57 protein-coding genes (2 of these 57 cut by a window edge) are annotated in these 55,886 nt (G+C 63.1%); 33 read left to right on the top strand and 24 right to left on the bottom strand.

The features are described 5' to 3' along the window. Positions 1-21, bottom strand: partial view of a L,D-transpeptidase gene (locus BLS48_RS02825; RefSeq protein ID WP_091575413.1) — the start only. Its footprint begins 408 nt before the window's first position; the window shows 21 of its 429 coding nt (coding positions 1-21); the start codon lies at positions 19-21; its stop codon lies beyond the left edge, outside the window. A gap of 290 nt (positions 22-311) precedes the next feature. On the opposite strand from BLS48_RS02825, the gene BLS48_RS02830 reads away from it, so the two are divergent. From BLS48_RS02830 to BLS48_RS02850, 5 genes are all read left to right on the top strand, one after another. Further along, positions 312-1,592, top strand: a complete 1,281-nt coding sequence (locus BLS48_RS02830) for an acetylornithine deacetylase/succinyl-diaminopimelate desuccinylase family protein (RefSeq protein WP_091575414.1) — start codon at positions 312-314, stop codon at positions 1,590-1,592. A 161-nt stretch (positions 1,593-1,753) separates the two neighbouring features. Then, on the top strand, positions 1,754-3,232 hold the full coding sequence (locus BLS48_RS02835; RefSeq protein WP_091575416.1) for an ABC transporter substrate-binding protein: 1,479 nt from the start codon (positions 1,754-1,756) through the stop codon (positions 3,230-3,232). A 79-nt stretch (positions 3,233-3,311) separates the two neighbouring features. Beyond that, a complete protein-coding gene (locus BLS48_RS02840; RefSeq protein WP_091575418.1) occupies positions 3,312-4,259 on the top strand; it encodes an ABC transporter permease in 948 nt (315 codons plus the stop codon). Beyond that, entirely contained in the window at positions 4,256-5,125 is an 870-nt protein-coding gene (locus BLS48_RS02845; RefSeq protein ID WP_091575419.1) for an ABC transporter permease, read from the top strand. The genes BLS48_RS02840 and BLS48_RS02845 overlap by 4 nt, the downstream gene beginning before the upstream one ends. Next, positions 5,122-6,744, top strand: coding sequence for an ABC transporter ATP-binding protein (locus BLS48_RS02850; RefSeq protein ID WP_091575421.1), 1,623 nt, complete (start codon positions 5,122-5,124; stop codon positions 6,742-6,744). The genes BLS48_RS02845 and BLS48_RS02850 overlap by 4 nt, the downstream gene beginning before the upstream one ends. 32 nt (positions 6,745-6,776) lie before the next feature. On the opposite strand, the gene BLS48_RS02855 is transcribed toward BLS48_RS02850, so the two are convergent. Continuing rightward, positions 6,777-7,208 carry a TerB family tellurite resistance protein gene (locus BLS48_RS02855; protein ID WP_091575649.1) on the bottom strand — a complete coding sequence of 144 codons (432 nt, stop codon included), beginning with the start codon at positions 7,206-7,208 and terminating at the stop codon, positions 6,777-6,779. Positions 7,209-7,420: 212 nt separating this feature from the next. Here BLS48_RS02855 and BLS48_RS02860 point away from each other — a divergent pair, with 212 nt between their 5' ends. The 4 genes from BLS48_RS02860 to BLS48_RS02875 all read left to right on the top strand — a co-directional run bounded on the left by BLS48_RS02860 (position 7,421) and on the right by BLS48_RS02875 (position 9,853). Beyond that, positions 7,421-8,206, top strand: coding sequence for a TSUP family transporter (locus BLS48_RS02860; protein ID WP_091575423.1), 786 nt, complete (start codon positions 7,421-7,423; stop codon positions 8,204-8,206). 52 nt (positions 8,207-8,258) lie between these two features. Then, on the top strand, positions 8,259-8,429 hold the full coding sequence (locus BLS48_RS02865) for a hypothetical protein (RefSeq protein ID WP_091575425.1): 171 nt from the start codon (positions 8,259-8,261) through the stop codon (positions 8,427-8,429). A gap of 102 nt (positions 8,430-8,531) precedes the next feature. Continuing rightward, complete coding sequence (locus BLS48_RS02870; protein ID WP_091575426.1) at positions 8,532-9,362, top strand: helix-turn-helix domain-containing protein; 831 nt, start codon at positions 8,532-8,534, stop codon at positions 9,360-9,362. A 71-nt stretch (positions 9,363-9,433) separates the two neighbouring features. Then, positions 9,434-9,853, top strand: a complete 420-nt coding sequence (locus tag BLS48_RS02875; protein WP_091575650.1) for a VOC family protein — start codon at positions 9,434-9,436, stop codon at positions 9,851-9,853. A gap of 9 nt (positions 9,854-9,862) precedes the next feature. On the opposite strand, the gene BLS48_RS02880 is transcribed toward BLS48_RS02875, so the two are convergent. Then, positions 9,863-11,338 carry a cobyric acid synthase gene (locus BLS48_RS02880; RefSeq protein WP_091575428.1) on the bottom strand — a complete coding sequence of 492 codons (1,476 nt, stop codon included), beginning with the start codon at positions 11,336-11,338 and terminating at the stop codon, positions 9,863-9,865. Continuing rightward, the gene (locus BLS48_RS02885; protein ID WP_091575430.1) at positions 11,338-11,955 is read right to left on the bottom strand and encodes a dimethylsulfonioproprionate lyase family protein; all 618 of its coding nucleotides are present in this window, start codon (positions 11,953-11,955) and stop codon (positions 11,338-11,340) included. Before BLS48_RS02885 ends, BLS48_RS02880 begins: the two co-directional genes overlap by 1 nt. 144 nt (positions 11,956-12,099) lie before the next feature. On the opposite strand from BLS48_RS02885, the gene BLS48_RS02890 reads away from it, so the two are divergent. Genes BLS48_RS02890 through mmsB form a run of 3 tightly spaced genes read left to right on the top strand, consistent with a single transcriptional unit; the run spans position 12,100 to position 14,588 of the window. Next, the gene (locus tag BLS48_RS02890) at positions 12,100-13,269 is read left to right on the top strand and encodes an isobutyryl-CoA dehydrogenase (protein ID WP_091575432.1); all 1,170 of its coding nucleotides are present in this window, start codon (positions 12,100-12,102) and stop codon (positions 13,267-13,269) included. Between the two features lie 14 nt (positions 13,270-13,283). After that, positions 13,284-13,652 carry a four helix bundle protein gene (locus BLS48_RS02895; protein WP_091575434.1) on the top strand — a complete coding sequence of 123 codons (369 nt, stop codon included), beginning with the start codon at positions 13,284-13,286 and terminating at the stop codon, positions 13,650-13,652. Between the two features lie 51 nt (positions 13,653-13,703). Continuing rightward, a complete protein-coding gene (mmsB, locus tag BLS48_RS02900) occupies positions 13,704-14,588 on the top strand; it encodes a 3-hydroxyisobutyrate dehydrogenase (RefSeq protein WP_091575437.1) in 885 nt (294 codons plus the stop codon). A gap of 281 nt (positions 14,589-14,869) precedes the next feature. Here the strand turns inward: mmsB and BLS48_RS02905 are convergent, their stop codons facing one another. From BLS48_RS02905 to BLS48_RS02940, 8 genes are all read right to left on the bottom strand, one after another. Further along, positions 14,870-15,514 carry a cytochrome c oxidase assembly factor Coa1 family protein gene (locus tag BLS48_RS02905; protein ID WP_091575651.1) on the bottom strand — a complete coding sequence of 215 codons (645 nt, stop codon included), beginning with the start codon at positions 15,512-15,514 and terminating at the stop codon, positions 14,870-14,872. Between the two features lie 163 nt (positions 15,515-15,677). Then, positions 15,678-16,043: a hypothetical protein gene (locus BLS48_RS02910; RefSeq protein ID WP_091575652.1), complete on the bottom strand. Its 366-nt coding sequence runs from the start codon at positions 16,041-16,043 to the stop codon at positions 15,678-15,680. Between the two features lie 135 nt (positions 16,044-16,178). Further along, on the bottom strand, positions 16,179-17,558 hold the full coding sequence (locus tag BLS48_RS02915) for an aspartate aminotransferase family protein (RefSeq protein WP_091575439.1): 1,380 nt from the start codon (positions 17,556-17,558) through the stop codon (positions 16,179-16,181). A 51-nt stretch (positions 17,559-17,609) separates the two neighbouring features. Beyond that, positions 17,610-17,735: a capsid protein gene (locus BLS48_RS02920; RefSeq protein WP_091575440.1), complete on the bottom strand. Its 126-nt coding sequence runs from the start codon at positions 17,733-17,735 to the stop codon at positions 17,610-17,612. 68 nt (positions 17,736-17,803) lie between these two features. Beyond that, positions 17,804-19,867 (bottom strand): prolyl oligopeptidase family serine peptidase, encoded by a 2,064-nt coding sequence (locus BLS48_RS02925; RefSeq protein WP_091575653.1) that lies wholly within the window; start codon positions 19,865-19,867, stop codon positions 17,804-17,806. A gap of 85 nt (positions 19,868-19,952) precedes the next feature. After that, positions 19,953-21,113 carry an MFS transporter gene (locus BLS48_RS02930; protein ID WP_091575654.1) on the bottom strand — a complete coding sequence of 387 codons (1,161 nt, stop codon included), beginning with the start codon at positions 21,111-21,113 and terminating at the stop codon, positions 19,953-19,955. A gap of 92 nt (positions 21,114-21,205) precedes the next feature. Then, complete coding sequence (locus BLS48_RS02935) at positions 21,206-22,381, bottom strand: MFS transporter (protein ID WP_091575655.1); 1,176 nt, start codon at positions 22,379-22,381, stop codon at positions 21,206-21,208. A 173-nt stretch (positions 22,382-22,554) separates the two neighbouring features. After that, positions 22,555-24,462, bottom strand: coding sequence for a phospholipase D-like domain-containing protein (locus tag BLS48_RS02940; RefSeq protein ID WP_091575442.1), 1,908 nt, complete (start codon positions 24,460-24,462; stop codon positions 22,555-22,557). A 260-nt stretch (positions 24,463-24,722) separates the two neighbouring features. Here BLS48_RS02940 and BLS48_RS02945 point away from each other — a divergent pair, with 260 nt between their 5' ends. The 3 genes from BLS48_RS02945 (at position 24,723) to BLS48_RS02955 (ending at position 30,332) form a co-directional block, all read left to right on the top strand. Further along, entirely contained in the window at positions 24,723-26,300 is a 1,578-nt protein-coding gene (locus tag BLS48_RS02945; protein WP_091575443.1) for a trimethylamine methyltransferase family protein, read from the top strand. Between the two features lie 96 nt (positions 26,301-26,396). Next, positions 26,397-28,967 (top strand): GcvT family protein, encoded by a 2,571-nt coding sequence (locus tag BLS48_RS02950; protein WP_091575445.1) that lies wholly within the window; start codon positions 26,397-26,399, stop codon positions 28,965-28,967. A gap of 9 nt (positions 28,968-28,976) precedes the next feature. Next, the gene (locus BLS48_RS02955) at positions 28,977-30,332 is read left to right on the top strand and encodes a M24 family metallopeptidase (RefSeq protein WP_091575447.1); all 1,356 of its coding nucleotides are present in this window, start codon (positions 28,977-28,979) and stop codon (positions 30,330-30,332) included. Here the strand turns inward: BLS48_RS02955 and BLS48_RS02960 are convergent. Together BLS48_RS02960 and BLS48_RS02965 are read right to left on the bottom strand one after the other, a co-directional pair. Continuing rightward, positions 30,297-31,124 carry a phosphate/phosphite/phosphonate ABC transporter substrate-binding protein gene (locus BLS48_RS02960; RefSeq protein WP_091575448.1) on the bottom strand — a complete coding sequence of 276 codons (828 nt, stop codon included), beginning with the start codon at positions 31,122-31,124 and terminating at the stop codon, positions 30,297-30,299. The genes BLS48_RS02955 and BLS48_RS02960 overlap by 36 nt on opposite strands. 84 nt (positions 31,125-31,208) lie before the next feature. Next, positions 31,209-32,219 (bottom strand): fatty acid desaturase, encoded by a 1,011-nt coding sequence (locus BLS48_RS02965; protein WP_167364916.1) that lies wholly within the window; start codon positions 32,217-32,219, stop codon positions 31,209-31,211. 229 nt (positions 32,220-32,448) lie between these two features. Between BLS48_RS02965 and BLS48_RS02970 the strand changes: the two genes are divergently transcribed. Both BLS48_RS02970 and bmt read left to right on the top strand, forming a co-directional pair. Further along, positions 32,449-33,306 carry a helix-turn-helix domain-containing protein gene (locus BLS48_RS02970; protein WP_091575450.1) on the top strand — a complete coding sequence of 286 codons (858 nt, stop codon included), beginning with the start codon at positions 32,449-32,451 and terminating at the stop codon, positions 33,304-33,306. Positions 33,307-33,416: 110 nt separating this feature from the next. Continuing rightward, on the top strand, positions 33,417-34,439 hold the full coding sequence (bmt, locus tag BLS48_RS02975) for a betaine--homocysteine S-methyltransferase (protein WP_167364932.1): 1,023 nt from the start codon (positions 33,417-33,419) through the stop codon (positions 34,437-34,439). A gap of 18 nt (positions 34,440-34,457) precedes the next feature. Here the strand turns inward: bmt and BLS48_RS35545 are convergent, their stop codons facing one another. The 4 genes from BLS48_RS35545 to BLS48_RS02995 form a co-directional block, all read right to left on the bottom strand. Continuing rightward, positions 34,458-34,736, bottom strand: coding sequence for a hypothetical protein (locus BLS48_RS35545; protein ID WP_167364917.1), 279 nt, complete (start codon positions 34,734-34,736; stop codon positions 34,458-34,460). Positions 34,737-35,009: 273 nt separating this feature from the next. Beyond that, positions 35,010-35,774 carry a glutamine amidotransferase-related protein gene (locus tag BLS48_RS02985; protein WP_244529495.1) on the bottom strand — a complete coding sequence of 255 codons (765 nt, stop codon included), beginning with the start codon at positions 35,772-35,774 and terminating at the stop codon, positions 35,010-35,012. A gap of 95 nt (positions 35,775-35,869) precedes the next feature. Next, a complete protein-coding gene (locus BLS48_RS02990; RefSeq protein WP_091575455.1) occupies positions 35,870-37,984 on the bottom strand; it encodes a vWA domain-containing protein in 2,115 nt (704 codons plus the stop codon). Between the two features lie 2 nt (positions 37,985-37,986). After that, positions 37,987-38,547 (bottom strand): RNA polymerase sigma factor, encoded by a 561-nt coding sequence (locus BLS48_RS02995; protein ID WP_091575658.1) that lies wholly within the window; start codon positions 38,545-38,547, stop codon positions 37,987-37,989. Between the two features lie 167 nt (positions 38,548-38,714). On the opposite strand from BLS48_RS02995, the gene BLS48_RS03000 reads away from it, so the two are divergent. The 6 genes from BLS48_RS03000 to BLS48_RS03025 all read left to right on the top strand — a co-directional run bounded on the left by BLS48_RS03000 (position 38,715) and on the right by BLS48_RS03025 (position 41,176). Next, positions 38,715-39,038, top strand: a complete 324-nt coding sequence (locus BLS48_RS03000) for an ArsR/SmtB family transcription factor (RefSeq protein ID WP_091575456.1) — start codon at positions 38,715-38,717, stop codon at positions 39,036-39,038. Then, a complete protein-coding gene (locus BLS48_RS03005) occupies positions 39,035-39,445 on the top strand; it encodes an SRPBCC family protein (protein ID WP_091575458.1) in 411 nt (136 codons plus the stop codon). Before BLS48_RS03000 ends, BLS48_RS03005 begins: the two co-directional genes overlap by 4 nt. Before the next feature lie 57 nt (positions 39,446-39,502). Further along, positions 39,503-39,724: a hypothetical protein gene (locus tag BLS48_RS03010; RefSeq protein ID WP_091575460.1), complete on the top strand. Its 222-nt coding sequence runs from the start codon at positions 39,503-39,505 to the stop codon at positions 39,722-39,724. 11 nt (positions 39,725-39,735) lie between these two features. Next, the gene (locus BLS48_RS03015; RefSeq protein ID WP_091575462.1) at positions 39,736-40,182 is read left to right on the top strand and encodes a DUF1801 domain-containing protein; all 447 of its coding nucleotides are present in this window, start codon (positions 39,736-39,738) and stop codon (positions 40,180-40,182) included. Between the two features lie 146 nt (positions 40,183-40,328). Then, a complete protein-coding gene (locus tag BLS48_RS03020; protein ID WP_091575464.1) occupies positions 40,329-40,721 on the top strand; it encodes a VOC family protein in 393 nt (130 codons plus the stop codon). Positions 40,722-40,768: 47 nt separating this feature from the next. After that, complete coding sequence (locus BLS48_RS03025) at positions 40,769-41,176, top strand: DUF1801 domain-containing protein (protein WP_091575466.1); 408 nt, start codon at positions 40,769-40,771, stop codon at positions 41,174-41,176. A gap of 61 nt (positions 41,177-41,237) precedes the next feature. On the opposite strand, the gene BLS48_RS03030 is transcribed toward BLS48_RS03025, so the two are convergent. From BLS48_RS03030 to BLS48_RS03045, 4 genes are all read right to left on the bottom strand, one after another. After that, entirely contained in the window at positions 41,238-42,416 is a 1,179-nt protein-coding gene (locus BLS48_RS03030; protein ID WP_091575468.1) for a BaiN/RdsA family NAD(P)/FAD-dependent oxidoreductase, read from the bottom strand. A gap of 111 nt (positions 42,417-42,527) precedes the next feature. After that, complete coding sequence (locus BLS48_RS03035; protein ID WP_091575469.1) at positions 42,528-43,265, bottom strand: dienelactone hydrolase family protein; 738 nt, start codon at positions 43,263-43,265, stop codon at positions 42,528-42,530. A gap of 106 nt (positions 43,266-43,371) precedes the next feature. After that, entirely contained in the window at positions 43,372-44,052 is a 681-nt protein-coding gene (locus BLS48_RS03040; RefSeq protein WP_167364918.1) for a hypothetical protein, read from the bottom strand. Between the two features lie 98 nt (positions 44,053-44,150). Further along, entirely contained in the window at positions 44,151-45,725 is a 1,575-nt protein-coding gene (locus BLS48_RS03045; protein WP_091575473.1) for a trimethylamine methyltransferase family protein, read from the bottom strand. Positions 45,726-46,015: 290 nt separating this feature from the next. Between BLS48_RS03045 and BLS48_RS03050 the strand changes: the two genes are divergently transcribed. Next, positions 46,016-46,714 (top strand): corrinoid protein, encoded by a 699-nt coding sequence (locus BLS48_RS03050; RefSeq protein WP_091575474.1) that lies wholly within the window; start codon positions 46,016-46,018, stop codon positions 46,712-46,714. 86 nt (positions 46,715-46,800) lie between these two features. On the opposite strand, the gene BLS48_RS03055 is transcribed toward BLS48_RS03050, so the two are convergent. Continuing rightward, a complete protein-coding gene (locus tag BLS48_RS03055; protein WP_091575659.1) occupies positions 46,801-46,938 on the bottom strand; it encodes an entericidin A/B family lipoprotein in 138 nt (45 codons plus the stop codon). A 64-nt stretch (positions 46,939-47,002) separates the two neighbouring features. On the opposite strand from BLS48_RS03055, the gene BLS48_RS03060 reads away from it, so the two are divergent. Beyond that, positions 47,003-47,632 (top strand): DUF1638 domain-containing protein, encoded by a 630-nt coding sequence (locus BLS48_RS03060; protein ID WP_091575476.1) that lies wholly within the window; start codon positions 47,003-47,005, stop codon positions 47,630-47,632. Positions 47,633-47,642: 10 nt separating this feature from the next. On the opposite strand, the gene BLS48_RS03065 is transcribed toward BLS48_RS03060, so the two are convergent. After that, a complete protein-coding gene (locus tag BLS48_RS03065; protein ID WP_091575477.1) occupies positions 47,643-48,566 on the bottom strand; it encodes an NAD-dependent epimerase/dehydratase family protein in 924 nt (307 codons plus the stop codon). Between the two features lie 121 nt (positions 48,567-48,687). On the opposite strand from BLS48_RS03065, the gene BLS48_RS03070 reads away from it, so the two are divergent. From BLS48_RS03070 to BLS48_RS03105, 8 genes are all read left to right on the top strand, one after another. Next, complete coding sequence (locus BLS48_RS03070) at positions 48,688-49,263, top strand: DUF4893 domain-containing protein (protein ID WP_091575479.1); 576 nt, start codon at positions 48,688-48,690, stop codon at positions 49,261-49,263. A gap of 106 nt (positions 49,264-49,369) precedes the next feature. Further along, positions 49,370-50,143, top strand: coding sequence for a formyl transferase (locus tag BLS48_RS03075; RefSeq protein ID WP_091575480.1), 774 nt, complete (start codon positions 49,370-49,372; stop codon positions 50,141-50,143). Positions 50,144-50,448: 305 nt separating this feature from the next. Further along, entirely contained in the window at positions 50,449-50,751 is a 303-nt protein-coding gene (locus BLS48_RS03080; protein ID WP_091575482.1) for a virulence factor, read from the top strand. Then, positions 50,744-51,352 carry a methylenetetrahydrofolate reductase C-terminal domain-containing protein gene (locus tag BLS48_RS03085; protein WP_091575484.1) on the top strand — a complete coding sequence of 203 codons (609 nt, stop codon included), beginning with the start codon at positions 50,744-50,746 and terminating at the stop codon, positions 51,350-51,352. Before BLS48_RS03080 ends, BLS48_RS03085 begins: the two co-directional genes overlap by 8 nt. Next, positions 51,349-52,440, top strand: a complete 1,092-nt coding sequence (locus BLS48_RS03090; RefSeq protein WP_091575485.1) for a methylenetetrahydrofolate reductase — start codon at positions 51,349-51,351, stop codon at positions 52,438-52,440. The genes BLS48_RS03085 and BLS48_RS03090 overlap by 4 nt, the downstream gene beginning before the upstream one ends. An 80-nt stretch (positions 52,441-52,520) precedes the next feature. After that, positions 52,521-53,495 carry a methyltetrahydrofolate cobalamin methyltransferase gene (locus BLS48_RS03095; protein ID WP_023812319.1) on the top strand — a complete coding sequence of 325 codons (975 nt, stop codon included), beginning with the start codon at positions 52,521-52,523 and terminating at the stop codon, positions 53,493-53,495. Further along, positions 53,446-55,575 carry an ASKHA domain-containing protein gene (locus tag BLS48_RS03100; RefSeq protein WP_091575660.1) on the top strand — a complete coding sequence of 710 codons (2,130 nt, stop codon included), beginning with the start codon at positions 53,446-53,448 and terminating at the stop codon, positions 55,573-55,575. Before BLS48_RS03095 ends, BLS48_RS03100 begins: the two co-directional genes overlap by 50 nt. A 190-nt stretch (positions 55,576-55,765) precedes the next feature. Next, positions 55,766-55,886, top strand: the 5' portion of a protein-coding gene (locus BLS48_RS03105) for a hypothetical protein (protein WP_091575661.1). Its footprint extends 65 nt past the window's final position; the window shows 121 of its 186 coding nt (coding positions 1-121); the start codon lies at positions 55,766-55,768; its stop codon lies off the right edge, out of view.

A 55,886-nucleotide genomic window follows, 5' to 3' on the forward strand; every position in this document is an offset into this window, starting at 1 on the left:
CATGAGAACTGTCTTTTTCATGCGATCAAACCCCTTTGATTGCCCCTTGCCTGCCTGCCATCACGTTGTTTTTCATCTTTTTAATGGCAGGTGAATGAGATACCACACAGTCCTTGACCAATTCGCCAATCCAAAGCAGCGAATTTGAATGATTTCCCGCGATAGTTGCCACAACGACACGTCGCACTTTGATGTGGATTGACGTTGCCGGCCGCTGAAGCTGTCAGAGCGCCAGCGGCTCCAAACCCGCCACGCTGGCGGTAGCGCAAACGGGCTTGCAATGCCACGCCGTTCGCTGCTCAACTCTGCCGATGAACGAACGACTCCTCCAGGCAATCGATGACCGGCGCGACGATGTTGTCGCGCTGACCGCCGACCTGATCCGTTTTCCGACCATCAACCCGCCTGGCGAAGCCTACCGGCCCTGCGCCGAGTACATCGGCACGCGGCTGAGGAAACGCGGCTTCGAAACCGAGTTTATCCGCGCCGAGGGCACCCCCGGTGACACCGATCGCTACCCGCGCGTCAACGTCGTTGCCCGTTTCGACGGAAGGTCGCCTGGCGCCTGCGTCCACTTCAACTCGCATATCGACGTAGTCGAAGCTGGCGACGGCTGGACCGTCGATCCGTTCGCTGGTGTCGTCAGGGATGGCAAGGTCTATGGCCGCGGCGCCTGCGACATGAAAGGCGGTCTGGCCGCTTCGATCATCGCCGCCGAAGCCTTCATGGAAGTCTTTCCCGACTTTCCCGGTGCCATCGAGATATCCGGCACCGTGGACGAGGAGTCCGGCGGCTTCGGCGGCGTCGCCCACCTGGCCAGGCTTGGCTATTTCTCGAAGCCCAGGGTCGACCACGTCATCATCCCCGAGCCCTTGAACAAGGACCGTATCTGCCTTGGCCATCGCGGCGTCTGGTGGGCGGAGATCGAGACCAAGGGCGAGATCGCGCACGGCTCGATGCCGTTTCTCGGCGACAATGCGGTACGCCACATGGGCGCCGTGCTGCGGGCTTTCGAGGACGAGCTGTTTCCGGCCCTCGATCGCAAGATGACGCGCATGCCGGTGGTGCCCGAAGGCGCCAGGCGCTCGACCATGAACATCAACTCCATCCATGGCGGCCAGACCGAGGATTTCCGACCCGGCCTGCCCTCGCCCAACGTGCCCGATTCCTGCCGACTGACCATCGATCGCCGCTTCCTGCTCGAGGAGGATCTCGACACGGTCAAAGGCGAAGTGACAGGCATTCTCGATCGGCTGAAGCGCGAGCGCAAAAAGTTCGACTATGAGATCCGTGACCTGATGGAAGTGCTGCCGCTGATGACCGAGCGCGACGCGCCAGTGGTCAAGGCGGTGGCGCAAGGCATCATGGCGATCTTCGACCGCGAGCCCGACTATGTCATTTCGCCAGGCACGTACGACCAGAAGCACATAGCCCGCATCGGTCACATCTATGATTGCATCGCCTATGGTCCGGGCATTCTCGACCTCGCCCACCGACCGGACGAATGGGTCGGGATATCGGACATGGTGGAATCGGCCAAGGTGATGGCGATCGGCCTCAACGTGCTGCTGCGGGGCACGGTCGCGGGATGATCCCTGCATGGCGAAAGACTTCGACCTGGCAATCGGGCTGTCAGGACAAAAACATTTCCAGCCACGCCGTCGGGCAGTACGAAACGCAATTTACTCCACCGCAAAATCACGCTTCTATCGCCCGGGTTTGAGCACGTGTTTAACACATGGGGAGTTGCACGATGAAATTGTGGAAAACCATTCTGGCCGCGACGGTCCTGGCACTGGCCACTGGCACCTCTGCATTTGCCGCGCGAACCGACCTGGTCATCGGCATTCCGCTTGAACCGCCGCACCTCGATCCGACCGCCGGCGCCGCCGCGGCGATCGATGAAGTGCTTTATGCCAATGTGTTCGAGGGCCTGACCCGCATCGGGCCAAAGGGCGAGGTGCTGCCGGATCTGGCCGAAAGCTGGACCATCTCCGACGACGGCAAGACCTACACCTTCAAGCTGCACACCGGGGTGAAATTCCACGACGGCACCGACTTCGACGCCAACGACGTGAAATTCTCGCTCGACCGGGCCCGCGCAGACAATTCGGTCAATGCGCAAAAGGGCCTGTTCGCCGCCATCGACAAGGTCGATGTGATCGATCCGGCGACGGTCAAGGTCACGCTGAAGAACCCGCAAGGCTCCTTCCTCTACAATATGGGCTGGGGCGACGCGGTGATCGTGGCGCCGGAGACAGCCGACACCAACAAGGAGAAACCGATCGGCACCGGTCCGTTCAAATTCCAGAGCTGGGCCAAGGGATCGTCGATCACGCTGGTGAAATCGGACAATTACTGGGGCACGCCGGCGTCCCTCGACAAGGCCGAGTTCCGCATCGTGCCGGATGCCGCCGCCTACGTGCCAGCGCTGCTGTCCGGCGACATCCAGGCCTTCCCGTTCTTCGATCCCGACAGTCTCGCACAGGTCAAGGACGACCCACGCTTCAAGGTGGTGATTGGCTCGACCGAGGGTGAAACCATCCTCTCGATCAACAACAAGAAGCCGCCTTTCGATAAATTGCAGGTAAGACAGGCGATCTCCTACGCGCTCGACCGCAAGGCGATCATCGATGGCGCCTCCGCCGGCCTTGGCCTGCCGATCGGCTCGCATATGTCACCGGCCAACAAGGACTATTTCGACCTCACCGGCCGCTATCCGCATGATGTCGCCAAGGCCAAGGAACTGCTGAAGGAAGCGGGACTGGAGAACGGCTTCAAGGCGACGCTGAAGCTGCCGCCGCCCGGCTATGCCAGGCTTGGCGGCGAGATCATCGCCTCGGAGCTTCGCGACATCGGTATCGACCTGGAAATCATCCCAGTTGAATGGGCGCAATGGCTGGATCAGGTGTTCACCAAGAAGGATTACGACCTGACCATCGTCTCGCACACCGAACCCAACGACATCGATATCTACTCGCGCAAGGACTATTATTTCAACTACGACAATCCCACCTTCGACAAGGTGATTGCCGATCTGAACCTCACCTCCGACGAGGCGAAGCGCAACGAATTGCTTGGACAGGCACAGAAGATCCTGGCCGACGACGCCGTGGTTGGCTTCCTCTATGAACTGCCCAAGGTCGGCATCTGGGATGCCAAGCTGCAAGGGCTGTGGGAAAACGCGCCGATCCAGGCCAATGATTTGACCAAGGTGAAGTGGTCGGATTGATTTTGCCATTCCGAAAAATACGCGACTCCGGGAGTGAAACCGCTTCCCGAGCCTGTCTTTTCCCGGCACGTTGGAACGGATGACCACCTATCTGCTCAAGCGCCTGGCCATCGCCCTCGCCACGCTGGTGCTGGCTTCCATGGTGGTGTTCGCCGTGCTGGAGGTTCTCCCCGGCGATCCGGCGCGGCTGATGCTGGGCATGAACGCCAGCGCCGACCAAGTCGAACTGCTGCGCAACCAGATGGGTCTCAACGCGCCACTTGTCTTGCGCTATCTGCGCTGGGTCGGTGGCCTGTTCAGCCTCGATTTCGGCCGCTCCTACACCTATTCGGTGCCGGTCATCGATCTCGTGCGCGAACGGCTTGCCGTCTCGCTGCCGCTGGCGCTGATCGCGCTCGCGCTCTCCACCATCATCGCGATTCCCGTCGGCCTGTTTTCCGCCAGCCGGCGCGGCCGGGCCGGTGACACCGTGGCGATGGGCGCCGCGCAGCTTGGCGTCGCCGTGCCCAATTTCTGGTTCGCGCTGATGCTGATCTATGTCTTCGCCGTCTGGCTGCGGCTGGTGCCTGCCGGTGGCTTTCCCGGCTGGGGCGCCGGCGTCTGGCCAGCGCTGAAATCGCTGCTGCTGCCGGCGGTGGCGCTTGCCTTGCCGCAGGCGGCGATCCTGGCGCGCGTCACCCGCTCGGCGTTGATCGAGGTGCTGAACGAGGATTATATCCGCACAGCCCGTGCCAAGGGCCTGCCCTATCGCGCCGTCTTGTGGCGGCATGCGCTGCGCAACGCCATGATCCCGGTGCTGACCATACTTGGCCTGCAGTTCGCCTTCCTGCTCGCCGGCACCATCATCATCGAGAATGTCTTTTACCTGCCCGGCCTCGGTCGGCTGGTGTTCCAGGCGATCACCCAGCGCGACCTGATCGTCGTCGAGAGCGTCGTCATGCTCTTGGTCGCCGCCGTCATTGCCGTCAACCTCATCGTCGACCTCTCCTACGCGGTTGTCGATCCGCGCCTGAGAAGTCGCCAATGACGCTGCACATCGACATCCCCGAGGAGACGCTCAGCGACATCCTGGCCAAGGCGTTCAGGAACAGCGCCTTCGTTGCCGGTTTCGTCATCACCTTGTTGATCCTGGCGATGGCAATCGCCTCCTACGCCTGGACGCCTTACGACGTCACCAGGCTGGTCATATCGGACAAGACGCAGGCACCCTCGCTGGCCCATTGGTTCGGCACCGACCATTTCGGTCGCGACATCCTGTCGATGGTCATGGTCGGCGCTCGCAACTCGATTGCCGTGGCGCTGGTCGCGGTCGGCATCGGCATGGGTGTCGGCGTGCCGGTCGGCGCCTTTGCCGCAGCGCGCGGTGGGCTTGTCGACGAGGCGCTGATGCGCGTCAACGATCTCGTCTTCGCCTTCCCCGCGCTGCTGTCGGCCATCATGATCACCGCCATCTTCGGGCCGGGCGCCGTCAACGCAATCATCGCCATCGGCATCTTCAACATTCCGGTGTTCGCGCGGGTCGCCCGCGCGGGTGCGCTGGCGATCTGGCCGCGCGAGTTCATTCTTGCCGCGCGCGCCGCCGGCAAGAGCAGCACGCAGATCACCGTCGAACATGTGTTGCCCAACATTGCCACGCTGCTCCTGGTGCAAGGCACCATCCAGTTCGCGCTGGGCATCCTGGCCGAGGCCGGGCTTTCCTATCTGGGCCTGGGCGCGCAGCCGCCAATGCCGAGTTGGGGCCGCATGCTGTTCGACGCACAGACCCGCATGGTGGTGGCGCCGTGGATGGCGATCTTTCCCGGCATGGCCATCGTCGTCACCGTGCTCGGGCTGAACCTCCTGGGCGACGGCATCGCCGACATCCTCGACCCGAAATCGCGGCGGCAGCGATGAGCCTGCTGGAAATCGACAACCTGTCGCTGACCATCGGCGACACGCCGATCCTCAAGGACATGGAGCTTTCCGTCGCGCCCAGCGAGGTCATGGGGCTGGTCGGCGAATCCGGCTCAGGCAAATCGATGACCGCGCTGACGGTAATGCGGCTTCTGCCGCATGCCGCGCGCGCCACCGGGCGCATCTCGTTCGACGGCATCGACATCCTCGCGGCAACGGAGGACCAGATGTGCGCGCTACGCGGCGACGACATCGGCATGGTGTTCCAGGAGCCGATGACGGCACTCAACCCGGTCAAGACCATCGGCGAACAGGTGGCCGAAGGCATACGCTGGCACACCAAAGCCAGTCGCGCGGAAGCTGAAGACCGGGCACGCAAAATGCTCGACCGCGTCGGCCTGCCCTCGGCAAAATTCCCGCTGTCGCGCTATCCGCATGAACTCTCCGGCGGCCAGCGCCAGCGCGTCGTCATCGCCATCGCCTGCGCATTGAAGCCAAAACTGCTGATCGCCGACGAGCCGACGACGGCGCTCGACGTCGTGCTGCAGGCACAGATCCTCGACCTGTTGCGCGATCTCGTCGCGGAGAGCCGCATGGGACTGCTGTTAATCTCGCACGACCTCGCCGTGGTGACCGAGATGGCGGATCGCATCACCATCCTGCGACGCGGCGAGGTGATGGAGGCCGGCGATACGGCGCGCACACTGTCCGAACAGTCCCACCCCTACACGCGTCAATTGGCGCAGGCCTCGATGCATGTTCCGGCGCGCGCCAGGCCGCATGGCGCCGGGTCGGGCCAAGCCTTGCTCCAGGTCGAGAGCGTGACCCGCGACTATCCCGGCCGCCGCACCTCGCTGTTGTGGCGTGCGCCTGATATCCGCGCCGTCGACGATGTCTCCCTGTCGATAGCGCCGGGTCGATCGATAGCGCTGGTCGGCCGCTCCGGCTGCGGCAAGTCAACGCTCGCCCGCATGATCCTGGCGCTGGACCGGCCGACATCGGGCACGATCCGGTTTCGCGGCGAGACCATCACCGGCAAGAGCGAAGCCGAACTGAAGCCTGCCAGGCGCGACATGCAGGTTGTTTTTCAAGACCCATACGGCTCCTTCGATCCGCGCCAAAGGGTCGAAAAACTGGTCGCCGAACCCCTGCATTTGCTGGAGAAGAAACCGACGCGCGCCGAGCGCCGCGAGATGGTGGCGCACGCGCTGCACGAAGTCGGCCTCGACCAGCGCGACATGGACAAATACCCGCACGAGTTTTCGGGCGGCCAACGCCAGCGACTTTCGATCGCGCGCGCCATCATCACCCGCCCCAAGCTGGTCGTCGCCGACGAGCCGGTCTCGGCGCTCGACGTCTCGATCCGTGCGCAGATTCTCGACCTGTTCGCCGAGCTCAACCAGAAGCTCGGCATCGCCTATCTCTTCATCACCCACGACCTGACCGTCGCCCGCGCCATCACGGACGAGGTGCTGGTCATGCATGACGGCATGATCGTCGAGCGCGGCAAGACGAACGAGGTGTTCGATCATCCTCGGTCCGAGGCGGCGCAGGCCCTGGTTACTGCTGCCCCGGACTTGCACCGGGCGATTGCACGCCGGATGCAGGAACAGGGGTGAGCAGCCGCGCTGCCGTCGAACTCAGATGGCGTCTATTCTTCCGGCTTCACCACATCGACCGGGCTGATGTCGAGCAGGTCGAGCGTGCGGCGCAACAGGCGCACTTCGCTCTCGGCCAGTTGCGAATCCGCCTTGGCGATCTCGGCCATATGGCGAGCCAGTTGCTTGCGCCGCTCGATGTCGAGATCGCGAAACAGCGCGACAGCCTGCGAGCCGTTGGTCTCGTAGCCGAACTCGTTGAGATATTCGATGACGCTGTCGATGCTGGATTCCGGAATGCCAAAGGCTTCCTTGCAGATACGCCGGAAGGCAACCATCTCGCTCTCGCTGACCGATCCGTCGGCAAGGATCATGCGGAACAGCATCAGAAGCTCCGCCGACAGGACAGGATCGTCCGCCACCTTGCGCACGCCCGGGTCGCCGTCGAAGATCGAGCGTATCTGGTCCAGCAATGCGAACGCCATCATGGTCCCTTTCCGAATTCGTCCAATGCATGTAGCCCAAAAGTGCGCAGCGGTTTTGAGATAACGACATGCACGACACAAAAACCAGGCGCGTCGTGTGATTCCGTCCAAGCGCGACGCGCCTGGATAGAGGTAGCGCGGAATCGGCCTTGCGCAAGCGGGGTTGTCGTGGTCGAACGCCCGATATCTCAGCCGGACGTTTCCACGCATCGATGATCGACCTCGGTATCCAGACAGTCGCCATGCTGGCATTCGCCGGCTTTGCCGCGGGTTTTGTCGATTCCATCGCCGGCGGCGGCGGGCTGATCACGATCCCGGCGCTGCTGCTTGCCGGTTTCTCGCCGGTCGAGGCGCTTGGGACCAACAAGCTGCAGGGCATGTTCGGCTCCGGGTCGGCGACCATCCACTATGCCGCGAAGGGTCATGTCGACCTGCGTCGGCAATTGCCCTCGGCATTGCTGGCACTTGCCGGAAGCGCCGTCGGTGCGCTGCTGGCCACGATCGTGCCGGGCGATCTCCTGCGCGCCCTCCTGCCCCTGGTGCTGATCGCCATCGCGTTCTATTTCGCGCTCAAGCCCAACATGAACGACGTCGACCGGGCCGAGCGCCTGTCGCCGTTCCTGTTCGGTCTGACCCTGGTGCCGGCAATCGGCTTCTATGACGGCCTGTTCGGGCCGGGCGCCGGTTCCTTCTATATGCTGGCCTTCGTGGCACTTGCCGGCTACGGCGTGCTCAAGGCGACGGCCCATACCAAATTGCTCAACTTCGCTTCCAACATCGGCGGCTTCATCGTCTTCGCCGCGGTCGGGGTCATCTACTGGAAGATCGGCCTGATGATGGGCGTTGCCCAGTTCCTCGGCGCCCGCCTCGGAGCCAGCCTGGCCATGCGCATCGGCGCAAAACTGATCAAGCCGCTGCTGGTGCTTGTCTGCGTGGCACTGGCGGTGAAGCTGCTGGCCGACCCGGCGAACCCCTTGCGTGTCATGATTGGTGTGTGATCACACGTCCTGATAGAATGCGGCTGTTCGAATCATGTTGGAGGAGCCACACATGAATCTCAGCGCACCTACCCAGATCGTTTTCATCATATCCCTTGTTGTCGCCATCATCGGCGTTCTCGCCGCGCTTGGCGTTCTTGCGTTCATTCCACTCGCATCGGTGTGGATCGTGCTTATCGCCTACATCGTGCTCGCCGCAGGTTGTTTGATGCGCGGCGCCTGATACGTTTCCCTTGAAGTGGGGACTCGGAGCGCCCGGCCTAAAAGCCGGGCGCTTTTGATTCTGATCCAGGGTCTGCTAGATTTTCCTGCGGAAGGATGGCCGATGCCAGTCGAGATGCAGCGCCAGCAGGACCAGGATCGCTCGGTCGCCGGACGGTTCGAGTTGCGCCGGCGCCTTCCCAATCCCGGGCTTGAAGGCATCGTCACCGACATCTGCGGCTACCGCGAAATGGCACCCGGCCATTTTCGCACCATCGAATATGCGTCGCTGACCGTGCCGCTGGTCATCAGTTTCGCCGAGCCCTTCGCCATCGGGCTCGGCAAGGTGCCGGGCGACAATGACCGTTTCGCCAGCTTCGCGGCCGGCCTCTTCGCCGGACCGGTGATAATCGAATCCTTCGGCGGTGCCTGCTGCGTCCAGGTCAATTTCACGCCGCTTGGCGCACGCCGCTTCTTCCGCCGACCGATGAGCGAACTGACCGACAGCATGGTCGTTCTCGACGACGTGCTCGGCGCCGAAGGCATGGCACTGCGCGAAAGGCTTGGTAACGCGCCGGACTGGACGGCGCGTTTTGACATCGCCGAGACCTTCGTCGCCGCCCGCCTCAAGCATGCCACTGAGACGCCGCTCGAAATCGCCTGGGCCTATCGCCGCATCATCGGGTCCGGAGGCCGGACCCGCATTTCATCGCTTGCCGAACGGCTGGGCTGGAGTCGCAAACATCTGGCCAGCAGCTTTTCCAACGCCATCGGCATCGGCCCCAAGACGCTATCGCGCATCGTCCGCTTCAACCGGGCACTCGGCCTGGCGAGGCAGCAGACCGTCGACTGGGCGGATGTCGCCGCCGATTGCGGCTACGCCGACCAGGCGCATCTGGTGCGCGAATTCCGTGACCTTGCCGGCGAGACGCCGGCGGCGCTCGCGGCCAGGTAACATTTCTTCAAGACGCTGGAACGGCCTTCGCCCAGAGTGGGCATCGACCAACCCGGATGAAGGAGTTTCCCTTGCCCACCACCACAGAAGCGCCCCGCCTGTACCCAGCCCTGCGCTACAAGAATGCCGCAAAAATGATCGACTGGCTGGGCGAAGCCTTCGGCTTCAGCGTCCGCGCCCGCTATGGCGAAGGCGATGTCGTGCACCATGCCGAACTGGTCTTCGGTTCTTCGATGATCATGCTGGGCACGGCGCGCGACGACGACTACGGCAAGATGGTTGGCGAACCCGGCTCGGGCGGCGGCAAGTCGATCTATATCGCTGTCGACGATGCCGACGCCGCCTACGCCAAGGCGAGAAAAGCCGGCGCGACGATCATCCAGGAACTGACGGACCGCGACTACGGCAGCCGTGAGTTCATCTGCCGCGACCCGGAAGGCAATGTCTGGTCGTTCGGCACCTACTGGCCGAAGGCGGGCGAAAAGGCCTGAATTGGACCTTCAGCGAGCCAGCCCAAAAATCGCGTCGCAATCGAGATGGGTTTCCAATTCGGCAGCGACCTCGTCAAGCGCCCGCTCGACCTCGGCGCGATAGTCGATGCCACCACCCTTGATGCCGAGACTTTCCAGGAATTTCCCGCGAAAGGCGTCGGCGCCAAACAGGCCGTGCATATAGGTGCCCAACACCTTGCCATCGGCCGACACCGCCCCGTCATCGGCGCCATTGATGATGGCGGACGGCCGCAGCGTATCTGGCCCGGTGGTGCGGCCGAGATGGATTTCGTAGCCCTCGAGCGGCAGGTCGAATTGCACAGACCTGGCACTGACATTGCGCACCGTCTTCTCCGGCTCCATAACCGTTTCAATATCGAGCAGGCCAAGCCCTTCGGCCTCGGTGACGCTGCCTTCGATGCCGTCGGGGTCGCGCACGGTGCGGCCGAGCATCTGGAAGCCGCCGCAAATGCCGACGACATGGCCGCCGCGCTTGCGGTGCGCGGCAAGATCCCGGTGCCAGCCATTCTCGCGAAATTTCAGGAGATCGCCGATGGTCGACTTGGAGCCGGGAATGACCACCAGCCCGGCATCGGCCGGCAGTGGCTTTCCTGGCGGCACGAACACCACTTCGACCTGCGGTTCGGCCTTGAGCGGGTCGAGATCGTCGAAATTGGCGATACGGCCAAGCATCGGCACCGCCACCTTCAGCGCGCGCGCCTCGCCGGACGCCAGCCGCTCCAGCACCACCGAATCCTCTGACGGCAGCCGCGCCGCCGCCTTCAGCCATGGCACGATGCCAAAACAGCGCCAGCCGGTGAATTTCTCGATCGCCTTCAGGCCGTCATCGAACAGCGAAACATCGCCCCGGAACTTGTTGATGAGGTAGCCGACGATCATGCGCCGGTCCTCTTCCGGCAGGATCAGATGGGTGCCGGCGACCGAGGCGATGACGCCGCCGCGATCGATGTCGCCGACCAGCACCACCGGCACGTCGGCACGGGTGGCAAAGCCCATATTGGCAATGTCGCGACTGCGCAGGTTGATTTCGGCGGGCGAGCCGGCACCCTCGACAATGACGAGGTCGGCGCCCTCGCCCACCTTCGCCCAGGAATCGAGCACCGCATCCATCAGGCGGCCCTTCAGCGCCTGGTAGTCGCGCGCCCGCGCCTCGCCAAACACCTTGCCCTGGACGATGACCTGCGCGCCGACATCGGTCTGCGGCTTGAGCAGCACCGGGTTCATATGGACCGACGGCGCAACACCGCAAGCGATCGCCTGCAGCCATTGCGCGCGGCCGATCTCGCCGCCAGCGGCATTGTTGTCGCCTGGTATGTTGGCGACGGCGGCATTGTTCGACATGTTCTGCGGCTTGAACGGCCGCACCTTCAGCCCACGATTCCTGGCAGCACGGCAAAGGCCGGCCACCAGCACGGTCTTGCCGACATCCGAACCGGTGCCTTGCAGCATGATCGCCCTGGCCATCAGCCCCTGCCCCGCGCGACAACGGTTCCGGTGATGTTCGATTTCTGCGCCAGTGGCCCATCGCGCCAGATATAAAGCGCCAGGAGAGGCTCCTCGGCCGTTCGCATGGCGTGGCTCACATTCGAGGCGTGATGGATCACCTCGCCGGCCGCGCGCATGCGAAAGCCACCTTCGCCCATCCGCCACTCGGTGCCCCCGGTCAGCGGAATGTAGATTTCCTCGGCGACGTGATGGTGATCCGGATAGACGATTTCAGGCCCGAGAATCAGCAGGCCGGCCGCGACCTCGTCGTTGACGAAATGGCCGCGTGTGCCGAACACTTCCAGCCAGCCGTAATTGTCGATGAACTCTCTGCCGAAATCCGCCTCGTTGTAGGTCTGCCCCCAGCGCAGATCGTTGCGCTGGTCCGCGACCAGCCGCACCAGCGGCCTGGCTTCGGCTGACGCGAGTTCGGCGGCGCGATCGAGATGACGCAGGCATCCGAGCGGATGCGGCTCGAGGGCGCGGGGTGGCATTGCCCAGCCTATGCGCTCCACGGCGTCGCGCACCAGGGCGTCATCCACGGAGGCGAGATAGCCGCGGAACCGTCCAAGCAGATCATCGAATTTTGTCGTCACATCTCGCTCCGGACATGCATTGATGCACAGCCGCTCCGCGGAAGGTCGGGTTGCGCGGCGGCATCATTGGTCTAGATTGGTGCGCGCGCAAAGCCAAAAACGACAGGCCAGCGGGCTAGTTGGCCAGCATATAGGGAGCACGCCATGGACGCCGCGGTCGATGCGAGCACCAGCCAGTTCGAACTCAACGAGGAACAGCGCGCCATCCAGGAGATGGCGCAGGCGTTCGCCGCCGATCGCGTCGCGCCGAATGCACTCGACTGGGACCGCAGGAAACACTTCCCCGCCGACGTGATTCGCGAGACCGGGCCGCTTGGCCTCGGCGGCATCTATGTCCGCGACGATGTCGGCGGTTCGGCGCTCGGCCGGCTCGACGCGGTGCTGATTTTCGAGGCGCTGTCGCATGCCGATCCCGCCTTTTCGTCGTTCATCTCGATCCACAACATGGTGGCCTCGATGATCGACCGCTTCGGCGATGACGAGCAGCGCCAGCGCTTTCTGCCGAAGCTCACCTCGATGGAATGGCTGGCGAGCTATTGCCTGACCGAACCGGGTTCGGGATCGGACGCCGCGGCACTGAAGACCCGTGCGGTGAAGAGCGGCGGCGACTATGTCCTCAACGGCGCCAAGCAGTTCATCTCGGGCGCCGGCGACAGCGATGTCTACGCAGTCATGGTGCGCACCGGCGCCGAGGGGCCGAAAGGCATTTCCACCATCGTCGTGCCAAAGGATGCGCCCGGCCTTTCCTTCGGCGCCAACGAGCACAAGATGGGCTGGCACATGCAGTCGACCCGCCAGGTCATCTTCGAGGACTGCAAGGTGCCGGTGGAAAACCTTTTGTCGGGCGAAGGCGCCGGCTTCGGCATCGCCATGGCCGGCCTCGATGGCGGCCGGCTTAACATCGCCGCCTGTTCGCTGGGCGGTGCGCAATCTGCGCTCGACAAGGCGCTGTCCTACACCGCCGACCGCAAGGCCTTCGGCTCGAAGATCAACCAGTTCCAGGCGCTGCAGTTCAGGCTGGCCGATATGGAGACCGAGCTGCAGGCAGCACGCATCTTCCTCTATGCCGCCGCCTCCAAGCTCGACCGCAAGGCGCCGGATGCCGGCAAATGGTCGGCGATGGCCAAGCGCTTCGTCACCGACACCGGCTTCACCGTCGCCAACGATGCGCTGCAGCTGCTCGGCGGTTACGGCTACCTGCACGACTACGGCATCGAGAAGCTGGTGCGGGACCTGCGTGTGCACCAGATCCTCGAAGGCACCAACGAGATCATGCGCGTCATCATCGCGCGTGCATTGATTGGAAGGCAGTAGGCAGTAGGCGAACGATGACCGGCAAGATCGATTCGTACAAGGACCTTATCGTATGGCAGCAGGCGATGGATCTGGCTGTCGCCACCTATTCCTTGACCAAGGCATGGCCAAAGGAAGAATTGTATGGGTTGACCAGCCAAATCCGCCGCTCAGCGACCTCTATCCCGGCAAACATCGCTGAAGGTTATGGGCGAGACAACAGGGGCTCTTATCAGCAATTTCTGCGGATTGCCCAAGGCTCGCTGAAGGAGTTCGAGACGCACCTTCAAATCGCCGAACGCATTGGCCTTGCCACGCCCGATCAAGCTGGTCAGTTGCTGACATCGACCGTAGGCATCGGCAAGATGCTTCGCCAACTCATTCTCAGACTTACGCCAGAATAGACAGCCCTACTGCCTACTGCCTACTGCCTTACCCAATCATGGAGCGTCGCTATGACCATCATCGCCTTCATCGGCCTCGGCAACATGGGCAATCCGATGGCCGCCAACCTGGTCAAGGCCGGGCATCAAGTGCATGGCTTCGACCTGATGCCGGAGAACCTGACGGTCGCCCGAGACCATGGCGTCGTCATCATGGCCAACGCGCCGGCCGCGGTGAAGGACGCCGATGTGGTGATCACCATGCTGCCGGGCGGCAAGCATGTGCTGTCGGTCTATGAGGACATCACCCCCAAGGCCAGGAAAGGCGCGCTGTTCATCGATTCCTCGACCATCGACGTCGAATCGGCGCGCAAGGCGCATGCCGTCGCCGCAAAACACGGCCTGCCGTCGATCGACGCGCCCGTCTCGGGCGGCACGGGCGGTGCGGCGGCCGGCACGCTGACGTTCATGGCCGGCGGCTCGGACGATGCCTTCGCGGCCGCCGAGCCGATCCTGAAGCCGATGGCCGGCCGCATCGTCCATTGCGGCGGCGATGGTGCCGGACAGGCGGCAAAAATCTGCAACAACATGATCCTCGGCATCTCGATGATCGGCGTCGCCGAAGCCTTCGTACTTGCGGAAAAACTGGGCCTGTCGCATCAGGCGCTGTTCGACGTCGCCTCGACCTCGTCTGGCCAGTGCTGGTCGCTGACCACCTACTGCCCGGTGCCCGGCCCTGTGCCCACCTCCCCCGCCAACCGCGACTACAGGCCCGGTTTTGCCGCTGCGCTGATGTTGAAGGACCTGAAGCTGGCGCAGGAAGCAGCACTTGCTTCTGGCGCGGTGACGCCGCTAGGCGCTGAAGCGGCCCAGCTCTATGCGCTGTTCAACGCCCAGGGGCACGCCGGCACCGATTTTTCCGGCATCATTAATTTTCTGCGCGGAAGCAATCCATAAGCCGCTAATATAATTGGATTTTTTTCGTGGCTCTCGAGAGAAACGCGTCAAATTTAGGTTTGCTTAAGCTCTCGATAACTCTGCGGTAACGATGTCTCTATAAAACGGATTGCGAGGCGGACATATCGCATCCGCCCGGCGCTCCGGATCAGGTCTCGCGTACCGGAGCCCGTAAGTTTCGCCAAGTGTTTGAGTAGCGAAGCGCCATGCGTATCTGGCAAAGCCGCGTTCCCGATGGAGCGCGGTTTTTGCGTTTTGCCGACCTGGCTACACGATCCCGCTTATATTCCGATCGCCGCGTTCGGAATTGGCACATGATCCTCATTGAGCAGCACGATCGGTGCATCGACCCCTTCCACCTTGACGACCAGCAGACGCAGGCTCCATGTGCCGGCTGTTCGGGTAGCGGTCGAGAACACGGTGCCCTTGCCCTTGGCGCCGTGGACCGGAATGCTGAACTGAGCCTCGCCCGCCCCGTTGGCGTCGACATTGAGATGGCCGCCGACCCAGAAATTGTCGGTCACGACGTCGCCGAGAGCGGCCTTGACGCGATCGTCGGCGCGAAGCTTGTCCATGGTCATGTGATAGGCATCGCTGCCTTTCAGCAGGTAGGGAATGCTGCCCACCATCGTCGCACAGCCGCCGATCCCAACCACCCAGACGACAAGGCCGGCGATCGCCCAGTTGCGCTGGGTCTTGCGAAACTGCTCGGCATCGCGCCACGCCCGGTTCCGCCAGGCCCAGCGGCTGCCGCGCGCGCCAAGCACGATGATCATGATGATGTTGACGAACGGGATCAGCGCCAGCAGTGCGATGAAGGTGCTGTTGCCGATACCCCAGATCCAGTTGAGGAAGAAAGCGCCCCAGTTCCAGCGATCAAGTTCGGCCGGAATTTCAGCGGGCTCGTTGAGCGCTTGTCCTGCCATCATATCCCCTCTGCTGCATGTCGCCCAAGAATCGGCTTGGGATACGGACATGCATAACGCGCTTCAGGCAAATGTGCCTTAGCGGGTTCTAGACCATCATCCCGAAAACCGTAATCGGTTTTCGTTTGGCCGACAGTCTAATGGGTCTAATGGATCGCCTCGGTCAGGCTTTGTTGGACAGCCGGTGAAAGTTCGCTTTAACGGCGCGGCTAGCCGGCTTCAGCGCGGCGCCGATCGACAGTTCCGCCGCGACGCCGTTGAACAGCGACGGCGTGCGGCCGGAAAAGACTTCCGGCCAGAACCGCGATACCGACTGCAGGATAGACATATGCGCCGCAAACGCGCCTTCGGCCATTGCAACGGTCTTCTCGTTCACCGCACGGACCGTCTCCGTGTTCCATGGCTGGCCGCTCCCGGCATCCATGGCCATCAAGGGCAGACGCATCATCGCCACCAACGGCGCCAGCATCAGGTTGCCACCGATGCTGGTTGCTTCTTGCATGCGTCGGCTCTTGCCAGTTTTTCTCATGAAAACGACCCCCTTGTCGCAGCCGAATCGGTTGCTGCCTGACACACTACGCGCCGAAGGTGGAATCGTTCCTCATCGCGACAGCATGTTTCTCGCCGGGCGTTCCTGTCGAAGAACGCCCAGCGAGGTTCGAACCTACCGCTTGCGCAGATCCGCTTGCGCCAGATCCAGCGCCCTGGCGATGCGCTCGCAAGCCATGTCGATGGTGTCGCGGGTCCAGATCAGCGGCGGCGACAGGATCATCGTGTCGCCCGTGGCGCGCAGCATCATGCCTTGCCCGATCGCGTGGTCGCGGACGGTCACCGCCGCACTTCCCGACGGCAGGAACCGCTCCTTGGTAGCCTTGTCCTTGACGATCTCGATCGCGCCCATCAGCCCGATCGAACGCACCTCGCCGACCAGATCATGCCCGGCAATGCGTTCCTGCAGGGCCTTGGCGAAATAAGGGCCGGTTTCGTTCCTGACGCGATCGACCAGCCCTTCATTCTCGATGATCTCGAGGTTCTTCAGGGCCACCGCACAGGCCACCGGATGGCCGGAATAGGTGTAGCCGTGATAGAACTCGCCGCCTTTCTCGACCACCGTCGCCGCGATGCGGTCGCCGACCAGCAGCGCCGACAGCGGCTGGTAGCCTGAGGTCAGCGCCTTGGCCGTGGTGATGGTGTCCGGTTCGATGCCGAAGGTCTGCGCGGCAAACCATTCGCCGGTGCGGCCATAGCCGGTGATGACCTCGTCCAGCATCAGCAGCACGTCGTATTTGCGGCAGATGCGCTGCACTTCCGGCCAATAGCTGGCCGGCGGTATTTTCACCCCGCCCGCCCCCATCACTGGCTCGCCAATGAAGGCGGCAACCTTGTCGGCGCCGGCTTCGAGGATCGCATCCTCGACCGCCTTTGCCGCACGCAGGCCGAAATCGTGATCGCTCTCGCCAGGCAGCGCCAACTCATAGGCATAAGGCATCATCACATGGACGATGTTGGGCACCGCGCCGCCGAGCTGCTTGTGCATGGCATCCATGCCGCCAAGCGAAGTGCCGGCAACGGTCGAGCCGTGATAGGCCATCTTGCGCGAGATGATGCGGTTCTTCTCCGGCTTGCCTTCCAGCGCCCAGTAATGGCGCACGAGACGCAGCGCCGTGTCGTTGGCTTCCGAACCGGACGAGCCGTAGAACACCTGGTTGACGTGCTTCGGCGCGATCTCCGCCAGCTTCCTGGACAACAGCACCGGCGTCGGCGTCGAGCATTTGAAGAAGGAGTTGTAGTAAGGCAATTCCTTCATCTGGGTGTAGGCGGCCTCGGCCAGTTCGTTGCGGCCATAGCCGATGTTGACGCACCACAGCCCGGCCATGCCGTCGAGGATCTCAGCCCCTTCGGAATCGTAGATGAACGGTCCGTTGGCGTGGGTGATGATGCGTGAGCCGACCTCGCGCAATTCCTTGTGGTCGGTGAACGGGTGGAGATGATGCGCGGCGTCGATCTGCTGAAGCTGCTTCAGCGAATAGTTCTGATAGGTCATGGGTCTGATCTTTCCTCTGGATTCTATCCGGCCGTGCCGGGGGCGAATTCATCAGAGGAAGGCAGGTGGCGAATACCCGATGCGGGCGCACAGCCGCAAAAGCTCGGCGCGCAGCGTGCGCGGTGACGGTGTCACCGCGACCCGGAATGCGCGAGCCGATATCCTGACGTGAGCCATGGCCGGCACCTTAGAGCAAAGGACGGTCGAGGTGAACCACCCTTTGCGTGGCTGCCCAGGAAATGAGTTCAAGCGTTGGCGGTCAGCGCCCTTTGCAGGAAGACGTACTTCATCGCCGTCTGCGCCGCCTGCGGCCGGCGGTCGCCACGGCCACCATGTCCGCCTTCGGTCTCCTCGAAGAACAGCGTCCTCGCATGGCCGGCCTCCTGCAGGCGGGCGGCCATCTTGCGCGCATGGCCGGGATGGACACGGTCATCTGCCGTCGACGTGGTCAGCAGCACCGGCGGATAGGCGGCGCCGGCATCGACGTGCTGGTAAGGCGAATAGGCTGAAAGCCACGCCGCGTCTTCCGGTTTTGAGGGATCGCCATATTCGGCCATCCACGAAGCGCCGGGCGGCAATTCGGTGTAGCGCAGCATGTCGAGCAGCGGCACCTCTATGATGACCGCGCCAAAAAGCTCGGGGTGCTGGGTCAAAGAAACGCCGGTCAGCAGGCCGCCATTCGAGCCACCCTGGATGCCGAGCGAGGAAGCCGTCGCGATGCCGCGACTGACGACGTCCTGCGCCACCGCGGCGAAGTCGTCGAACCCATTCTGGCGATTGCCCTTCAGCGCCGCCTGGTGCCAGGCCGGACCGAACTCACCGCCGCCACGGATGCAGGCTTGCACATAGGCATTGCCCTTCTCCAGCCACAGCCTGCCACGCACGCCGGCATAGCCCGGCAGCAGCGGCACTTCGAAGCCGCCATAGCCATAGAGCAGCGTCGGCACCGGACCCTTCTGGTCGCGCCGCCGGACGACGAAATAGGGGATCATCGTGCCGTCCTTCGAGCGCGCCTCGAACTGTTCCGAGATCAGCGGCGACGCATCGAAACGCGCCGGCTGCGACTTCACGGTGGCCAGCGTCTCGCCATTGTCGTCAGACCAGATGATCGAGCTTGGCGTCAGGAAATCGGTGAAGGAGAAAGATACGCTCGATCCGAACTGCTCGGCATGGCTGATGCCGACATTACCGTTTTCAGGCAGCGCGACCGGCTTCATCGACCAGCCGCCCTCCTTGCGTTCGCAGACGACGACCTTGCCGCGCACATTGTCCATCAGGTTGATGAACAGCCGGTCCTGCGTGCGGGCAATGCCGGCGATGGACACGCGATACGCCGGCTCGAACAAGGTCTCCACGGGTCCGAGCGCGCCGGTCTCCACCCAGCGCGCCAGATCCAATGAATAGAGACCATCGGGCTTGCACAGCGTGCCGTCGGGCGCCGTCCACAGGCTGCGCACGCCGAAGACGAGTTGATCCTTGAAAATTGCAGTGTCGGTCATGTCATCCGGCAGCGGCAAGCGTTTGTTCTCGCCGGAAGGCAGCCGCAGGAAGATGTGCGAGGCGAAGAAATCGAGCGTCCTGGCCAGGACCAGATAGCGTCTGTCGCCATCGAACTCGAGAGCGGCACCCACGGCGAGATCTTCCTTCTGCGCCTCGAAGATCGGTGTCGCGTCTTCCAGCCTGGTGCCACGCTTCCACAGCTTGACCACGCGCGGATAGCCCGATTCAGTCTTGTCCGCCTCCTCGAAGGCCGCCGAGACGATGACGGTGTCCTTGTCCAGCCAGCCGAAACCGGATTTCGAGGCGGGAGCACGAAATCCGCCATCGACAAAGGATTTGGTCTCTATGTCGAATTCGCGCATCTCGCTGGCATCACCGCCATCCGGCGACATCGAGACAAGGCATAGGTTGAAGTCCGGATAGAGCCGGCTGGCGCCACTGAACACCCACTTGATCCCTTCCTTCGCCGCAAGCTGGTCGAAGTCGATGATCGTTTCCCAGTCGGGTTTCTCGGTCTTGTAGGAAGCGACCGTGGTGCGGCGCCAAAGGCCGAGCACATTGGTCTTGTCCTGCCAGAAATTGTAGACATGGCCTTTGAGCGCGGAGCCGACCGCGATGTTGTCCTCGGCCGTCATCAGGTCGAGCGCGGTCTGGAACGCCGCCTGATAGGACGGGTCGCCCTGCAATTCGCCGACCGTGACCTCGTTCTGGCGATGCACCCAGTCGAGCGACTGGGTGGCTGTCCTGTCCTCCAGCCACAGGAAGGAATCTTCGGTGCTGGATTCTGGCTTCGTGAAGGGCTTGGTCATGGAACCTCCGATAGGCAATGCTTCGGCATGCAACATCGACATGCCGTGTCCGATATTCAATAGCCGCGACGCCTTGGCCAAGGATTCAGCCTTTCCCGCGACCAACGACACTGGCGACCGCCAGCGCCAGGCACAGCAGACCGAGCGTGATCGGCAGGCCGCCTGCGCCCAGGACATCCATGGCGCTTCCGGCCAGCGGCGGCATGGAGATACCGCCGACGCCCCACATCATGGAGAAGGCGGCGTTGCCGGCGATCAAGGTCGATCCGGTGAATCGCTCGCCGAGCTCGATGATCGACATCGTGTAGATGCCGTAGGAGACGGCACCCCAGACGAAGATCATCGGCCAGATCAGAGGCGTTTCGATGAGAAGCGGCAACAATATGCATCCAAATATCGTGGTGGCTATGCAGACGAGCCGCACAGACCGCGCCGTCAGCCTTTCCGCCAACAGGCCGAGCGGCACTTGCATGGCGATGTTGCCGGCGATCATCACCGACAGCAGCGCCGACATGCGGGCTTCAGCGATGCCGTGGTAGGTCCCGTAGACCGGCAGCAGCGCCAGTGCTGCTTGTTCGAAGCCGGCAGCCACCACGACGGCGAACAAGAGCAGCCAGGCCAGCGGCACAAAGCCCAGGACGGAAACCCGATGGCCGGCTTCGTCCACCTTCGGCAGGCGCGGCAGCACGGAAGCCAGGCAGACGCCGCACAGCACGAAGGCGGAAATGCCGGCGAGGAATGGCGGCCAGCCTTCCGTGCCGACGGCAAGCAGGCAGAGCGGCCCGGCCGCGAACCCGGCCGAGATGATCGTCGAATAGACGCCCATAACGCGGCCGCGCCGGGAAGGCGGCGCCAGCGCGATCACCCAGATTTCGCTCAGCACGTAGAGCGGATTGGTCACGACGCCGATCAGGAAGCGCAGCGGAAACCACAGATAGACATTCTGCGTCCAGCCGATCAGCGCCAGCACAACAGCCGAAAGAGCCGCACAGGTGAGCGCCGTGCGCCCTGCCCCGAACCGCCGCGCCAGCGCCGGGATCAGCGGCGACGACAGGATGAACCCGACTGGCGTCATCGCCGCCGACAGGCCGATCATCGCCGGCGAGACGCCCTGACGCTGCAGGATGAAGCTCAACAACGGATAGGACAGCCCCTGCGCGATGGCGAACACCGACACGGTCGCGATCACGCCGGTGATCGCTGCCCACTGTATTCCTTCGTCAGTTTCCGAATCCGCCGCGGCCATGGTCCTATCGGTGCTGCGCGGCAGGATTAGCTGTTTGATCAAACAGCGGTAAGCCCCGCCGGAGGAAAGCGCTTGCTCCAGCCAGATCCATGTCAGGAGGCTCGACGTTGCGCGGAGCGATACAAAGCGAAGGCGATCAGAACCGCGTCGAGACCGGCGATCACCACGGGCAGCCCCAGCGGACCGATGCCCTGCATGAGCAGGCCGGCGCCCGGCGGGCCGACGATACCACCAACGCCCCACAACAAGGCAAAGGCTGCGTTGCCGGTGACGAGCAGCGTGCCCTTGAACCGGCTGCCGAGTTCGACCAGCGCCATCGTATAGACGCCGTAGCCGACAGCGCCCATCACCAGCAACACGCCCCAGATCAGTGGTGTCAAGATCAGCAGCGGCAGCAGAAGCGCGCAGGCGGTCGTCGCCATCGCGCAGGCCAGGATCATCGGGCGGCCGCCGAAGCGCTCGGCGAGCAGCCCGAGCGGGATCTGCAACAAGATGTTGCCCAGGGACAGCGCCATCACCAGCGCGGCGAGCACGGCTTCCGGCAGGCCATAACCGGCACCGAAGACCGGGACCAGCGCATAGGTGCTTTGCTGGACCGCGGCCGAGACCAGCACGGCCAGCAGCAGCGCCGGCGCCAACCGGGCGAAACCGACAAAGCTGCCGGAAGGCTGGCCGTCATCCTCGAAGCCGGTGAGCTTTGAGGAGACAAGGCGCAGAATGACGGCGCAGAGCATGAAGCCACCGACACCGACGCTGAAGGGCGCCCAGCCCGATGTGCCGACCAGGGTCAGGGTGAAGGGCCCCGCCGCATAGCCGGCACCCATCAGCGTGTTGAACACGCCCATCACCCGGCCGCGCCGCGAAGGCGGCGCCAGCGACAACGCCCAGACCTCGCCAAGGATATACAGCGGGTTGATGACCACGCCGATGATGAAGCGGATGATGTACCAGGCCACCCAGTTCTGCAGATAGCCGATCCCCAGAAAGCAAAGCGCACCGATCAGCGAGCAGCCGACCGCCAGATTTCGCGCACCCACCAGCCGCACCGCCGCCGGCACGGATGAGGCCGACAGGATCAGCCCGAGCGGCATCATCGCCGCCGACAGGCCGATCAACCCGGGTGACATGCCTTGCTTCTGCATCAGAAGCGTAAATAGCGGAGAGCTCAAACCTTGCGCCGCGCCGAACATGGCAAGTGCGGCGGTAACGCCGGCGAGCGCTGCCCACTGCGTCCCCGCTTCGCCTTCGCTCGAGCCGGTCGCGACCATGCTGTCGTCCATGTGAGGGCCGGCCATCCGGCCAGCAAGCCTCACTAGCTACTGGTTCGACCAGAGGAAAGGAAGGCCCGGATCGGAGATCCGTTTGCACCAACCAGATCGACCGGCCGGCCGAAGCCGATCGGTCCGGATGGAACGAACCTCAGATGCAAAACGCGGCGGCGCTATGGAAAATAGCGGGCGATCGCGCCTTTCTTGCCGTCGGCATAGGGCTTCAGCCACTTGTCGTCGATGGAAATCCCGTCATCGTCGGAAGGCCCCTTGCCAATCGTCCTGCGCCAGGCGCGGAACTTGTAGTGGTCGAAGACGTCGAGCATGTGCACGGCATAGGCCGCGGCAAACGTCTTGTCGCCTTCCACGATGACCAAATTCTCGTCGTTTTCGTAGGAAGCCTTGTAGCCGAGGTTATGGCTGCCGGTGATGACGGTGGCGTTGTCCTCCATCGGATCGATGATGACGATCTTGTCGTGCACGATCGCATGGCCGACCGTCAGCACCTCCGCCTGGAAGTCGCGGGCGATCGTGGCGCCGGTCAGGTTTGCCGCCCGCACGATCGAGACATTGGGCGCCTCCCAGACCTTCTCCGGATAGACAAAGGGCGACTTGCCGTCCTTGTTCGACTTGTGGGTGACCGGATCCTTGGTCGGCGCGACATAGTTGGGCATCGCGGTTTCGTCGCTGATCGCGCCTTGCACGATCAGCTTCGGATCGGCCTTCGCTGCCGCGACGGCATGGTCGACGATCGAGTTTTCGCCGAGCAGCGAAGGGTTGAACACCAGGAACAGCACCGCCCGCTTCGCCGCCCTGATGCGGGCGAAGACATCCTCGAGGTCGACCGGACGCACCGAGATGTCCTTCTTGTTGCGGTTCGGGTCGTTCGGCGAAAACCACACCGTCATGCCGTCCAACGCCACCGAGGCGCCGTTGACCGGGTTTGGCAGGTGGTTTTCCTTGCGGAACGGCACGCCCTGCGTCTGCACGACGTGACCGGCAGCGCTCTCCGAAGCCGGCGGTGGGAACACATCGGCCTTCATGCGCTGCCAATAGGCGTCGAACACCTCTGCCATATCGGGGTCGTCGCGGATGAAGGCGTTGTTGGACTGACCGCAAATGCCTGTCGACGTCCAATTGGTGCTGCCGGTCATCACCGCTTGCGGTTTGCCCTGCGCATCGCGGTAGACGGCAAACTTGTTGTGGCCGATATGGTTGTTGTTGAACAGGCGGTCCGTCACCACCACGCCCGCATCGTGCAGGCGCTTCCGGTATGGTGCATTGCCGGCGTCCCAGGCCTTGGTCTGGTCGTCCCTGCCCGAATTGGAAAGGATGACCTCGACGACATCCTTGGCGGCGATGATGGCGTCGCACAATTCGTCGTCGCCAAGCTCATAGAGGGCAAGCCTGACGCTGCCGCCTTCGGTCTTGGCGCGCTTCAGGAGGCTGGTCAGCACATCAGGCACATCGCCATGCAGGTAGGCGCGTATCTTGCTGGCCGGATCCTGCAGCACCGCCCTGATCTTGTCGCGTTGGCCGACCTTGATGCCGGCCTCCTGAAGCGCGTGCGACATCCATTGCGTCGACAGCACGCCATTGGTGAACGCAACGCGCGCCTTGCCGAACATCTGCCCCAGGAAAATCGGTGGGCTGACGGCACCCTGGCCAAGATAGCCGAGCGGGCGCGCCGGCCCGGTATAGGCGGGTTTGCCGTCAACGACCTGGTCGGGGCGCACCGGCACCGGATCGAGGCCGGGCTTCATGTCGCCGACCGGACGCACGCGATAGGCAATCATCTCGCCCTCCGGCCTGACATCGAGGCTGTCGCGCCGGCGCCGTACGGTCAGATCGCGCCAGAATGTCTTCTGCACCGGCCAGACGCCGGTGTCCTGCGGAATCCATCTCGGATTGCGCTGCCCCTTGAACGGCACCCAGGACGCCAGGCAACGTTCCTCGCCACTGTCGGGGTAGAGGCGCACGATCTCGAAACCGAGGCAACCGGGGATCATCCCGTCAAGATCCCAGGAAAGGAACGCGACTTCGTTGTTGGTCGCGGCACGCACCTTGATGACGTCAGGCATGGCTGTCCCTCCAAGAGAGTTCAATGCGCAAATATGTCAGAAGTAAAAGACAGTACCGTAACGCGCTTTACATTGGCATCCATCCGATCGGCCGCGCTCAGGCGCCCGCCGCCGGGCCGATTTGGCCAGGGTGATGTCGCGGCCGCGCGCCTGCCGTTCCGGCATGTCGCTTCCCTCGCCCTAGTGGTCGCCGCCTCCGCAATGCCTGGAGAGCCGCCGGTCCATTATGCCGCCCGCTATCGCATCGTACGAGGACCATCATGACCGCCGCCCTACAACCCTTGGAACCGGCATTGGCCAACGACCGTGCCCGTCGCGGCGGCCGCGCCGGAAAGCGCGCCGGCGGCTCGGCTGCGTTCGAGCAGCCGCCTTTCCGTCAGCTGAAAATCCCGCTGACGCCGACCAAGCTGGTCTCGGACGACGAGCTGGAATCGATCCACCTCGCCTCCCTGCGCGTGCTCAGGGAAATCGGTGTCGACGTTCTGCACGATGAAGCCCGCCGCATCATGAAGGCGCATGGCGCCGACGTGCGCGATGGCAGCGAGCGGGTGCGCTTCGACAGCGACATGATTCTCGAACTGGTCTCGCACTGCCCTTCGGAATTCACCATCCATGCCCGCAACCCCGCGCACAACGTGCAGTTTGGCGGTAACAACCTGATCCTTTCGATGATGGCGTCGGCACCCAACTGTTCCGACCTCGATCGCGGCCGCCGGCCCGGCAACCAGCAGGACTACCGCAACTTCCTCAAGCTCGCGCAGATGCACAACATCCTGAACTGCACCGGCGGCTATCCGGTCGAGCCGACCGACATCCATCCGTCCGTCCGGCATCTGGAGTGCATCCGCGACCTCGCCACGCTGACCGACAAGGTGTTCCACATCTATTCGCTCGGCAAGGAGCGCAACGTCGACGGCATCGAGATCACCCGCATCGCGCGCGGCATCAGCCACGAGCAGTTGCTCGAAGAACCGTCCGTCTTCACCATCATCAACACCAATTCGCCGCTGAAGCTCGACGTGCCGATGATGGAAGGCATCATCCAGATGTCGAGCAAGGGCCAGGTCGTCATTGTCACGCCCTTCACCCTGTCAGGCGCGATGGCGCCGGTGACGATTGCCGGCGCGCTGGTGCAGCAGAATGCCGAGGCGCTGTCCGGCATTGCCTTTGCCCAGATGGTGCGCAAGGGCGCGCCGGTCGGTTATGGCGGCTTCACCTCCAATGTCGACATGAAGTCCGGTTCACCGGCCTTCGGCACGCCTGAATACATGAAGGCGCAACTGGTCGGCGGCCAGCTTGCCCGCCGCTACAACATCCCCTACCGCACCTCCAACACCTGCGCCGCCAACACGGTCGACGCGCAGGCGGCCTACGAGAGCGTGTTCTCGCTGTGGGGCGCGATCCAGGGCGGCGGCAATTTGATGATGCATGCGGCCGGCTGGCTCGAGGGCGGCCTGCGCTGCTCCTACGAGAAGACCATCCTCGACATTGACCTGTTGCAAATGGTGGCGGAATTCCTGACCCCGCTCGACCTCTCTGAAGAGGCGCTCGGTTTCGACGCCATCCAGTCCGTCGGTCCAGGCGGTCATTTCTTCGGCACCCAGCACACCCAGGACCGCTACAAGACGGCCTTCTATTCGCCGATCCTTTCCGACTGGCGCAATTTCGAGACCTGGGCGGAAGCCGGTTCGCCGACGGCGCTCGAAAAGGCCAACAAGGTGTGGAAGGAGCGGCTGGCCTCCTATGACGAACCTTACATGGACCCGGCCATCCGCGAGGAACTCAACGCCTTCGTCGCCAAGCGGCGGTCCGAAGGCGGCGCGCCAACCGATTTTTGATCATCACGCGGCGACGAGCTCAATTTCGGCGTCGAGGCGCCGCTCGCCGCCGATCAAAAAACCTGATTCAGTTTACGCAAAAACGGACCTATCTTGATGAAATCTCACGTAAAAGCGGTTGTCATCGGCGGCGGCGTCGTCGGCTGCTCGGTTCTCTACCATCTGGCCAAGGCTGGCTGGACCGACATCATGCTGATCGAGCGCTCGGAGCTTACCTCCGGCTCGTCCTGGCATGCGGCCGGCGGCTTCCACACGCTGAATGGCGACCCCAACGTCGCCAAGCTGCAGGCCTATACGGTGCAGCTCTACAAGGAGATCGAGGAGACTTCCGGCCAGTCCTGCTCGCTGCACCTGACCGGCGGCGTGATGATGGCCGATACGCCCGAGCGCATGGACTTCCTGCGTCTCGCCCACGCCAAGGGCCGCTATCTCGGCATGGACACCGAACTGATCACGCCGTCCGAAGCCAAGGCGATGTTCCCGCTGATGGACGAGACCAATTTCGTCGGCGCCATGTGGGACCCGGTCGAAGGCCATCTCGATCCATCCGGCACGACGATCGCCTATTCCAAGGCGGCGAAGAAGCTGGGCGCCGAGATCGTGCTGCGCAACCGTGTCGTCGAACTGACGCAAGAGGTCGACGGCACTTGGAACGTCGTCACCGAACAGGGCACGGTGAAGGCCGAGCATGTCGTCAACTGCGGCGGCCTTTGGGCGCGCGAGATCGGCCGCATGGTCGGTGTCGAACTGCCGGTGCTGGCAATGGAGCACATGTATCTGCTGACCGAACCGATGCCAGAGGTCGAGGAATTCAACAAGTCGACCGGCCGCGAGATGATCGGCGTGCTCGATTTCAAGGGCGAAATCTACACCCGCCAGGAGCGCAACGGTATCCTGCTCGGCACCTATGAAAAAGCCTGCAAGCCGTGGTCGCCGGTCAACACGCCGTGGGATTTCGGCCACGAATTGCTGCCGCCCGACCTCGATCGCATCGCGCCATCGCTGGAGATCGGCTTCAAGCATTTCCCCGGTATCGAGAAGGCCGGCATCAAGCAGATCATCAACGGCCCCTTCACCTTCGCGCTCGACGGCAACCCGCTGGTCGGCCCGGTGCAGGGCCTGACCAATTTCTGGTGCGCCTGCGCTGTCATGGCAGGCTTCAGCCAGGGCGGCGGCGTCGGCCTGGCACTGTCGAACTGGATGGTCCATGGCGATCCCGGCTTCGACGTCTGGGGCATGGATGTCGCCCGTTTCGGCGAATGGGCCGGCTTGCGCTACACCAACGCCAAGGTGCGCGAAAATTATTCGCGCCGCTTCTCCATCCGCTTCCCCAACGAGGAACTGCCGGCGGCACGCCCGGCGCAGACGACGCCGCTCTACGACACGATGCTGGCGAACAATGCCGTCATGGGCGACAGCTGGGGACTTGAGACGCCGCTCTGGTTCGCACCGAAAGGCAAGGAGCCGAAGGACATCGTCTCCTTCCATCGCTCCAGCGACTTTGGTCCGATTGGAGAGGAAGTGCGCGCCACGCGCGAGCGCGTCGGCGTCACCGAGATCGCCAACTTCGCCAAATACGAAGTGTCGGGACCGGGGGCGGAAGAGTTCCTCAACCGGCTGATGACCAACCGCATGCCGAAGACCGGCCGTATCGTGCTGACGCCGATGATCAACGAATTCGGCAAGCTGATCGGCGACTTCACCATCGCCAAGGCCGGTGAAGACCGCTTCATGATCTGGGGCTCGTCGGCCGCGCAGAAATACCACATGCGCTGGTTCGAGAAGCATTTGCCGAAGGACGGTTCGGTGCGCATCCACCGCTTCGACCAGACGCTCGTAGGCCTGTCGATCGCCGGGCCGAAATCCCGCGACTTGCTTCAGAAGCTGGTCGACGTCGACATCTCGACCAAGGCTTTCCGCTTCATGGATTTCCGCGAGATGGCGGTCGGCGGCGCGCCCTGCATGGTCAACCGCATCACCTACACCGGCGACCTCGGCTACGAGATCTGGATGGCGCCGGCCTACCAGCGACTGGTGTACAAGGCGATCAAGGATGCCGGCGAGGAGTTCGGCCTCGTCGATTTCGGCATGCGCGCTCTGCTCTCCATGCGCCTCGAAAAGAACTTCCCGACCTGGTTCCGCGAATTGCGTCCGATCTACGGGCCGTTCGAAGGCTCGATGGACCGCTTCATCAAGCTCGAGAAGAACGACTTCATCGGCCGCGAGGCCGCGGCCAGGGAACACGCCGAAGGGCCGAAACTGCGCCGCGTCTCCTTCATCGTCGACGCTGCCGACGCCGACGTGATGGGCGACGAGCCGATTTGGGCCAAGGTCAGCAAGGACTATGGCACGGTGGAAAAGCCGCATGGCTACGGCGCACCACGCTTCGACGACAAGGGCAAGGAAGTGCGTGGCTCCAAAGCCGCCGAAGGCGCTTCCGCCGTGCGCGGCATCGTCGACGGCGAATGGCGTGTGGTCGGCTGGGTCACGTCGGGCGGCTATGCCCACTATGTGCGGAAGTCGATGGCGCAGGGCTATGTACCAGCGGCCCTTGCCGAGGACGAAAGTGCGGGGCTGTTCGAGATCGAGATTCTTGGACACCGCCGGCCGGCCCGCATCAACGTCGAAGCGCCCTTTGACCCGAGCGGTGAGAAAATGCGGACCTGAGGCACGACCATGGACAGCGCGGTGCCAAAGGGCAGCTTTGGCCGCCATCGCAAGATCATGCCGTTCGAGCCGGGCTCGATCGAGGCTCTGCGTGACGCCTCCCGCCAGAAGGCGGCTTCGCTCAACCAGCATGTTCTGGGCTATGGCGCACAGGCGGAGGCAGAATGGGTGGCGGCAGGCATTGCCGCCCCCGATCTTCCGGCGATGCGCAAATACCGGCTGGAGCGCATCCGCGCCGAGCTGAAACGTCGCGGCTATGCCGGCGCCCTGCTCTACGACCCCGTCAACATCCGCTATGCGACCGATTCCACCAACATGCAGCTGTGGGTGGCGCACAATCCGACGCGGCATTGTTTCGTTGCCACCGACGGGCCGGTCGTGCTGTTCGACTATTTTTCCTGCGAGCACCTGTCCGACCATTCCGGGGTCGTCGACGAGGTGCGGCCGGCCGTCTCGTGGATGTATCTCTATGGCGGCGAGCTGACGGAGCAGAAAGTCCGCCGCTGGGCGGCCGGCATCGCCGACCTGGTGAAAGAACATGGCGCCGGCAACGGCCGCATTGCGGTTGACCACATCAACCCGGAAGGCGTCGAGGAACTGGCTCGCCTCGGTATTTCGATCGGCAACGGCGAGGCGGTGATGGAAAACGCGCGGCTGATCAAATCGCCGGACGAAGTCCTCGCCATGCGCCGCGCCATCGTCGCCTGCGAGGCGGCGATGGGCGAAATGGAGCAGGCGCTGAAGCCGGGGATTTCCGAGAACGAATTGTGGGCCGAACTCCATCGCGGCAACATCGCGCGTGGCGGCGAATGGATCGAAACGCGGCTGCTGGCGTCAGGTCCGCGCACCAATCCATGGTTCCAGGAATGCTCGTCGCGCATCATCGAGGCTGGCGACCCCGTCGCCTTCGACACCGACCTGATCGGCCCCTACGGCTTCTGTGCCGACCTGTCGCGCACTTGGCTTTGTGGCGAGGTAAAACCGACCAATGCACAACGTGACCTGTTCCGCATCGCCGCCGACCAGATCGAACACAACACGCAATTGATGCGGCCCGGCATTTCGTTCCGCGATCTGGTCGAGCGCTCGGTGGTACCGCCCGGCGATTGCTTCCCGACCCGCTACGGCGTCCTCTATCACGGCGTCGGTCTGGCCGACGAATACCCGACCCTTCCGCATGCCAGCGACTGGACCGCCGACACGCCCGATGGCGTGCTCGAACCTGGCATGGTGCTGTGCGTGGAAAGCTATATCGGCCGGCTTGGCGGCCGCGAGGGCGTCAAGATCGAAGAGCAGATCCTGATCACCGAGAGCGGCAACGAGAAGCTTTCAACCTACCCGATGGACGCGAGGCTGCTCGGCTAGTCCGGCAATGGCCTCACGGAGCGCCGTGACTGTCTTTTCCGGCGTTGTCCTCGCGGTGATGAACGGCAGGCCTTTGCGCCGTCCGGTCCAGCCGACCACTGATACCTTCTGTGCCGCTGGCTCGAAACGCAGCGCCAGCGCCCAGCTTTCGCAATCGATCGCCGCGACATCCGCCTTGCCTTCGGCCACGGCGACAATCGAGCTTCGGTGACCGCCGCTTTCGCTGCGCGACGAAAAAATATCAAGACTTTCGCCCATCGCTTCCAGGTCGCGCGTCAGCCCGATGAGGCCCGACATGGAATCGAGGTTGTTGAAGGTGAAGCGCTTGCCACGGATCAGATCGAGCGGGATGAAAGCGCTGCCGTCCGCAGGCGATCGAGCCTCCGGCCCCTCGCCTGTCCGCATAACCACCGCACTCGAATAAAGCTCGCCCTGCCCGCCTTCGTAGGCGTCGTAACTTGGCTGGGCAACCACCTGCACATAGCTGGACAGGCCTAGCTCCATCGGTCCCCAGCAGGTCTGCGCGAAGAGCAACGCCGGGTGCAGCCACAATTTGTGGAAATCGAGTTCGTCCGGCGGCAATGTCGCCGGATCGGGCGCGATCAATGCTCCCTGGGCATCACGAATGCCGCCCGGTATCGGCGGCAAGTCGCCATTGCGGCGTGCGATGGTTTGCGGCGCGTCGATACCCTTCTGCCGGAAGGCATCGCGCAGCAGCGCCCATTGGGCGTCGACCTCGTCGCGCACTTCAGACCAATCATACATCGGCAACGCCGCAACCATTTCGCTCATGCCGGAATCAGACCATTTATGCCTCGGATTGAAGGGAACCGACCAAAGCCAGTCTAGCAGGCGACAGCCGCTTGCCGCCAAAACTCATTCCTTCGGCGGCTCCGCCGGAACCGGCGCGCTGCCAAGCCCGTTGATGCTGCGGGCCCTGACGCGCGGCTTGAAGGCCCTGCCCGGCTCCGGCGCGCGCCGCAGGACCGGATGCACGACCGGCTCCTTCGCCTTGAAGGCATAGGCTTTGATCAGCGCGAAATAGTTCGGATAGGCATAGCCATTGTTCAGTCGCAGCCATTCGTCACGGCGGTCGCGAAATAGTTTTGGCAGCCGGTACCAGGCCACTGTCGGGCTCTTGTGGTGGACGAGGTGCAGATTGTTGTTGAGGAACAGGAACGACAGCGGCGAGCGCTCGACGATCACCGTGCGGCCCTCCGGATACTCGGACCATTGATGCTCGGCGAAGGTGCGGATCGAAATCAGCGACTGGCCGAGCCAAACCGGGACCAGGATATAGAGCCACAGCGGGATGCCGAAGCCGAACTGGACGATCGGTACCACGATGGCGAGGCCGATCGCGTGCAGCAGCCACGCCTTGCGGATCGCCTTGTCCCCGGCCATCACCTGCCTGGCGTCGTCGATGAAGAAGCCGATGCAGGAAAGCCAGGGGCCGAGCACCAGACGGCCAGCCATGGTGTTGTTGATCTTGAGCAGGAATTTCATCAGCGGCGGCAGTTCCTCATGCAGCCAGAGCGCCTGGTAATAGCTTTCGGGATCGTCCAGAGGATCGGTCAGCCGCTCGTCGGCGTGGTGGCGCAGATGAATGGTCTTGAAGCGGCGGAACGGCCAGACCAGGCCAATCGGCAGGAAGACAAAGGCTTCGTTGGCCAGCGCGTTGCGCGTCGGATGGCCATGCAGCACTTCGTGCATGAGCGAGGATTGCAGCGCGGCGGTAAAGGCCAGGATGGCGAGCGCCAGGATCGGATACGAAGGCCAAAGCAGGAAGCCGGTGGCAAGCCATGTTCCGTAACAGAAGAAAGCGAGAACCACGGTCGGCCATTCGATGGCCGGTACGCTGCGTTGCCTGATGCTCTTGCTTGTCATCCTATCGACCACTGCCCCTCAGTCGCCGGAATCCCTGTTGATTCCTGACAGCATTGTGTCAGGAGTGTTGGGTTGCAGCAACGCGACAACGCGCACAAACTGTTGCGATTGCGCATTTTCAGCCGCACATGTTACACATTGTAAACATACTTAGGGATTCATTTACGCCTGAGGCAGCTCCGGAGAGGCTTCGGCGCAAATTTTTCCTCAATCAGACTGGAGCATCGAGATGGACAAGCGCGACCTGTCGACCATCTTCCGCGAACGCCTGAAAATGCTCTTGACACGGTCCGACCTCAACCAGTCGGCCTTCGCAACCGCGGTCGGCATCGACCGCTCGGCGCTCTCGCAGCTGCTGTCGGGCGCCTCGACCCGCCTGCCCCGCGCCGAGACGCTGCTCAACATCGCCGCCGAGTTCAAGGTGTCGCTCGACTGGCTTCTCGGCCTCAGCCAGGACGAGGGCCTGACCGGCGAAATCCGCGAAAGCCTGGAGATCGAGGAGGCGCCCGACGGCTTCGACCGCACGCTGCTAGCGAAATGGCACGCCGAGGCGGCCGGCACCAAGATCCGTTACGTGCCGGCCGGCATTCCGGATCTTCTGCGCACCGAGGCACTGGTCGACTACGAGGCGGGCATCACCAACAAGAGCCGCCTGGCGCAGGCCGGCGAAACGCAATACCGCATCGACTACAACCGGCGGCCGGAAACCGACATGGAAGTCTGCATGCCGCGCCACACGCTGGAGATCTTCGCGCGCGGGCTGGGTGTGTGGGACCGTTTTCCGGAAGCTGATCGCCGCGCCCAGCTTCTGCACATGGCCACGCTGCTCGACGACCTCTACCCGACCTTCCGCCTGTTCCTCTATGACGGACGCATGCGCTATTCGATCCCCTATACCATCTTCGGGCCCTATCGCGCGGCCATCTACGTCGGCGACATGTATCTGGTGCTCAACGCCACCCAACCGATCCAGACGCTGATCCGCCACTTCGACAATCTGATCCGCGCCGCCGACATCAACGCGCATGAAGCGGCCGGCTTCGCGCAGAGGCTGGCCGGCATGTCGTTCCCTTCAGGCACCGTCTGAGCTCTGTACGAGGGCGTCAGCATCGGCAATGCCGCCGCCGCTATTTCATTGACTACACATAAAGACTTCTTTATATCCTTATCCGACTTTGAAACATGAAAGCCAATCCGATGACGACGACCAACCCGATCGATGCGCTGCTGGCTGAAAAGGGCGTGCTGCTGGCCGATGGCGCCACCGGCACCAACCTGTTCGCCATGGGGCTGGAGGCCGGCGAGGCGCCCGAGCTGCTGAACGAGACGGCGCCCGACACCATCACCAGCCTGCATCAGAATTTCGTCGATGCCGGTGCCGACATCATCCTCACCAATTCCTTCGGCGGCACCCGTCACCGGCTGAAGCTGCATCATGCGCAGGATCGCGTGCACGCGCTCAACAAGCGAGCTGCCGAAATCGCCCGCGCCGTTGCCGACAAGGCCGGCCGCAAGGTGATCGTCGCCGGCTCGGTCGGCCCGACCGGCGAATTGCTGGTGCCGCTTGGTGCCCTGACCTATGACGAGGCGGTCGACGCCTTCGCCGAGCAGATCGAGGGTCTCAAGGCCGGCGGCGCCGAAGTCGCCTGGATCGAGACCATGTCGGCTCCCGACGAGATTCGCGCCGCCGCCGAAGCCGCCATACGCGTCGGCCTGCCCTACACCTACACCGGGTCCTTCGACACCGCCGGCCGCACCATGATGGGGCTGCTGCCGAAGGATATCCACGGAGTCGTTGATGGCCTTTCCGAAGCGCCGCTTGGCGTCGGCGCCAATTGCGGTGTCGGTGCGTCCGACATCCTCGCTTCGCTACTCGACATGACCGAGGCGAAGCCGGCGGCTACCGTGATCGTCAAGGGCAATTGCGGCATCCCCGAATTCCGCGGCACCGAAATCCACTATTCCGGCACGCCGGAACTGATGGCCGACTATGTGCGCCTTGCCGTCGATGCCGGCGCGAAAATCGTCGGCGGCTGCTGCGGCACCACGTTCCAGCACCTTGCCGCCATGCGCAAGGCGCTCGACACGCACACCAAGGCGGATCGCCCGACTGTTGCCGCGATTGTCGAGCGCATCGGTCCGATGCGCAACAAGGTGGCGACGGAAAACACCGCCGAGACCAGCGAAGCCCGTCGCGAGCGTCGCCGCGGCCGGGCCTGACGCGATTCGTCCTTTCGATTATTCGCTGTTGTCGGCGTAGCTCGACTGCGCCGACTTGAAGTCGGTACCCGCACCGACCGCATCGCTGCGCATCGTCATCAGCGTGCCGGAAGCGCTCGGGTCGGTGATCTGCTCCAGCATGACGCGAAAGCGGTCGTTGTTCAGCGCCGACATGGCGGTGTTGCGGGCAGCGGCAACATCGTCGCTGATACGCCTGGTTTCCTCGGACGGCGCGGACGAGGCAGCCGATATGCCCCTTGCAGTCGGCGTCGGGCTCGCAACATTCCTGATCAGCAATTCCGGCCCCCTCAAGCCCAAACCATGAGCTATTGCATAGCAAGCAGGAATTGCGATCCAGTTCCGGAAAAACCGTGCAATTTAACGATCCTGCCCATAGCCCCGAAACTACGGGGCCGCGTCAGCGAACGTCGGCAACGATTTTTTCTGACCTCGATTCGGAAAACGGGCGCGCAAAGCGCTCGATGCACACATTCGGCGTATGGACCACCCTTGGCTGCGATCGTCGAACGAAACCAGCCAATCCCGCCGCGAGCACCGGCGTGGATGCGGCTAAATCAACGGAGGAAAAAGCTTCCGCAAGAACCCGTGGAACCAGGCAGCTTGCGCGGCGTCGTGCAGGCTCATGAGCCGATCCTGTTCCTCGCGCGTCTGTGCACCCGGCTTGCCATAGTTCGCGCCCGGGCGATTTTGCACGCGCCCAAAACCGGTCGGCGTGACCTCCGCATGGAATTGCAGTCCGTAGATCTTGTCGCCGATGCGGAAAGCCTGATTGGGGAACAGGGCGCTCGAGGCGAGATGCTCGGCGCCGTCCGGCAGTTCAAAGCCATGCCAATGGGATTGTGTCACATGGATCGGCGCAGGCAGGAAATCTTCGGCGCCCGCGGCCGGATAGAGTGGATAATAGCCGAATTCATGCATGCCGGTCGCTGGCGGGCCAACATGCGCGCCGCGATGCCACGCAATCTGCTGCGCACCCTGGCAGATACCGAGCAACGGAATGTCGGAATTCATGCAGAAGTCGATAAACCGGTACTCGTCCAGCAAGAATGGATGCAGCGCTGTATCGTAGACGTTGTACATGCCGCCATAGACCACGCCGCCCGCGACCGCGTCGTCCGCATCCAGCGCCTCTCCGGCATAGGCCCGACGCAACACCGGCTCGTAGCCGTTTTGTCGGAGATAGGCGAAAACACGGTCGTCCGCCGGCTCGTCGCTGTGCCGCACCAGAATAACACGTCTCGTCATGGCTCTCCCTTTCATCTTGCCGATGAATGAGTGACGGCAGGCCGCGTTGCAACGAAAAAAGGCCGGCAAGGGAATGAATCCCTCGCCGGCCTGCCTCACCCGCCCGTGGGTCGGTTTCCCCTATCAGAACGATCCCATCTGAAAGAAACCGGCCGTCATCACCACTACCGATTACCGCCCAGCGCCGAGGCAAGGCGCACAAGCGAGAGGAACTCGGACCTGTACCCAAACGGGTCGGCTCCTCGAGCGGCAGTGGCGATCTCCATGATCTTGTCGTAACCGAACTTCGCGGTCGCATCCTCGTCGCGCAGCTTCTGGCCGAAGGCCGCGACAGCAACCGAGAACCGCTGGTCGGTGCTGGCTTGATCGAAGGACGCCACCTCGTTGGCCGACGTCACCGGCGTGGTGATCAGCTTCGAGACGTCCTCGTTCGGCAGCTTGTAGCGGATCTTGACGAAGGCATATTCGTCCGCATTGGCGACGCCGCCATTGTTCACCGCCGCCTGGCCATAGCGCAGCGGATCGATCTGCTCGCCGCCGCTGCCCTTGGGCGTGATTTCGTAGATCGCGGTGACCGAGTGGCCGGAACCGATCTCGCCGGCATCCACGCGGTCATTGTTGAAATCCTCGCGGTTCAACGCCCGCGTCTCGTAGCCGATCAGGCGATATTCCGAGACCTTGTTCGGATTGAACTCGACCTGGATCTTCACGTCCTTGGCGATGGTGAACAGCGTCGAGGAGGCATCCTCGACCAGCACCTTTTCCGCCTCGGCCAGCGTGTCGATATAGGCTGCGGTGCCATTGCCGTTCTGGGCGATTGTTTGCATCATCTGGTCGTTCAGATTGCCGCGGCCGAAGCCGAACACCGACAGGAAGACGCCGGTCTTGCGCTCGCTGTCGATCAGCCGCTTCAGGTCGTCATCATCGGTCTGTCCGACATTGAAGTCGCCATCGGTGGCCAGCATCACCCGGTTGACGCCGTCCTTGACGAAGGACTGCTGGGCAAGCCTGTAGGCCTCCTTGATGCCGGCCTCGCCGGCGGTCGAGCCGCCAGGCTGCAAATTGTCGATGGCGTTGAGGATCTTGTCCTTCTCGGCAACCTTGGTCGGCATCAGCACGGTGCCGGCGTCACCGGCATAGGTGACGATCGAGATCGTGTCGTCGGCCTTCAGCTTGCTCACCAGCAGCCGGAACGCCGATTTGAGCAGCGGCAGCTTGTCGGGCTCATCCATGGAGCCCGAGACGTCGATCAGGAAGACCAGGTTGGCCTTGGGCTGCTCGGCCGGCTTGATATCGAACCCCTTGATGGCGACGTGCATCAGCCTGGTGTGCGTGTTCCACGGCGTCGGCATGACGCTGACTGTCGAGTTGAACGGCGTCGAAGCGGAATCCGGCCCCTTCCAGTCATAGGGGAAGTAGTTGATCATCTCCTCGACGCGGACGGTGTCGGCCTGCGGCACGAACCCCTCCTTCAGCGAACGGCGCACGAAGGAATAGGAGGCAGTGTCGACATCGATCGAGAAGGTCGAGACCGGATCCTCGAGCGCGGCATGCACCGGATTGGTCTTGAAATCCTGGACGCGGTCGCGGTTTTCCTCTTGGCGGACAACCTGATCGGCCGGCGCCATGGCCGGCTGCTGCGGCGCCATCAGCTTGGACTCGGCAGCCGGCATGCGGGCGACCCGCGACGTGCTGGGCGCACTCGTCGTGCCATCGAGCGCAAACCCACCAGTCGGGGCAGGCGTGGGCGCCTGCTTATTGGTCTGCAAAGTGCCGTATTCTGTTTCGTTGATTTTCGCCGGAGCATCGGCTTTCGGCGGCGAAGCTGGCGCGAGCAGCGCGTCAGCAGCGTCGCGGCTTTCCGCGTCCGTTTCGGCCTTCTTGTCCTTCGCCAGTTCGGTGGGAGCCGTCTTCGGTTCGGCGGTTGTCGGCTTGATGGTCGCGGGCTTGTCGGCCAGCGTCTCGGTGATCTTCTCGTCGCCGTCGAATTTGAGCGGCTGTTCCCTCAGCAGATGGAAGGTGGCGTATCCGGCGATCGGCAGGGCGACGAGCCCGGCAATGGCCCGCGTGGCGAAAAGTTTCTTTTGCATGATCTCGCTCCAGAGCTTTTGTGCTCGCTCTGTGAGACGAAGACCGCCAACCGATCCTTGGGTAACTGTCGAAATATTTTCCTGGTCGAAAGCGCGCAGCGCGGCGTCGAAGGCACGTGCCTTCGCGCTTTCGCCCGGCGCCGGTGCCGAGATATTGCGCAGCTTGCTGAGTTCGTTGTCGTCGACCATGGTCACACTTCCCCGGCCGAGCGCATCAGCGCCTTCAGCCGTTTCTTCGCTTCATGGATGTGCCAGGAAACCGTCGTCTCCGAGATCGCCATCGCCTCGGCGGCGGCCGCATGGCTCAAGCCCTCCCCATAGACCAAAAGCACGGCATCGCGCTGCTTGTCCGGCAATTGCCGCACCGCCGCCCACAGCGCCTCAACCGGATCTTCCGGTTCGGCCGAAGTCTCGCCCGAGATCAGCGCGTGAACGCCGTAGGCCTCGGTCTTGGCCATGTCGCGGGCGGATTTGCGCATCATGTCGCGCGCGGCGTTCAAGGTCACGGAGTAGAGCCATGTCGTGAAAGCGCCGCCGCCACGATAGTCGCGGATCGCCCGGCCGAGCCGGACGCAGACTTCCTGGGCGATGTCCTCGGCATCGGCCTTCTTGCCGCACCAGCGATAGGCGGCGCGATAGACGAAGTCGTAGTGACGCTCCAGCAATTTGCCGAAGGCCCCCCTGTCTCCGCCCTTCGCCCGCCCGATCAGTTCGGCGTCGGAGGCTTCGCTCTCATCCAGCATCATCGCCATCATTTGCCTGTTGGACGAAGGCTAATGGTGATTCCTTGGGGCGTTGGAAAGATTTTTTTAGAAACAGCCGGGATCCTGACCATCGACGCCCAGCGACGTTCCTGCTTGACTTAAACATATCTCGATGGTTATACGTCAATCAATAGCCAGAGAGTTATCGATCCCAAATGACGAACGCGCACGATATGCTCTTCAGAACGCTCGCCGATCCCACGCGCCGGGCGATCTTCGAGCGCCTGTGCCGGGAGGGCGAGCAGACTGTCGGAGCCCTGACAGCGCAGTCCGGGGTCTCGCAGCCGGCGGTGTCAAAGCATCTCGGCCTTCTCAGGCAAGCCGGCCTCGTGCGCGACCGCCATGAGGGACGACAGACCCATTACAGCGCCCAGCTCGCCGCGCTGGCACCGCTGACCGACTGGACGAACCAGATGAACGCGTTCTGGCAGAGCCGGTTCGACGACCTCGAAAATTTGCTCAAAAGAATGGACCAATGACCAACACTGCGACCGAAACGCGCTCCGTCATTGTCGAACGTGAGATACCCTATCCGCCGGAAAAGATCTGGCGCGCGCTCACCCAACCGCACCTGATCGAGGAGTGGCTCATGAAGAACAACTTCAAGCCAGTCGTGGACCACCGTTTCAATCTTAGCGCGGACTGGGGCGGCGTCGACTGTCAGGTCCAGACGGTCGAGCCCAACAAGACGCTGTCCTACACCTGGGACACCAAGGATCTCGAGAGCGTGGTCACCTGGACGCTCACGGCTACGAGCACGGGAACCCACCTGCGCATGGAACAGACCGGCTTCCGGTCGGATCAGCAGCCATACTACCGCGGCGCCACTGTCGGATGGCCGAGGTTCCTCGCAGCCCTGGAAGAGGCCCTGGCGCGGATAGATTGAAACCCGCCGGCAAGCGGATCGCTGGTCCGCTTCGGCTCGTTTTGACGGGAGGTCTCATTGGACTGGAACTATTGGGTTCGGCAAATTCATCGCTGGCTGTCGATCATCTTTACGCTGACCGTCATTACCAACTTCGTCGCCATGGCATTGGGGCAGCCTCCCGCCTGGGTGGTCTACTCGCCGCTCTTGCCGCTGTTCTTGCTGCTGTTCAGCGGCCTGTACATGTTCGTGCTGCCGTATGTCGCCAAGGGACGCGGCGCGCAGCGTGCAAGCGGATAGGAATGGGCGGAATGGTCAGGACGCAAGGGCAATCGACCAAGGTCGCGGCCAAGGCCGCACCGGTCCTGCTCTCGGGCGGCAACCCGCAAATCGCCAAGGGGGACGGCGACGCCCCGGTGCAGGCGTATATCGCCGCAATGCCGGGCTGGAAGCGCGGCCTGGGCGAGCGCCTCGACGCGCTCATCGAGCGGAACGTGCCTGCCCTACGCAAGGCGGTAAGATGGAACTCGCCGTTCTACGGCATCGAGGGCCAGGGCTGGTTCGTGACGTTTCATGTCTTTACCCGCTACGTGAAGGTGACCTTCTTCAGCGGCATGTCGCTGCGGCCGATACCGCCAGGCGGCACGGTGAAAAGCAAGGACGCGCGCTGGATCGACATCCACGAAGGCGAGCTCGACGAGGCGCAAATGGCGGTCTGGGTCAAGCAGGCGGTCGCGCTGCCCGGCTGGATTCCATAGCGACGGCAGGAACAGGCCTATCGGGCGCCAAGCGCATCGCGGCCTGGTGCGGATGTTGGCGCGGACCGGTTGAAAGCCTGACGACACAGTTCAAATCCCGCCCCTCCAGACAGGGCGGCACCGAACGCGACAAAGGAGAAATATCGATGAAGATCAAGCTGACCACTATCCATGTGGACAACCAGGAAAACGCACTGCGCTTCTACACCGACGTGCTGGGCTTCACCAAAAAGGCTGATTTCAGCAACGGGCCCTATCGCTGGCTGACCGTGACCTCCCCCGATGATCCCGATGGAACAGAGCTGCAGCTCGCGCTCAATGACAACCCGGCCGCCAAGGCCTATCAGGAAGCCATCTTCAAGCAGGACCAGCCGGCGGTCATGTTCTTCACCGACGACATCAAAGGCGACTATGAGCGCACCAAGGCGAGCGGCGCCGCCTTCACCATGCCGCCGACCGAGGTGACCGGCTCGACCATCGCCCAGTTGAACGACACCTGCGGCAACCTTGTCCAAATCACCCAGTTGGCGCGCTGGTGACGGGCGGCAATCGAAACGCGGCGAGACACAGGAATTCGAGGTGCCCAATGACTCCATCGGAACAGATCGACCAGTTGATTGCAGGACTGACGGATTGGCGCGGCAAGACGCTCGCCAGCGTCCGCAAGATCTTCCTTGAAGCCGACCCGGAGATCATCGAGGAGTGGAAGTGGATGGGCAGCCCGGTATGGTCCCGCGACGGGATCGTCGCGATCGGCAACGCCCACAAAGACAAGGTGAAGCTCACCTTTTCCCATGGCGCCAGCTTGCCCGATCCCGACAAGCTGTTCAACAACGGCTTTGGCGGCAAGGTGTGGCGAGCGATCGATCTTTTCGAGGGTGACAAGCTCGATGAGGGTGCTCTGAAAGAGCTCGTCCGTGCCGCCATCGATTACAACAAGGCCAAAACGAAGAAGAAAGCGCCAGCGTCTGCTCGGGCGAACGTACAGAAGTAACGAGATCAAGCGCGCGACGACGGAGCCAAGGCGACGGCCAACCCAGGTGGGTGCTTTGACCTTACGCCGCCTGCCCCGCCACCCAGCCCGACGACCACGCCCACTGGAAATTATAGCCACCCAGCCAACCCGTGACATCGACGGCTTCACCGATGAAGAACAGGCCCGGCACGGATTTCGCCTGCATTGTCTTCTGGTCAAGCCCGTTGGTGTCCACCCCGCCAAGCGTCACTTCGGCGGTGCGGTAGCCCTCCGAACCGGCCGGCTTGATGCGCCAGTCGTTGACTGCTACTGCGACGGTTCTGATCTGGGCGTCCGAAAGATCGGCGAGGTTGCCGTCGATTCCGGTGCGCTCGGCGATTGATTGTGCAAGCCGTTTCGGCAGATGATTTGCCAGCACCGTCTGCACCGCTTGCCGCCCATTGCCGTGCTTGGCGGTGCGAATGAGGTCAGCCACATCGACCCCCGGCAGCATGGCGATACGGATTTCGTCGCCCTCCCGCCAGTAAGACGAGATTTGCAGGATGGATGGTCCGCTGACGCCGCGATGCGTGAACAGCATCGCTTCTGAAAACCGCGCCTTGCCGCAAGCGACTTCCGCGTCGACAGCATTGCCGGCCAATGGCGCCAGCCGTTCGAGCGTTTTTGCGTCGAAGGTCAGCGGTACCAGCGCCGGCCGCGTTTCGACAACGGCAAGGCCAAACCGTTCGGCGAGCTCATAGCCAAAGCCCGTCGCCCCCATCTTGGGGATCGACTTGCCGCCGCACGCCACGACCAGGGACTGACAAGCGATCGTGCCGGTGGAGAGAGTGAGCACGAACCCTTCCGGGGTTTTGCGGACATCCTTCACCGCGGTTGACAGTACCAGCTCCACGCCCCTGCCCTGCATTTCCGAGACCAGCATGTCGATGATCTGGCGCGCGGAGCCGTCACAGAACAGTTGCCCCAGCGTCTTCTCGTGATAGGCAATGCGGTGGCGGTCGACGAGCGCGATGAAGTCGCGCTGCGTATAGCGGCTGAGCGCCGAAATGCAGAAATGCGGATTCGCCGACAGAAAATTCCTGGGGCTGGCGTGGATGTTGGTGAAGTTGCACCGCCCACCGCCGGAGATCCGGATCTTTTCGCCAGGCATCGCGGCGTGATCGAGGATCAGCACCGAACGGCCGCGCTTGGCCGCCTCCGCGGCGCACATCATTCCGGCGGCGCCGGCGCCGATGATCACGACATCATAGGATTGCATAAGACTAATCGTTCCCGCTCGACCCACTCATTTTGGGGCGCGCCACTTGTGCTGCCTGATACCGCGAACAGGCCGGACAGCCAACAGACAAGAACAGCCGAACGAAGGGCTCTAGCTCAGCGTCTCGGCGAAGAGCGTCGTCAATCGCTTCCAGTGGCGCTCGGCGCCGGTCGCATCGAAGACGCTGTGGTCCGGCACGCACCAGCCATGCGCCATGCCGACATAGTTCTCGATTGTGTGGTCGACTTCCGCAACCCGCAGCGCCTCGGCCAGTCGCGCCGACTGTTCCGGCGGGAAACTCCTGTCGACACCCGCCGTGCCGACATAGAGACGCGCCTTGATCGACGCTGCCTTGCGATGCGGGCTGTCGGCGGCGTCGCTGGCCAGATTGCCGCCATGGAAGCTCGCGGCCGCCCCTATCCTCTCGGGGTAGCTGGCGGCGGCGTTCAGTGACCGTGCGCCGCCCATGCAATAGCCGACGGTACCGATCGGCCCGGTGACACCTTCGCCGGCGAGCGCATCGAGGAACGCGGCGCTGTCGCGGATGGTCATGTCCTGCGTGGTGCCGCTGACCAGTGCCATCAGTGCTGCCTTCGTCTTCTCCTCGGCGAAGGCAGTCTTGGCGTCAAACGGCCCGTAGGGCGCATTGCGGTAGAACAGGTCCGGCACCAGCACCGCATAGCCCTCGTTCGCCAGCCGCTCGGCCATGCCATGGAGCGCCGGCCGAGGACCGAAGGCGTCCATGTAGAGGATGACGCCGGCCATGGCCGGGGACACGACTGACGGGCGAAACAGCCCGGCCTTTGCCGTGCCGTCATTGGTCTTGATCTGGAGGTCCTGTTTCGTCATCGCCCGCTCCGTTCACCGGTTGGGCGATACATATCCGCGCGAGCCGCCAGGGCAAGGCGTTCCCTGAACCTGGCAGTCAACATTTCGTGCAAGGTCGCGTGACGAGTTACAGACCGGCGAATGCCGCCATGTGGAAGGCCTGGACCTCGGGGGGATAGCGATAGTCCGCGCCGTAAGGGCAGGCATTGCGGTCGAGACAGCCGCCGGTTCGGCAAGGCGCCCCGTCCGCACCACGCACATGTGCCAGACAGGCCTGATGCGCAAAGCCGTCGGCCGAATAGGCATCGACCGGACAGGATTTCAGGCAAGGCTTGTCGGCACATGCATCGCAAAGGTGAATCGCTTCGCGAGCTTCTTGAAGTGCGATCGCTTCCTCGAACAGCAGCGCGCCACGATAGGCGTGCCAGAGCCCATATTGCGGATGCATCAGGATACCGAGTGGCGACGGCTTCAGCCCCTCCGCCCGCATCGCCCATTGCTGGAACGGCAGATAAGGCTTGTCGGAGGGCGAGACCGCCCGCGCTCCGAATGTGTCCGCGACGGCGCCAATGACCTGCCGCGACCAGCTGTCCAGCGGATTGTCGATCACCTGTGGCTGCTGCTCGCGCCAGCGCAGGAAATGCGGCCAGGGAGTTGTACCCGCCTGCCCCACCAGCAGGACGGACCTGGCCGGCGCGCCAGAGGGGCCATGTGGAGCCTCCTCGCCATCCGTGAAAGTAAAGCCGCCGCGAAGGATGAGGCCGTTGGCGCAAAGCGCGGCCGCCAGATCTTCAACCCGGCCGCGCACAGCAATCATTCCTTCTTGACCGGATCGGAGAAAGCGCTCCGCCAGACTTCCTTGTGGATGATGTTGGCGACTTTAGCCCCGCCTGACTCGGGCTCCTTTCAAGTGAAGGCGTCGGGCATCGATCCCTTCTTCTTGGCGATGAAGTCCTTCAACGCTTCGTCGATGGCCGGATCGAGATATGGCGCCTCGTAGCTTTCCAGCCAGCGGCGTGCGAGCTCGTTGGCGCGCTGCGGCGCGGTCTTCTCGCCCTCGGCCAGCCACTGCTCGTAGGAATTGTTGTCGGCGATGTTGGAACGGTAGAAGGCGGTCTGGAAATTGGCCTGGGTGTGGTCGCAGCCGAGATAATGGCTGCCCGGGCCGACCTGGCGGATGGCGTCCATCGCCTGGCCGTTTTCCGACAGGTCGATGCCTTCGGAGAACTTCTGCGTCATGCCGAGCTGGTCGATGTCCATCATGAACTTCTCGTAGCAGGACGCCAGCCCACCCTCGAGCCAGCCGGCCGAGTGGAGGACGAAATTGGTGCCCGCCAGGATGGTCGAGTTCAGCGTGTTGGCGCTTTCATAAGCCGCCTGCGCATCCGGGATCTTCGAGGCGCACAGCGAGCCGCCGGTGCGGAACGGCAGGCCGACGCGGCGCGCAAGCTGTGCCGCGCCATAGGACACCAGCGACGGCTCCGGCGTGCCGAAGGTCGGCGCACCGGACTGCATCGAGATGGAGGAAGCAAAGGTGCCGAACAGCACCGGTGCACCCGGGCGGATCAGCTGCGTGAACGACGCGCCGGCCAGCACCTCGGCCAGGACCTGCGTCAGCGTGCCGGCAACCGTCACCGGGCTCATCGCGCCGGCAAGGATGAACGGCGTGACGATGCAGGCCTGGTTGTGGCGCGCATAGACCTTCAGCGCGCCAAGCATGGTCTCGTCGAACACCATCGGCGAGTTGGCGTTGATCAGGCTGGTCAGCACAGTGTTGTTCTCGACGAAATCGTCGCCGAACACGATCTTGGCCATCGCCACCGTATCCTCGGCGCGCTCCGGCGCCGTCACCGACCCCATGAACGGCTTGTCCGAATACTTTATGTGCGAATAGATCATGTCGAGATGGCGCTTGTTGACCGGCACGTCGACCGGTTCGCACACCGTGCCACCGGAATGGTGGATCGACGGCGCCATGTAGGCGAGCTTCACGAAATTCTGGAAATCCTCGATCGTCGCGTAGCGCCTGACGCCATCGAGGTCGCGCACGAAGGGCGGGCCGTAGACCGGTGCGAAGACAGTGGCGTTGCCGCCGATCTGCACCGAGCGTTCGGAATTGCGGGCATGCTGGGTGTAGATGGGCGGCGCGGTCTTGAGCAGCGAGCGGCAGAGACCCTTGGGAAAATGCACGCGCTCGCCCTTGACGTCGGCGCCGGCTTCTTTCCACAGCTGCAGCGCTTCCGCATCGTCGCGGAAGATGATGCCGATCTCTTCCAGCACCGTATCGGTGTTCTTCTCGATCAGCGCCAGGCCTTCCTCGTCGAGCACCTCATAAACGTTGATCTTGCGCTTGATGTAGGTGAGCTGGGTGCCGGGACCGCCACCCGAACGCGCCGCACGCCGGGCGGCAGCCCCACCGCTTGCGCCGCGTCCGCGCCGCGCGTTTGACGCCTCTTGGTCGACTGCCGCGTGCTCGCTCATGATCGCTCTTCCCTGAATATCGCCTGGCCCGAATATGGACAGGTCCGGAACCGTTGCGGCCGCATATCGCCGCTGCTTGCCGGATCGTAGCCATGCACCCTATTCGAAACGGCCCGTCAGCGCCAACGCCTGTCGCAAAATCGACAAGAAATCCAATAGATTTGCGGTCGCTTTCCTTTTGCGGGAAGTCGCAAATCAGCTATGGATGCATGCCCCTAGCGGGTTAGGTATGAACGCGAATATTTTGTGCTTTGCGACACGGTCGCGATGCCGGCAGGAGCTCGATACAAATGTCCGACGACGAGATCATCCTTTCCGAACTTTCCGACGACGAGTTGGTGCAGCAGATGCACGACGATCTTTATGACGGGCTGAAGGAAGAGATCGAGGAAGGCACGCAGATCCTGCTCGAGCGCGGCTGGGTGCCCTACAAGGTGCTGACCGAGGCGCTGGTCGAAGGCATGCGCATCGTCGGCGAGGATTTTCGCGACGGCATCCTGTTCGTGCCGGAAGTGCTGCTTTCGGCCAACGCCATGAAGGCCGGCATGTTCATCCTGCGCCCGCTGCTTGCCGCCACCGGCGCGCCCAAGCAGGGCAAGATGGTGATCGGCACCGTCAAGGGCGACATCCACGATATCGGCAAGAACCTCGTCGGCATGATGATGGAGGGTGCGGGCTTCGACGTCATCGACCTCGGCATCAACAATGCGGTCGAAAAATATCTCGATGCGATCGAGCAGCATCAGCCCGACATCATCGGCATGTCGGCACTGCTGACCACCACCATGCCCTACATGAAGGTCGTCATCGACACGATGAAGGAAAAGGGCATCCGCGACGACTATGTCGTGCTGGTCGGCGGCGCGCCTCTCAACGAGGAATTCGGCAAGGCCGTCGGCGCCGACGCCTATTGCCGCGACGCCGCGGTGGCGGTCGAGACCGCCAAGGACTACATGAAGCGCAAGCACAACGTGCGCGCGTCAGCCTGACCCAAGGCCATCAGGATGGACCGACAAGAAAAGCCGCGCCTTGCAGCGCGGCTTTTTTGTTCCCAGATGATGGTCGAGGCTGCCGATCAGTTGGCGACAGTGTCCTTGACCGCCCTGGCTGTCGATTTGACGTCCTTGCCGACGCCGCGGACGGTGTTCGCGCAAGCCGTTAGGGCCAGAACACTGGCAAGAATGGCAATCGGTGCGATGCGTAACGGTTTCATGGACGGTGTCTCCCTCAATAGATAAATTAGCCCCACAGCAACGAAGGCCGGCTTGACTGGTTCCATGGCCAAAACACTGAAAACGAAACCGAATCAAGGCGACAGGCTGCTTGTCATCGCCTGCGGGATGATTGCGCGTGAAGTTTTGGCCGTCAAGGAACAGCTCGGGCTGGATCATCTCGAATTGACCTGCCTGCCGGCGGAATTCCATTTCTATCCGGACCGCATCGCGCCGGCCATGGACAAGGCCATCGAAAAGGCCAAGGCCGAGGGCTACGAACACATCTTCGTCGGCTATGCCGATTGCGGAACCGGCGGCCTGCTCGACCGTATCTGCGAGAAGCACGGCGTTGAGCGCATGGCCGGCCCGCATTGCTTCGCCTTCTATCAAGGCATGGAGGCCTATGCGAGGGTCGCCGATGGCGACATGATGTCCTTCTATATGACCGACTTCCTGTGCCGCCAGTTCGACGCCTTTTTCATGAAGCCGCTCGGCCTCGACAAGCACCCGGAGCTGATCAAGGACTATTTCGGCAACTATGAGAAGCTGATCTATCTGGCCCAGACCGACGATCCGGAGCTCGACAAGGTCGCCGAAAAGGCCGCCAAAATGCTCGGCCTCGTCTATGAACGCCGCGCGACCGGCTATGGCGACCTGACGGCCGGAATGGCGCAGGCCGCGGCGCATTCCTGACGCGCGCGGACTAGGCCCTGCCCTCCTCGCCCGCAATCCCGGCAAGCACATCGGCAAAGCTCGTCTTGCAGACAAAACCCAGCCTGTCCCTCGCTCGCGACGCGTCGTAGACCCGATCGATGGAGGAAAACATCGTCCAGCCTTTTCGCGCGTAGAGCGCCGGAAATTCGGGAAAATAGCGTGCAACAACCGACGGCGCGTCGGCGATCAGTGCCGCGCAGTCATTGGGCCGGAATGGCGTCGGCGCCGAAACGATGAAAGTGTCGAAACCGAGCCGCGGCGCTTTTTCGAGAGCAAGGATGTGGGCATCGGCCGCGTCCTCCACCGTCAACCGGCGGAACAGCAATTCATTGGCCTTGGTGTTGGCATCCGACTGCTCGATCACATGCGCCATGTCATCGGCTTCGGGAAAGAAGCGGGCCGTGCGCAACACCACCACCGGCAGCCCATGCTGGATGTGATAGAGGCGGCAGAGATGCTCGGCTGAGAGCTTGGTGACGCCGTAGATGTTGCGCGGCTCGGGCGTCATCTCCTCCGTCAGCCAGGCCGCCTTGCGCGCACCGCCTGTCAATCCGTCGCGTATCGCTTGCGAAATCATCAGCGAGGTCGTCGAGGTGAAGACGAAGCGCTGCACGCCGGCCGCCACCGCGGCATCGAGAAGGTTGAGCGTGCCTTGCACATTGGTGGCGACGAAATCGCTGTAGGCGCGGTTCTCGATATTCGGCTTGTGCAGCGCGCCACTGTGGATGACCGCGTCGATCCGGTTGTCGCGGACCGTGCGCATGACAAGGTCGCGGTCCGCGATCGAACCGACAATGTGGGTCTCCACCGATGGCACGGGATCGAGGCCGGTGACATCGTGACCAAGCTCGCGCAGGCGCGGCGCCAGCGCGCTACCCAGCCAACCCGACGACCCCGTGAGCAAGATTCGCATTCGACACACCATGATTTTTGACCGTACGCTGTTAAGCACGGATGACAGACGCCACCGACCCGGTAAGTTGTGCGCCAGCTGAGTGGCGACGCTGCTCCGGACATCAACAGGGAGGCCTGCCATGACCCTTCGCCCGCTCTCCGCCCTTGTCGGCCTGCTCTGCTGCACCCTGCCCACGCTCGCCGACGGCGAGGTGCAGAAACTCATCACCGCCGCAGACAAGGCACGGCTCGACAAATATGGCGAGACGCGCAAGGCGGCTCTTGCCGAGGCCAGAGCGGGCAACCCTGCCGAGGTCAAGCAGCTCGATGCCTTGCTGGCGAAGCCGCTGGTGTCCTTTTCCGACAAGGACCTGACCGGCAACTGGCAATGCCGCACCATCAAGGCCGGCGGACTTTCCCCGCTCGTCATCTACGGGTGGTTCAAATGCAAGGTAACGGATGACGGTTCCGGCTGGCGGCTGGAAAAGATCAGCGGCTCGCAGCGCACCAAGGGCCGCTTCTTCGACGACGGCGAGAAACGGGCGATCTATCTCGGCTCAGCCTATGTCAACAATGATCCGGCAAAGCCCTATGGCAGTGGCCCGCAAACCGACCAGGTCGGCTACGCCTTCCGCAACAGCGCCAAGGAATGGCGTATTGAATTTCCCGCGCCCTACTACGAATCCAAGCTCGATATCATCGAATTCAAGCGCTGACCCGGCCATCGAAAGCCTGATCATCAAGGATTAACCCGGACGCCCTAGCATCGCGCCAGCCAAGGCCGGTACCGGCCGCATCTTGTCCAGCGGTGCGTCGCGAACCATGGAACCCCCGAAATCCAATATTGTCGTCGTCACCGAAGGTGGGCCGCACATCTGGGCGATCATCAACGCCATCGCCGACCGGTTGGGACCTATCAGCGTCATCCTCGAAACACCTGAATCCAAAAAACAATTGCTGCTCAGGCGCGCCCGCCGCCAAGGCTGGATTTCCGCTATTGGCCAATTGGGCACGATGGTGCTGACGCGCCTGGGAAAGCACTTCTTCGCCGGCCACGCCGCGCGGATGATCGCTGAGCAGAAGTTGCAGACCGAACCAAAGCCGGGCCAGTCGATCATCCCTGTTGCGTCGGCCAATGCGCCGGAATGCCTGGAGGCGATCGCAAGACTCCAGCCGGGCGTCGTGCTTCTCGCCGGTTGCCGCATGCTGACACGGGAAACGCTGTCGAAAATCCCTTGCACCGTCATCAATTACCATGCCGGAATCACGCCCAAATATCGCGGCATGAACGGCGGCTACTGGGCGCTGGTGAGCGATGACGCGGAGAATTTTGGCACCACCGTGCTGCTTGTCGATGCGGGCGTCGACACCGGCGGCGTGCTGCGGCAGACGCGCGGCAAGCCCGAACGCGGCGACAGCATTTCGAGCTACGCGCTGCGGCAGGCGGCGTTCTCGCGCGACATCTGCATCGAAGCGATCAGCGACGTACTGGCCGGGAAACTCGCCACCATCGACACGGACCTGCCGTCGCGACAATGGTATCATCCGACGATCTGGTTTTATCTCTGGACAGGCTTGAGAACCGGCATCTGGTGACGGGTTTTTCGCCCGAAACCCAGGGCCGAGCGCCGGCTTTCTTGGCGCGTCGAACCCGCCGCCGGCACAAGCCGCAAACGAATAAACGCGCCTTTCATTTTACGACATCCAAATGCGTCGCTTTTGAATGCGCGCGCGTCGTCCCATAACAAGCAGCCTCACAGCGCATGCGGCAATGCTCGATCCACTGCATCGGCCCGAAAATCGGAGTCGATCTTCGGAAAGCACGATGCAGCAGAGTAAAGTGGTAGAGCGTCCTTTGTGCATCCAATTGGACGCACGGCGCTCTACAGGAGTGAGAATTCATGGCCGATCTGATCGTCGTCTACTGGCGCGACATCCCCGCCCAGGTCATCGTCAAGAAGGGCCGGCAGAACGCCAAGCGCGAACTGCCGCTACGCTTCACCGAGGCGATCGACATGTGCGCCATGCGCACCGGCGCAGGCGGCACCGACGACTATCTGGCCGAGTGGCGCAAGGCCGATCCTGTTCCTGTCGGTGACGACCTCGAAGCCGAGGTCGAAAAGGCCTTTCAGGACCTCGACACGAAATACGACCGCGAGCGGCTGGTCGCTCTCGTCAAAGCCGGCGGGAAAGAAAATGTCTGAAACCACCCCTGCCAAGGATGGCCCGACAGTTACGCAGGCCACTCTTAACAAGAAGGCAGCCCCGAAATCCGACTACAAGCCGGCCGATGTGTCGCCGCAGCGGCGCGTTCAGCGTTCCTTCGCGGTGCGGCTCTGGTCGGTGCGGCATTCGAAGCTGCTCGAATGGTTCTATGCCAAATTCGCCGACACGTTCCTGCTGCTCCATCCCTTGTGGAAAGGCCTCGGCTATAACAGGGTCGAGGGGCCGATCAAATTCGTCGAGAAGCGCGTCAAGGGCTTCATGTTCGACTGCCGCATGTGCGGCCAGTGCATTCTGTCCTCGACTGGCATGTCGTGCCCGATGAACTGCCCCAAGCAATTGCGCAACGGCCCTTGCGGCGGCGTGCGCGCCAACGGCAATTGCGAGGTCGAGCCCGACATGCCCTGCGTCTGGGTCAAGGCCTGGGAAGGCTCTCAGAACATGGTGCATGGCGACAGGATCCTCACCGTGCAGAAGCCGGTCGACCAGTCGCTGCGTGAAACCTCGGCCTGGCTGCGGGTGACCGCGCAGGCGGCCGCCGCGCGCGAAGCCGCCGCCACCAAGACCGGGGCATCGGCATGATCGGACGCCAGCGCGACGAGAACCCGGCCGGCATCCACCTGCCGCTCGATCCCCTGCCCGGCCACACCTCGCGCGGCCGGCTGGAGCGCGTGCTTCGGCGTGGCGAGTTCGCGGTGACGACGGAGCTCAACCCACCCGACAGTGCCGATCCGGAAGACGTCTACAACCGCGCGAAAATCTTCGATGGATGGGTCGACGCCATCAACGCCGTCGATGCGTCGGGCGCCAACTGCCACATGTCGTCGGTCGGTATCTGCGCGTTGCTGACCCGCATGGGCTACGCGCCGATCATGCAGATCGCCTGCCGCGACAAGAACCGCATCGCCATCCAGGGCGACGTACTGGGTGGCGCGGCGATGGGCGTCGCCAACATGCTGTGCCTCACCGGCGACGGCGTGCAGGCCGGCGACCAGCCCGGCGCCAAGCCGGTTTTCGACCTCGACTGCATGTCGCTGCTCGAGACCTGCCGCATCATGCGCGACAACGGCAAGTTCCTGTCCGGCCGCAAGCTGACGACGCCGCCGCAGCTTTTCCTCGGCGCGGCGATCAATCCTTTCGCGCCGCCAATCGACTTCCGCCCGCATCGCCTGGGCAAGAAGATCGCCTCCGGCGCGCAATTCGTGCAGAGCCAGTACTGTTTCGACGTGCCGATGTTCCGCGCCTACATGCAGAAGGTTCGCGACCTCGGCTACACCGAACAGTGCTTCATCCTGTGCGGCGTCGGCCCGCTGGCCTCGGCCAAGACTGCCAAATGGATCCGCTCGAACGTGCCGGGCATCCACATCCCCGATTCGGTCATCAAGCGGCTGGAAGGCGCCCAGGACCAGAAGAAGGAAGGCAAGCAGCTCTGCATCGACATCATCAACGAGGTCAAGGAAACCCCCGGCGTTTCCGGCGTCCATGTGATGGCCTACCGCCAGGAGGAATATGTCGCCGAGATCGTCGATGAATCGGGCGTGCTCAAGGGCCGCCAGCCCTGGAAACGCGAAATCCGCCGCGACGATCAGCTTGTCGCCGACCGGCTCGACCACATACTGCACGATGAGATTACCGAAACCCAGGTGGACATGGTGAAGACCGCGCATTGATGGCGCAAACGGTCACCATTCGCTTGATCGAAATCAGATAACGATATAAAGAACTCTTTATATCACGGCGGAGAAAATTCATGACCCGTACCATCGTCGCCTCGGCGACACGAGAAATCATCATCGGCTTCGACCAGCCCTTCTGCGTGATCGGCGAGCGCATCAACCCGACCGGCCGCAAGAAACTGGCCGCAGAGATGATCGCGGGGAATTTCGAGACGGTGATCCGGGACGCGCTCGAGCAGGCAGCCTGTGGCGCCACCATGCTCGACGTCAACGCCGGCGTCACCTCGGTCAACCCGAATGAGACCGAACCTGGCCTTTTGGTGCAGACACTGGAGATCGTGCAGGGACTGGTCGACCTGCCGCTGTCGATCGATAGCTCGGTCACCGCCGCGATCGAGGCAGCGCTGAAGGTCGCCAAGGGCCGCCCGCTGGTCAACTCCGTCACCGGCGAGGAAGAAAAGCTCGAAGCCATCCTGCCGCTGGTCAAGAAATACAATGTGCCGGTCGTGGCCATTTCGAACGACGAGACCGGCATTTCCATGGATCCGGACGTGCGCTTCGCGGTCGCCAAGAAGATCGTGCAGCGCTGCGCCGATTTCGGCATTCCCGCGCATGACGTCGTCGTCGACCCGCTGGTCATGCCGATCGGCGCTCTGGGCGATGCCGGCCGCCAGGTGTTCGCGCTGCTGCGCCGCCTGCGTGAGGAACTCAAGGTCAACACCACTTGTGGCCTGTCCAACATCTCCTTCGGCCTGCCGCACCGCCATGGCATCAACGCCGCCTTCATCCCGATGGTGATCGGTGCCGGCATGACTTCAGCCATCATGAACCCGGTGCGCCCGCAGGAAATGGAAGCCGTGCGCGGCGCCAATGTGCTCAACGGCACCGACGAGAACTGCACCAACTGGATCAGGACCTACAAGGACTACAAGCCGGCCGAAGGCGGCCAGGCGGTCGCCGCCCCGACGCAAGTCAATGCGCCGGGCGATGGCGCTGGCAATGGCGGTCGTCGCCGTGGCGGCCGTGAAGCCCGGATGGGTCGAGGATAAGCGCGCAATCGTGAATTCACCCGCCAACATCACCGATCCGCTCGTGCTGTTCATGCCGTCCGGCAAGCGCGGGCGGTTTCCGGTCGGCACTCCGGTGCTCGATGCCGCGCGCCAACTCGGCGTCTATGTCGAAAGCGTCTGCGGTGGACGCGCTACTTGCGGGCGATGCCAGATCGAAGTGCAGGAAGGCAATTTCGCCAAGCACAAGATCGTCTCCTCCAACGACCACATCACGCCCAAGGGCCCCAAGGAAGAGCGCTATGAGCGCGTCCGCGGCCTGCCTGAACGACGCCGCCTCTCTTGCTCGGCGCAGATCCTCGGCGACCTCGTCATCGATGTGCCGCAGGATACGGTCATCAATGCGCAAACCATCCGCAAGGATGCCGACACAAGGGTGATTGCCCGCGATGCGGCGATCCGCATGTGCTATGTCGAAATCGAAGAACCCGACATGCACAAGCCGCTCGGCGACCTCGACCGGCTGAAGATCGCGCTGATGCACGACTGGGGTCTGAAAAGCCTCGATTTCGATTTTCATCTGCTGCCGCAGGTGCAAGGCATCTTGCGCAAGGGCAACTGGACCGCGACCGCCGCCATCTACAAGGATGCCGACACCGAGACCGCGCGCGTCGTTGCGCTATGGCCTGGGCTCAAGAACGAGGCCTATGGCCTGGCCTGCGACATCGGCTCGACCACCATCGCCATGCATCTGGTGTCGCTGCTGTCGGGTCGCGTCGCCGCCTCGTCCGGCACGTCGAACCCGCAGATCCGCTTCGGCGAGGATCTGATGAGCCGCGTTTCCTATGTGATGATGAACCCGGACGGTCGCGAAGGCATGACGGTCGCCGTGCGCGAGGCGATCTCGGGCCTGGTCGATAAGGTTTGCGCCGAGGGCAATGTCCAGCGCAACGACATCCTGGATTCCGTCTTCGTCGGCAATCCGATCATGCATCATCTGTTCCTCGGCATCGACCCGACCGAGCTCGGCGGCGCGCCCTTCGCATTGGCCGTCTCCGGCGCGGTGCACATCAAGGCATCCGACATCGGCCTCAAGCTCAACCAGGGCGCCAGGCTCTACATGCTGCCTTGCATCGCCGGCCATGTCGGGGCCGATGCGGCGGCGGTGACGCTGTCGGAAGGCCCGCATCGCCAGGACGAGATGATGCTGATCGTCGACGTCGGCACCAATGCCGAGATCGTACTTGGCAACCGTGCGCGCGTGGTGGCGGCCTCCTCGCCCACCGGCCCGGCCTTCGAGGGCGCGGAAATCTCCGGTGGACAGCGTGCGGCCCCCGGCGCCATCGAGCGCGTGCGCATCGATCCCGACACGCTGGAGCCGAAATACCGCGTCATCGGCTCCGAACTGTGGTCCGACGAGCCGGGCTTCCTCGACAGCGTGCAGGCCACCGGCGTCACCGGCATTTGCGGCTCCGGCATCATCGAGGTGGTGGCGGAAATGTATCTCGCCGGCATCATCTCCGAGGACGGCGTCATCGACGGCGGGCTATCCGCCCGCTCGCCGCGCGTCACCGCCAATGGCCGCACCTTCTCCTACGTGCTGAAGGAAGGCGAGCCGAAGATCACCATCACCCAGACCGACGTGCGTGCTATCCAGCTCGCCAAGGCTGCGCTTTATGCCGGCACCAAGCTGTTGATGGAGAAGCAGCATACGGACCATGTCGATCGCATCCATTTCGCCGGCGCGTTCGGCTCCTTCATCGATCCGAAATACGCCATGGTGCTGGGCTTGATCCCCGATTGCGACCTCGACAAGGTCTCGGCTGTCGGCAACGCCGCCGGCGCCGGTGCGCGGATGGCGCTGCTCAATCGCGGCTATCGCCGCGAGATCGAGGACACGGTCAGCAAGATCGAAAAGATCGAGACGGCGCTGGAACCGAAATTCCAGGAGCATTTCGTCTACGCCATGGCGCTGCCGAACAAGGTCGATCCGTTCCCGAAACTGTCGGCGGCGGTGAAACTGCCGCCACGCAAGACGGTCAGCGAGGATGGCATTGCAGGCGACGCCGCCCCGCGCCGGCGTTCGCGCGAAGGCCACGCCGCCCGGCGCGGCCGGGAGTGACCTGACGTTCGCGGGCAAGCCGCGCCCTCATTTCATTTGCATGCAAATGTTTCCGGATCGCACCGATCCGGAAACCGAACCGCTGTTTTCGCGAAATCCATCCGATACATGCGCGGCGCATTTAAGCCGCCATCGAAGGGCCGGCCGGAAATGTCTTCCCGCCGCAGCGACCTTCCGGAGGAAACCAAAAATGTCGATGTTTGAAAGCCTCGGCCGCTATGGTGTGGCCATCAAGATTGCTCACGACAGGAAGAAGTCGATCCGGGCCATGAACAACCTGCCGGCGCATGTTCAGAAGGACATCGGCTGGC

Source organism: Mesorhizobium qingshengii (assembly GCF_900103325.1).
Lineage (GTDB): Bacteria > Pseudomonadota > Alphaproteobacteria > Rhizobiales > Rhizobiaceae > Mesorhizobium > Mesorhizobium qingshengii.

Excerpts from the sequence above, each read along its gene's own strand:
- BLS48_RS02830 (WP_091575414.1), top strand. The coding sequence starts at position 312 with ATGAACGAACGACTCCTCCAGGCAATCGATGACCGGCGCGACGATGTT.
- BLS48_RS02835 (WP_091575416.1), top strand. The coding sequence starts at position 1,754 with ATGAAATTGTGGAAAACCATTCTGGCCGCGACGGTCCTGGCACTGGCC.
- BLS48_RS02840 (WP_091575418.1), top strand. The coding sequence starts at position 3,312 with ATGACCACCTATCTGCTCAAGCGCCTGGCCATCGCCCTCGCCACGCTG.
- BLS48_RS02845 (WP_091575419.1), top strand. The coding sequence starts at position 4,256 with ATGACGCTGCACATCGACATCCCCGAGGAGACGCTCAGCGACATCCTG.
- BLS48_RS02850 (WP_091575421.1), top strand. The coding sequence starts at position 5,122 with ATGAGCCTGCTGGAAATCGACAACCTGTCGCTGACCATCGGCGACACG.
- BLS48_RS02855 (WP_091575649.1), bottom strand. The coding sequence starts at position 7,208 with ATGGCGTTCGCATTGCTGGACCAGATACGCTCGATCTTCGACGGCGAC.
- BLS48_RS02860 (WP_091575423.1), top strand. The coding sequence starts at position 7,421 with ATGATCGACCTCGGTATCCAGACAGTCGCCATGCTGGCATTCGCCGGC.
- BLS48_RS02865 (WP_091575425.1), top strand. The coding sequence starts at position 8,259 with ATGAATCTCAGCGCACCTACCCAGATCGTTTTCATCATATCCCTTGTT.
- BLS48_RS02870 (WP_091575426.1), top strand. The coding sequence starts at position 8,532 with ATGCCAGTCGAGATGCAGCGCCAGCAGGACCAGGATCGCTCGGTCGCC.
- BLS48_RS02880 (WP_091575428.1), bottom strand. The coding sequence starts at position 11,338 with ATGGCCAGGGCGATCATGCTGCAAGGCACCGGTTCGGATGTCGGCAAG.
- BLS48_RS02890 (WP_091575432.1), top strand. The coding sequence starts at position 12,100 with ATGGACGCCGCGGTCGATGCGAGCACCAGCCAGTTCGAACTCAACGAG.
- BLS48_RS02895 (WP_091575434.1), top strand. The coding sequence starts at position 13,284 with ATGACCGGCAAGATCGATTCGTACAAGGACCTTATCGTATGGCAGCAG.
- mmsB (WP_091575437.1), top strand. The coding sequence starts at position 13,704 with ATGACCATCATCGCCTTCATCGGCCTCGGCAACATGGGCAATCCGATG.
- BLS48_RS02905 (WP_091575651.1), bottom strand. The coding sequence starts at position 15,514 with ATGGCAGGACAAGCGCTCAACGAGCCCGCTGAAATTCCGGCCGAACTT.
- BLS48_RS02910 (WP_091575652.1), bottom strand. The coding sequence starts at position 16,043 with ATGAGAAAAACTGGCAAGAGCCGACGCATGCAAGAAGCAACCAGCATC.
- BLS48_RS02915 (WP_091575439.1), bottom strand. The coding sequence starts at position 17,558 with ATGACCTATCAGAACTATTCGCTGAAGCAGCTTCAGCAGATCGACGCC.
- BLS48_RS02920 (WP_091575440.1), bottom strand. The coding sequence starts at position 17,735 with ATGGCTCACGTCAGGATATCGGCTCGCGCATTCCGGGTCGCGGTGACA.
- BLS48_RS02925 (WP_091575653.1), bottom strand. The coding sequence starts at position 19,867 with ATGACCAAGCCCTTCACGAAGCCAGAATCCAGCACCGAAGATTCCTTC.
- BLS48_RS02930 (WP_091575654.1), bottom strand. The coding sequence starts at position 21,113 with ATGGCCGCGGCGGATTCGGAAACTGACGAAGGAATACAGTGGGCAGCG.
- BLS48_RS02935 (WP_091575655.1), bottom strand. The coding sequence starts at position 22,381 with ATGGTCGCGACCGGCTCGAGCGAAGGCGAAGCGGGGACGCAGTGGGCA.
- BLS48_RS02940 (WP_091575442.1), bottom strand. The coding sequence starts at position 24,462 with ATGCCTGACGTCATCAAGGTGCGTGCCGCGACCAACAACGAAGTCGCG.
- BLS48_RS02945 (WP_091575443.1), top strand. The coding sequence starts at position 24,723 with ATGACCGCCGCCCTACAACCCTTGGAACCGGCATTGGCCAACGACCGT.
- BLS48_RS02950 (WP_091575445.1), top strand. The coding sequence starts at position 26,397 with ATGAAATCTCACGTAAAAGCGGTTGTCATCGGCGGCGGCGTCGTCGGC.
- BLS48_RS02955 (WP_091575447.1), top strand. The coding sequence starts at position 28,977 with ATGGACAGCGCGGTGCCAAAGGGCAGCTTTGGCCGCCATCGCAAGATC.
- BLS48_RS02960 (WP_091575448.1), bottom strand. The coding sequence starts at position 31,124 with ATGAGCGAAATGGTTGCGGCGTTGCCGATGTATGATTGGTCTGAAGTG.
- BLS48_RS02965 (WP_167364916.1), bottom strand. The coding sequence starts at position 32,219 with ATGACAAGCAAGAGCATCAGGCAACGCAGCGTACCGGCCATCGAATGG.
- BLS48_RS02970 (WP_091575450.1), top strand. The coding sequence starts at position 32,449 with ATGGACAAGCGCGACCTGTCGACCATCTTCCGCGAACGCCTGAAAATG.
- bmt (WP_167364932.1), top strand. The coding sequence starts at position 33,417 with ATGACGACGACCAACCCGATCGATGCGCTGCTGGCTGAAAAGGGCGTG.
- BLS48_RS02990 (WP_091575455.1), bottom strand. The coding sequence starts at position 37,984 with ATGGTCGACGACAACGAACTCAGCAAGCTGCGCAATATCTCGGCACCG.
- BLS48_RS02995 (WP_091575658.1), bottom strand. The coding sequence starts at position 38,547 with ATGGCGATGATGCTGGATGAGAGCGAAGCCTCCGACGCCGAACTGATC.
- BLS48_RS03000 (WP_091575456.1), top strand. The coding sequence starts at position 38,715 with ATGACGAACGCGCACGATATGCTCTTCAGAACGCTCGCCGATCCCACG.
- BLS48_RS03005 (WP_091575458.1), top strand. The coding sequence starts at position 39,035 with ATGACCAACACTGCGACCGAAACGCGCTCCGTCATTGTCGAACGTGAG.
- BLS48_RS03015 (WP_091575462.1), top strand. The coding sequence starts at position 39,736 with ATGGTCAGGACGCAAGGGCAATCGACCAAGGTCGCGGCCAAGGCCGCA.
- BLS48_RS03020 (WP_091575464.1), top strand. The coding sequence starts at position 40,329 with ATGAAGATCAAGCTGACCACTATCCATGTGGACAACCAGGAAAACGCA.
- BLS48_RS03025 (WP_091575466.1), top strand. The coding sequence starts at position 40,769 with ATGACTCCATCGGAACAGATCGACCAGTTGATTGCAGGACTGACGGAT.
- BLS48_RS03030 (WP_091575468.1), bottom strand. The coding sequence starts at position 42,416 with ATGCAATCCTATGATGTCGTGATCATCGGCGCCGGCGCCGCCGGAATG.
- BLS48_RS03035 (WP_091575469.1), bottom strand. The coding sequence starts at position 43,265 with ATGACGAAACAGGACCTCCAGATCAAGACCAATGACGGCACGGCAAAG.
- BLS48_RS03045 (WP_091575473.1), bottom strand. The coding sequence starts at position 45,725 with ATGAGCGAGCACGCGGCAGTCGACCAAGAGGCGTCAAACGCGCGGCGC.
- BLS48_RS03050 (WP_091575474.1), top strand. The coding sequence starts at position 46,016 with ATGTCCGACGACGAGATCATCCTTTCCGAACTTTCCGACGACGAGTTG.
- BLS48_RS03055 (WP_091575659.1), bottom strand. The coding sequence starts at position 46,938 with ATGAAACCGTTACGCATCGCACCGATTGCCATTCTTGCCAGTGTTCTG.
- BLS48_RS03060 (WP_091575476.1), top strand. The coding sequence starts at position 47,003 with ATGGCCAAAACACTGAAAACGAAACCGAATCAAGGCGACAGGCTGCTT.
- BLS48_RS03065 (WP_091575477.1), bottom strand. The coding sequence starts at position 48,566 with ATGCGAATCTTGCTCACGGGGTCGTCGGGTTGGCTGGGTAGCGCGCTG.
- BLS48_RS03070 (WP_091575479.1), top strand. The coding sequence starts at position 48,688 with ATGACCCTTCGCCCGCTCTCCGCCCTTGTCGGCCTGCTCTGCTGCACC.
- BLS48_RS03075 (WP_091575480.1), top strand. The coding sequence starts at position 49,370 with ATGGAACCCCCGAAATCCAATATTGTCGTCGTCACCGAAGGTGGGCCG.
- BLS48_RS03080 (WP_091575482.1), top strand. The coding sequence starts at position 50,449 with ATGGCCGATCTGATCGTCGTCTACTGGCGCGACATCCCCGCCCAGGTC.
- BLS48_RS03085 (WP_091575484.1), top strand. The coding sequence starts at position 50,744 with ATGTCTGAAACCACCCCTGCCAAGGATGGCCCGACAGTTACGCAGGCC.
- BLS48_RS03090 (WP_091575485.1), top strand. The coding sequence starts at position 51,349 with ATGATCGGACGCCAGCGCGACGAGAACCCGGCCGGCATCCACCTGCCG.
- BLS48_RS03095 (WP_023812319.1), top strand. The coding sequence starts at position 52,521 with ATGACCCGTACCATCGTCGCCTCGGCGACACGAGAAATCATCATCGGC.
- BLS48_RS03100 (WP_091575660.1), top strand. The coding sequence starts at position 53,446 with ATGGCGGTCGTCGCCGTGGCGGCCGTGAAGCCCGGATGGGTCGAGGAT.